Origin of the sequence: Shewanella sp. GXUN23E (genome assembly GCF_050865035.1) — a bacterium.
GTDB lineage: Bacteria > Pseudomonadota > Gammaproteobacteria > Enterobacterales > Shewanellaceae > Shewanella.
On record NZ_JBOZWP010000007.1, the window covers coordinates 115,344 to 173,014 of the forward strand.

48 protein-coding genes and 1 other RNA gene (1 of these 49 only partly in view) are annotated in these 57,671 nt (G+C 50.5%); 38 read left to right on the forward strand and 11 right to left on the reverse strand.

The annotated features are described in order from the left end of the window. The 10 genes from ACRRUX_RS08795 to ACRRUX_RS08840 all read left to right on the forward strand — a co-directional run. Positions 1–1,007: the 3' portion of a VWA domain-containing protein gene (locus tag ACRRUX_RS08795; RefSeq protein WP_432529287.1), read on the forward strand. Its footprint begins 607 nt before the window's first position; the window shows 1,007 of its 1,614 coding nt (coding positions 608–1,614); its start codon lies off the left edge, out of view; it ends in the stop codon at positions 1,005–1,007. Between the two features lie 10 nt (positions 1,008–1,017). Continuing rightward, positions 1,018–1,551, forward strand: a complete 534-nt coding sequence (locus ACRRUX_RS08800; protein WP_432529289.1) for a HEPN domain-containing protein — start codon at positions 1,018–1,020, stop codon at positions 1,549–1,551. A gap of 283 nt (positions 1,552–1,834) precedes the next feature. Next, positions 1,835–4,015 (forward strand): Z1 domain-containing protein, encoded by a 2,181-nt coding sequence (locus ACRRUX_RS08805; protein WP_432529291.1) that lies wholly within the window; start codon positions 1,835–1,837, stop codon positions 4,013–4,015. Between the two features lie 8 nt (positions 4,016–4,023). Further along, a complete protein-coding gene (brxF, locus tag ACRRUX_RS08810) occupies positions 4,024–4,515 on the forward strand; it encodes a BREX-3 system P-loop-containing protein BrxF (protein ID WP_432529293.1) in 492 nt (163 codons plus the stop codon). After that, complete coding sequence (locus ACRRUX_RS08815; RefSeq protein ID WP_432529295.1) at positions 4,515–8,237, forward strand: DUF6079 family protein; 3,723 nt, start codon at positions 4,515–4,517, stop codon at positions 8,235–8,237. The genes brxF and ACRRUX_RS08815 overlap by 1 nt, the downstream gene beginning before the upstream one ends. A 49-nt stretch (positions 8,238–8,286) precedes the next feature. Then, positions 8,287–11,115, forward strand: a complete 2,829-nt coding sequence (locus ACRRUX_RS08820) for a DNA methyltransferase (protein ID WP_432529297.1) — start codon at positions 8,287–8,289, stop codon at positions 11,113–11,115. A 3-nt stretch (positions 11,116–11,118) separates the two neighbouring features. Then, positions 11,119–13,902: a DEAD/DEAH box helicase gene (locus ACRRUX_RS08825; protein WP_432529299.1), complete on the forward strand. Its 2,784-nt coding sequence runs from the start codon at positions 11,119–11,121 to the stop codon at positions 13,900–13,902. After that, positions 13,899–15,911 (forward strand): BREX-3 system phosphatase PglZ, encoded by a 2,013-nt coding sequence (gene pglZ, locus ACRRUX_RS08830; protein WP_432529301.1) that lies wholly within the window; start codon positions 13,899–13,901, stop codon positions 15,909–15,911. The genes ACRRUX_RS08825 and pglZ overlap by 4 nt, the downstream gene beginning before the upstream one ends. Then, entirely contained in the window at positions 15,895–16,614 is a 720-nt protein-coding gene (locus tag ACRRUX_RS08835) for a hypothetical protein (RefSeq protein WP_432529303.1), read from the forward strand. Before pglZ ends, ACRRUX_RS08835 begins: the two co-directional genes overlap by 17 nt. Further along, a complete protein-coding gene (locus ACRRUX_RS08840) occupies positions 16,611–17,321 on the forward strand; it encodes a hypothetical protein (protein ID WP_432529305.1) in 711 nt (236 codons plus the stop codon). The genes ACRRUX_RS08835 and ACRRUX_RS08840 overlap by 4 nt, the downstream gene beginning before the upstream one ends. An 8-nt stretch (positions 17,322–17,329) precedes the next feature. Here ACRRUX_RS08840 and ACRRUX_RS08845 read toward each other — a convergent pair whose 3' ends face one another. The 4 genes from ACRRUX_RS08845 to smpB form a co-directional block, all read right to left on the reverse strand. Beyond that, on the reverse strand, positions 17,330–17,632 hold the full coding sequence (locus ACRRUX_RS08845; RefSeq protein ID WP_432529307.1) for a hypothetical protein: 303 nt from the start codon (positions 17,630–17,632) through the stop codon (positions 17,330–17,332). 469 nt (positions 17,633–18,101) lie between these two features. Continuing rightward, the gene (locus ACRRUX_RS08850; protein ID WP_432529309.1) at positions 18,102–19,319 is read right to left on the reverse strand and encodes an integrase domain-containing protein; all 1,218 of its coding nucleotides are present in this window, start codon (positions 19,317–19,319) and stop codon (positions 18,102–18,104) included. A gap of 184 nt (positions 19,320–19,503) precedes the next feature. Further along, positions 19,504–19,858, reverse strand: a transfer-messenger RNA (tmRNA) gene (gene ssrA / locus ACRRUX_RS08855). A gap of 88 nt (positions 19,859–19,946) precedes the next feature. Continuing rightward, positions 19,947–20,432 (reverse strand): SsrA-binding protein SmpB, encoded by a 486-nt coding sequence (gene smpB / locus ACRRUX_RS08860; protein WP_432529311.1) that lies wholly within the window; start codon positions 20,430–20,432, stop codon positions 19,947–19,949. Positions 20,433–20,703: 271 nt separating this feature from the next. On the opposite strand from smpB, the gene ACRRUX_RS08865 reads away from it, so the two are divergent. Together ACRRUX_RS08865 and ACRRUX_RS08870 are read left to right on the forward strand one after the other, a co-directional pair. Next, positions 20,704–21,138 (forward strand): SRPBCC family protein, encoded by a 435-nt coding sequence (locus tag ACRRUX_RS08865; RefSeq protein WP_432529314.1) that lies wholly within the window; start codon positions 20,704–20,706, stop codon positions 21,136–21,138. Further along, complete coding sequence (locus tag ACRRUX_RS08870; RefSeq protein WP_432529316.1) at positions 21,128–21,460, forward strand: RnfH family protein; 333 nt, start codon at positions 21,128–21,130, stop codon at positions 21,458–21,460. The genes ACRRUX_RS08865 and ACRRUX_RS08870 overlap by 11 nt, the downstream gene beginning before the upstream one ends. 50 nt (positions 21,461–21,510) lie before the next feature. On the opposite strand, the gene ACRRUX_RS08875 is transcribed toward ACRRUX_RS08870, so the two are convergent. Continuing rightward, positions 21,511–22,005 (reverse strand): outer membrane protein assembly factor BamE, encoded by a 495-nt coding sequence (locus ACRRUX_RS08875; protein ID WP_432529318.1) that lies wholly within the window; start codon positions 22,003–22,005, stop codon positions 21,511–21,513. A gap of 256 nt (positions 22,006–22,261) precedes the next feature. Between ACRRUX_RS08875 and ACRRUX_RS08880 the strand changes: the two genes are divergently transcribed. The 7 genes from ACRRUX_RS08880 to ACRRUX_RS08910 all read left to right on the forward strand — a co-directional run bounded on the left by ACRRUX_RS08880 (position 22,262) and on the right by ACRRUX_RS08910 (position 32,090). After that, positions 22,262–22,495 carry a hypothetical protein gene (locus ACRRUX_RS08880; RefSeq protein ID WP_432529320.1) on the forward strand — a complete coding sequence of 78 codons (234 nt, stop codon included), beginning with the start codon at positions 22,262–22,264 and terminating at the stop codon, positions 22,493–22,495. Between the two features lie 293 nt (positions 22,496–22,788). After that, positions 22,789–23,586: an SAM-dependent methyltransferase gene (locus ACRRUX_RS08885; RefSeq protein WP_432529322.1), complete on the forward strand. Its 798-nt coding sequence runs from the start codon at positions 22,789–22,791 to the stop codon at positions 23,584–23,586. A 131-nt stretch (positions 23,587–23,717) separates the two neighbouring features. Continuing rightward, positions 23,718–23,933 carry a hypothetical protein gene (locus ACRRUX_RS08890; protein WP_432529324.1) on the forward strand — a complete coding sequence of 72 codons (216 nt, stop codon included), beginning with the start codon at positions 23,718–23,720 and terminating at the stop codon, positions 23,931–23,933. A gap of 10 nt (positions 23,934–23,943) precedes the next feature. Further along, positions 23,944–25,701 (forward strand): tetratricopeptide repeat-containing diguanylate cyclase, encoded by a 1,758-nt coding sequence (locus ACRRUX_RS08895; RefSeq protein WP_432529326.1) that lies wholly within the window; start codon positions 23,944–23,946, stop codon positions 25,699–25,701. A gap of 1,567 nt (positions 25,702–27,268) precedes the next feature. Continuing rightward, on the forward strand, positions 27,269–28,900 hold the full coding sequence (aceB, locus tag ACRRUX_RS08900; RefSeq protein WP_432529328.1) for a malate synthase A: 1,632 nt from the start codon (positions 27,269–27,271) through the stop codon (positions 28,898–28,900). Positions 28,901–29,005: 105 nt separating this feature from the next. Then, positions 29,006–30,331, forward strand: a complete 1,326-nt coding sequence (aceA, locus tag ACRRUX_RS08905) for an isocitrate lyase (protein ID WP_432529330.1) — start codon at positions 29,006–29,008, stop codon at positions 30,329–30,331. Positions 30,332–30,644: 313 nt separating this feature from the next. Further along, positions 30,645–32,090 (forward strand): HDOD domain-containing protein, encoded by a 1,446-nt coding sequence (locus ACRRUX_RS08910; RefSeq protein WP_432529332.1) that lies wholly within the window; start codon positions 30,645–30,647, stop codon positions 32,088–32,090. Here ACRRUX_RS08910 and ACRRUX_RS08915 read toward each other — a convergent pair. From ACRRUX_RS08915 to ACRRUX_RS08925, 3 genes are all read right to left on the reverse strand, one after another. After that, on the reverse strand, positions 32,080–32,901 hold the full coding sequence (locus tag ACRRUX_RS08915; RefSeq protein WP_432529334.1) for a M90 family metallopeptidase: 822 nt from the start codon (positions 32,899–32,901) through the stop codon (positions 32,080–32,082). The two genes, ACRRUX_RS08910 and ACRRUX_RS08915, sit on opposite strands and share 11 nt — an antisense overlap. Positions 32,902–33,075: 174 nt before the next feature. Next, a complete protein-coding gene (locus ACRRUX_RS08920; protein WP_432529336.1) occupies positions 33,076–33,411 on the reverse strand; it encodes a hypothetical protein in 336 nt (111 codons plus the stop codon). Then, on the reverse strand, positions 33,371–34,111 hold the full coding sequence (locus ACRRUX_RS08925) for an AAA family ATPase (RefSeq protein WP_432529338.1): 741 nt from the start codon (positions 34,109–34,111) through the stop codon (positions 33,371–33,373). Before ACRRUX_RS08925 ends, ACRRUX_RS08920 begins: the two co-directional genes overlap by 41 nt. 471 nt (positions 34,112–34,582) lie before the next feature. On the opposite strand from ACRRUX_RS08925, the gene ACRRUX_RS08930 reads away from it, so the two are divergent. From ACRRUX_RS08930 to ACRRUX_RS08945, 4 genes are all read left to right on the forward strand, one after another. Next, positions 34,583–34,813 (forward strand): DUF3820 family protein, encoded by a 231-nt coding sequence (locus ACRRUX_RS08930; RefSeq protein WP_432529340.1) that lies wholly within the window; start codon positions 34,583–34,585, stop codon positions 34,811–34,813. Positions 34,814–34,874: 61 nt separating this feature from the next. After that, positions 34,875–35,177: an NrfJ gene (locus ACRRUX_RS08935; protein WP_432529343.1), complete on the forward strand. Its 303-nt coding sequence runs from the start codon at positions 34,875–34,877 to the stop codon at positions 35,175–35,177. A 73-nt stretch (positions 35,178–35,250) separates the two neighbouring features. Continuing rightward, a complete protein-coding gene (locus tag ACRRUX_RS08940) occupies positions 35,251–35,793 on the forward strand; it encodes a GNAT family N-acetyltransferase (RefSeq protein WP_432529345.1) in 543 nt (180 codons plus the stop codon). A gap of 118 nt (positions 35,794–35,911) precedes the next feature. Next, positions 35,912–36,388, forward strand: a complete 477-nt coding sequence (locus tag ACRRUX_RS08945) for a DoxX family protein (RefSeq protein WP_432529347.1) — start codon at positions 35,912–35,914, stop codon at positions 36,386–36,388. 43 nt (positions 36,389–36,431) lie between these two features. Here ACRRUX_RS08945 and ACRRUX_RS08950 read toward each other — a convergent pair whose 3' ends face one another. After that, on the reverse strand, positions 36,432–38,162 hold the full coding sequence (locus ACRRUX_RS08950; RefSeq protein ID WP_432529349.1) for a bifunctional metallophosphatase/5'-nucleotidase: 1,731 nt from the start codon (positions 38,160–38,162) through the stop codon (positions 36,432–36,434). Positions 38,163–38,328: 166 nt separating this feature from the next. Beyond that, positions 38,329–39,399, reverse strand: a complete 1,071-nt coding sequence (locus ACRRUX_RS08955) for a CNNM domain-containing protein (RefSeq protein WP_432529351.1) — start codon at positions 39,397–39,399, stop codon at positions 38,329–38,331. 264 nt (positions 39,400–39,663) lie between these two features. Between ACRRUX_RS08955 and ACRRUX_RS08960 the strand changes: the two genes are divergently transcribed. From ACRRUX_RS08960 to ACRRUX_RS09025, 14 genes are all read left to right on the forward strand, one after another. Then, complete coding sequence (locus tag ACRRUX_RS08960) at positions 39,664–40,785, forward strand: bifunctional tRNA (adenosine(37)-C2)-methyltransferase TrmG/ribosomal RNA large subunit methyltransferase RlmN (protein ID WP_432529353.1); 1,122 nt, start codon at positions 39,664–39,666, stop codon at positions 40,783–40,785. Positions 40,786–40,888: 103 nt separating this feature from the next. Continuing rightward, positions 40,889–41,677, forward strand: a complete 789-nt coding sequence (gene pilW / locus ACRRUX_RS08965) for a type IV pilus biogenesis/stability protein PilW (protein WP_432529355.1) — start codon at positions 40,889–40,891, stop codon at positions 41,675–41,677. After that, positions 41,674–42,627 (forward strand): RodZ domain-containing protein, encoded by a 954-nt coding sequence (locus ACRRUX_RS08970; protein ID WP_432529357.1) that lies wholly within the window; start codon positions 41,674–41,676, stop codon positions 42,625–42,627. Before pilW ends, ACRRUX_RS08970 begins: the two co-directional genes overlap by 4 nt. Before the next feature lie 64 nt (positions 42,628–42,691). Beyond that, positions 42,692–43,804 carry a flavodoxin-dependent (E)-4-hydroxy-3-methylbut-2-enyl-diphosphate synthase gene (gene ispG / locus ACRRUX_RS08975; protein WP_432529359.1) on the forward strand — a complete coding sequence of 371 codons (1,113 nt, stop codon included), beginning with the start codon at positions 42,692–42,694 and terminating at the stop codon, positions 43,802–43,804. Positions 43,805–43,941: 137 nt separating this feature from the next. Further along, entirely contained in the window at positions 43,942–45,216 is a 1,275-nt protein-coding gene (gene hisS, locus ACRRUX_RS08980; protein WP_432529361.1) for a histidine--tRNA ligase, read from the forward strand. Positions 45,217–45,244: 28 nt separating this feature from the next. Next, positions 45,245–45,874 carry a YfgM family protein gene (locus ACRRUX_RS08985; RefSeq protein ID WP_432529363.1) on the forward strand — a complete coding sequence of 210 codons (630 nt, stop codon included), beginning with the start codon at positions 45,245–45,247 and terminating at the stop codon, positions 45,872–45,874. A 10-nt stretch (positions 45,875–45,884) separates the two neighbouring features. Continuing rightward, entirely contained in the window at positions 45,885–47,072 is a 1,188-nt protein-coding gene (gene bamB / locus ACRRUX_RS08990) for an outer membrane protein assembly factor BamB (protein ID WP_432529365.1), read from the forward strand. 68 nt (positions 47,073–47,140) lie between these two features. Next, positions 47,141–48,607, forward strand: coding sequence for a ribosome biogenesis GTPase Der (der, locus tag ACRRUX_RS08995; RefSeq protein WP_432529367.1), 1,467 nt, complete (start codon positions 47,141–47,143; stop codon positions 48,605–48,607). Positions 48,608–49,134: 527 nt separating this feature from the next. Further along, complete coding sequence (locus tag ACRRUX_RS09000; RefSeq protein ID WP_432529369.1) at positions 49,135–50,463, forward strand: DUF2252 family protein; 1,329 nt, start codon at positions 49,135–49,137, stop codon at positions 50,461–50,463. Continuing rightward, entirely contained in the window at positions 50,456–51,217 is a 762-nt protein-coding gene (locus tag ACRRUX_RS09005; protein ID WP_432529371.1) for a DUF2927 domain-containing protein, read from the forward strand. The genes ACRRUX_RS09000 and ACRRUX_RS09005 overlap by 8 nt, the downstream gene beginning before the upstream one ends. A gap of 218 nt (positions 51,218–51,435) precedes the next feature. Beyond that, the gene (gene nrfA, locus ACRRUX_RS09010; protein WP_432529400.1) at positions 51,436–52,818 is read left to right on the forward strand and encodes an ammonia-forming cytochrome c nitrite reductase; all 1,383 of its coding nucleotides are present in this window, start codon (positions 51,436–51,438) and stop codon (positions 52,816–52,818) included. A 199-nt stretch (positions 52,819–53,017) separates the two neighbouring features. Further along, a complete protein-coding gene (locus ACRRUX_RS09015) occupies positions 53,018–53,632 on the forward strand; it encodes an NAD(P)H-dependent oxidoreductase (protein ID WP_432529373.1) in 615 nt (204 codons plus the stop codon). Next, a complete protein-coding gene (locus ACRRUX_RS09020; RefSeq protein WP_432529375.1) occupies positions 53,629–55,557 on the forward strand; it encodes a monovalent cation:proton antiporter-2 (CPA2) family protein in 1,929 nt (642 codons plus the stop codon). The genes ACRRUX_RS09015 and ACRRUX_RS09020 overlap by 4 nt, the downstream gene beginning before the upstream one ends. 107 nt (positions 55,558–55,664) lie before the next feature. After that, entirely contained in the window at positions 55,665–56,603 is a 939-nt protein-coding gene (locus ACRRUX_RS09025) for an MBL fold metallo-hydrolase (protein ID WP_432529377.1), read from the forward strand. Positions 56,604–56,695: 92 nt separating this feature from the next. Here ACRRUX_RS09025 and ACRRUX_RS09030 read toward each other — a convergent pair whose 3' ends face one another. Beyond that, a complete protein-coding gene (locus tag ACRRUX_RS09030; RefSeq protein WP_432529379.1) occupies positions 56,696–57,187 on the reverse strand; it encodes a peptidylprolyl isomerase in 492 nt (163 codons plus the stop codon). Positions 57,188–57,260: 73 nt separating this feature from the next. On the opposite strand from ACRRUX_RS09030, the gene ACRRUX_RS09035 reads away from it, so the two are divergent. Continuing rightward, positions 57,261–57,656, forward strand: a complete 396-nt coding sequence (locus ACRRUX_RS09035) for a DUF4260 domain-containing protein (protein ID WP_432529381.1) — start codon at positions 57,261–57,263, stop codon at positions 57,654–57,656. Positions 57,657–57,671: the final 15 nt, after the last annotated feature.

A 57,671-nucleotide genomic window follows, 5' to 3' on the forward strand; every position in this document is an offset into this window, starting at 1 on the left:
GGCAGGAGCGAATCGCAGTATGGCAAAGTCTGCAAGAGGTGTTTACGGACTTGGGTTTGATAACTGGGCTTGGCTGGGATTTGTCTAAAGGCGTGCTTCAAAGCCATGGTTGGATAAACATGGTGCGCCTGCAAAAACTGCTGGAGCACATTCCTAAGCTAAAAGAAGTGATTGAAACCTTAGGGCGTATGAAGGATTGCGACGGCGAGCCCATCATTGAAGAAATAGTCTCAAAAATGAGTGTCAGCCACAGGCGCAATAAAGAAATTGCGACTCCCCTGGTCCCTATGGAAACCAAAGGCATTACCCGCTCTGACTCCATCAGCAGAATGTTGCCCCAAGAAGCCGCGTTTCTTGGGCATCCCGTCCTTAAAAAACTCTGGCATGCCAGGCGGGCAGAGCATGCTCTGCTCTGTTATGCCTTCGAGGGAACGGAGGTCATCACTGAGCAGTTTGAAATTGAGCAAGAGATTAAAGAGCAAAAGGCCGGGGCGAGTAAGAATCAGAACCGTGGTCCCATGATTGTCTGCCTTGATACGTCAGGCTCCATGAGTGGCACGCCAGAAAACGTCGCCAAAGCTTTGGTGCTGCAATGTATCGGCACCGCTAAAGCTGAGCAAAGGGCTTGTTATGTCTATCTATTCGGTAGCCGGGGTGAAGTGGAGGAGCTGGAGTTAACGCCTGATGCCGAGGGCTTGGAGCGGATGATACTGTTTTTATCCATGTCTTTTGGTGGCGGTACCGACGCCGAAGGCCCGCTTAACCTTGCACTTAAAAGAAGTGATGAGCAACAGTGGCAGCAAGCCGATATCCTCTTGGTCAGTGATGGGGAGTTTTCACTGTCAAGTGGCTTGTCGCGCAAAATCAACAAGCGCAAAGCAGAGCGCGCATTGTCGGTACATGGGGTCATTATCGGTGGACATGTATCGCCAATGGACAAAATCTGTGATCCCCTGCATCAGTTCTTCAGCTGGATAGACTTTCAACAAAATAAGAAACAGAGATAAGGATGTACTCGTGACCAAGGCAAAGGACAATTTTGACAATGCGATACTGGATGCCGAGCGGATCTTGGAGGTGTACGACAAGCTCAATAAAGCCGAAGACAAGAACCGAGAGCCTGAAGAGCTAAAACGTGCAGCTTTGATAATGACCCTGACCGCATGGGAAACCTATGTAGAAGATGTGATTTCAGAGCGGTTGGAGGCTGACTTGCGGGTACTCAAGGGCTCAAAAGCGGGCAACTTTATTGAGGCCACGTTGGAGCGTGAACTTAGGTACTTTCACACCCCGAACAGCCAAAAGACTAAAGGGATGTTTCAACGCTTCTTAGATTTGGATGTGACTGAAAGTTGGACTTGGATTGATGGTGAGCCTGAACAAGTTCAACGTAAGCTCAATGAATGGATAGTGAAGCGGGGAGAAGCCGTGCATCGCTCGGTCAGCGACCAGCAGGCTGCACACATTGTCAGTCGAAAGGATTTAGGCAAGTGCGTGACATTTTTTAAGACGTTGGTGGGAAAAACGGACCAGGAAGTCATTGGTCAATGACGGTCGTGATGTGAGATAGAGCTATTGGTGTAAGAAGTCGTATATGACCGGAGAGACTGTAATCGCTGAGCCTTTAACCCTGTCTATCAGCCGTCCAATGCCATCGCATATTCAGCGGTAGCGAAAGGCAGAATCTGTGCACCGAATCTCTGGATACACCTCTTGTATTCTGGCACACTCAGCGGCTGACTTAAGAGATATTTTTATTGACTAAATAGATGTTAGACGTCGGTAGTAGGTTGTATTTTGCTGGTTGCAGACTCGCTAGGGAAGAGAGATTTCAATGGATGATTTAATACTCAATGGTGCGTATTACACACACTTTCTTAACTCGGCTCAATTTCCATACACTGATGATGAACGTAGGTGTATTGAGTCGACAGTCCTGAACTTGGAAAAGTTCAAAACCCAAGGTGACCATCCAGGGATGTTACTGGGTAAAATTCAGTCCGGTAAGACGAAAACCTTTATGGCGATCATGGGGCTTGCGTTTGATAACGGATATGACGTCTCAGTCATCTTGACTAAGGGAACTAAGGCATTATCCAAGCAAACTCAAGAGCGCGTCAGAAGTGAGTTTAAGCCTTTTTGTAATCAAGATGATGTGTTGGTATTCGACATCATGCACATGCCGACTGAGCTGGTTGGCTATGAGCTAAAGAAAAAAATTATCCTGGTGGTTAAAAAACAAAAAGACAACCTAGACCGTTTGGTACAGCTTTTCTCGACGAAGTATCCTGAACTAGCGCAAAAAAAGGTACTGCTGATTGACGATGAAGCTGATTATGCAAGTGTCGGTTTTAAAAGGCAAAAAGGTGAGGTTGACGCGAATTTAACTGCGGTTAAGCTGGAAGAACTCCGTGGCTATGTTGGATTGGCTGCGTTTTTGCAGGTTACTGCCACTCCATATGCGCTTTACTTGCAACCAGAAAATACCGAGATACGGGGTGAGACGTTTAAGCCGGTAAAACCAGCATTTACCGAGCTTGTGCCTGTAAACAAAGCATACATTGGCAGTGACTATTACTTTGCAGATGTAGAAGAGGAAAATACGGTCGTTAGCCATCTTTATCACCCTCTTTCATTGTCTGAGTTGGTTGCACTTAAAAAGCCTGATGGTCGACGCTTTAAGTTAGAGGACGTGCTCAGCTCTAACGCCATCAAAGGGCTTCGAAAGGCTTTTCTGAATTTTTTGGTTGGCGGCGCGATTCGCCAGTTGCAGGCCAAGCACGCAAACGAAGGTAATCAAAAATTCAGCTTTCTGATACACACGGATGTTTCAAAGGCTACCCACCAGTGGCAAGAGCAAGTGGTCCAAGAGCTCAGTGTTCAGCTGAAAGATGCCGCAAATGACTCTTCTAAGCTGTTTACTGCTTTGGTGAAAGAGGCCTACGACGAGTTGGCACACTCAGTCATTTTAGCGGGCTACTTTATGCCACCTTTTTCGAGTGTGCTTGAAAGGTCTCGACAAGCTTTAGTGGATGGTGAACTCCTCATCACCACAGTTAATTCTGAAAAGGAAATTGAATCTTTACTGGATGAAACCGGCCAATTAAAGCTTCGCACGCCGCTGAACATCTTCATTGGTGGGCAAATATTGGACAGAGGGATCACGATTGGTCGATTGATCGGCTTTTACTATGGACGTCGACCGGCAAGATACCAGCAAGACACAGTGCTACAGCACTCGAGGATGTATGGTTATCGTTCAAAAGAAGACCTATCGGTAACACGCTTTTACACTGAGCCTGCTATCTACAATGCAATGCGAAGTATGCATGAAAGTGACGTAGCCTTGCGCGAAGCCATTGAGAAAAATCCTGAGCAAGGGGTGGTTTTTATACAGAAGGCCAAGGATGGGTCAGTTATTCCGTGTAGCCCAAACAAAATCCTTTTGACTGAGACTACTACGCTGAAGCCTCACAAACGTCTACTTCCTGTAGGGTTTCAAACTACGACTAAAGGTAAAACTAGGGCGATTACTGATAAAATCGATACCCTGTTGGCCTTATTGCATCCTACAGGGGCAGGGAAAGAACCTTTTAAGATCCCGACATCAAAAGCGCACGAGCTGCTCTCATTGATAGAAGAAGTTCTCTTGATGGAAGAGGAGGACGGGTACAGTTTTGACTGGCAGAGCCTACATTCGGCCATTGATTATTTAGACAAAAGGTCACCAGACCCAGGCCAAATTTGGTGCTTGTGGCTTACCGATCGTAATAATAGCCGCCTTGCCAGTAAAGGCAGTCACACCAAGTATGTTGCAACGCCTGATACAGCGACAACTGAGGGTAGGATCGCGCGGGATACTGCTAAGGATTCACCGATGTTAATGTTGTTTAGACAAAATGGTGAAGAAGAACGAGGCTGGAAGGGGGCACCTTTCTATTGGCCGTTAATATGGGCACCCGCAAATACACCTGTGGCTATATACGCACACCTGACCAATGATCAGCAAGAGTAATTAATCTCATGGCTTGTTTTGAGGTCGGGCAAGACGTTGACTTAGGGCAATTGCTTGAAGAGCAAGCAAAACAGCTAGCTCTTCAAAGTCAACAACTACTGATTTTAGTAGGGATATGTGAACACGAACTTAAGTTGCTGGACAAGATCCAGCAACTGTCGGTGTCGTCGCTTTTGTGTGAGAAGCTTCTCCCACTCTCAAATGCTGGCCGAGTAGAGGATATTGAGTGTGTGTTAGAGCAGACCATAACCTGTCATACAGACAGCCTGTTATTACTTGACCGAATTCATGTTTTGTTTGAACCCTCATTAGAGTTGGATGTACTTAGGTGCCTGAAAGCCCTGTCAAGACAGAGGCTGTTAATCGTAAATTGGCCTGGTGAATACGATGGAAAAGTGTTGAGCTTTTCACGCCATGGCAAGCCTGATCATTTTGATTGTTTGGAAGCAGATCTAAACAGTGTGCCTGTTCTCTGGAGAACGGGGCATGGAGAGAGTTGATGAAAAAGTATCAAGAGCTCATTCAGTTTGAGCCGGTAACAACCATTATCAAATTACATGACGCCGCTGAAGAGACACGCGCGCAGCAGTTGGTGTCGTCTTACGTCATATCCGATAAGATGGCTGTGAAAATGGCCGATGTAATTATCCCGCAGTTGCAATTTGCTGAGTCCGTCGATAATAAATCGCTGTGGATTGTGGGTAACTATGGCTCGGGTAAGTCACACTTGATGTCTGTACTCTCTGCCGTTGCCGAGTTCCCGCATTTGGCACAATTTATCACCAATGAAAAAGTACGTGCTGCCGCCGATAAAATTTCGGGCAAGTTTAAAGTTATTCGCTTTGAAATTGGGGCGTCTAAGAAGCCTTTTGCAGACATCATCACTGATAACTTAACCAAAGGTTTGGCAAACTTCGGTATCGATTTCCAATTCCCGGCGATGGACCAAATTTCGTCAAACCACAAACCTTATCTTGAAGAAATGATGGGCGCATTCCATCAAAAGTATCCTGATCAGGGGTTGTTGCTGATTTGCGATGAGATGCTGGATTACCTGCGAGCTCGTAAATCCCAAGATTTATCACTCGACATTGCCATGATGCGCGTACTAGGCGAAGTCACTGACGGAACGCGTTTCCGGTTTGTTTGCGGTGTTCAAGAAGCGATCTTCGATAGTACACAGCTTGCTTTTGCCTCTCAGGAGGTCAAGCGCATTCGAGACCGTGCTGAGCAAGTGCTTATCACCCGCGATGACATCAAATATGTGGTAGCAGAGCGTCTGTTAAAAAAAGATGCTCAGCAAATGGCGTGGATCCGCGATTACCTGCAGAAATTCACCCATTGCTTTGAGCGGATGAATGAGCGTCTCGACGAATTCGTGCGCATGTTCCCTGTGCACCCTGATTACATCACTACCTTTGAAAGGGTGCGTGGCGCCGGTATTGAGCAGCGTCAGGTACTACGAAGCTTGTCGCGTCAAATGCAGGCTTTGATGGAGCAAGAGGTACCAGAGACTGAACCGGGAATTTTTTCTTACGATACTTATTGGGAAGAGCTCCGAAACGACCCCAGTGCCAAAACTAACCCAGAAATTGGCCAAGTCATTGACGTGGGTGAAACCTTATTTACTCGTATAGACCAAGCTTATCCTGCAGCCCATGAGGTGAACTTTGCTAAACGTCTGGTAGCGGCTTTGGCAATCCATCGCATGTCGGTGGGTGACATCTACAATGAAATGGGCGCGACAGCCGCAGAGCTTCGCGACACTCTGTGCCTGTACCTACCATTAATTGAACAACTACCAGGTGAGAAAAGTAAACACCTCGAGAACCAGATTGTGGCGGTGCTGACCAAGATTCGGCAAACCGTAAATGGCCAGTTTTTCTCCAAGAATAAAACCAATGATCAGTTCTATTTGGATCTGAAAAAAACCGAAGATTTCGACGCTTACATTGAAAACAAAGTTCCATTGCTGGCGGACGATCAGCTAAACAATGCTTATCGCACGGCCATGTTGGAAATACTTGAGGAGACAGATGTCACTCGTCCCAACATCGAGATGTGGCAGCATGAACTTAAGTGGTTGAACCGTAACGTAAATCGCCCTGGATGGCTGTTTTTGGGATCCCCCAATGAACGCGAAAGCGCTAAACCACCGCTGGATTACTACATGTACTTTGTTCAGCCAATAAATCCCCCTAAAATCAAAAAGGAATTTATTCGCTCGGACGAAGTCCAGTTTGTGCTGGAAAACCCATCAAGTGATTTTGACCGTAGCCTGCGATTCTATACCGCTGCTATTGAGCTGCAAGCCACGGCCACGGGTAATGCTAAAAATGTCTATCAGCTTAAAGCCAAGGCTTACCTGCAAGAAATGCAAAGCTGGCTAAAAGCCAACTACAAAGACGCCTATGTCGCCATCTACAATGGCCAATCTAAGCCGATGATGGATTGGCTCAAAGGCGCAACAGTGCGTGGTATCACTGGCATGTCTAACGCTCAGGTTGGCAGTTTAAAAGATATTTTTGAATCTGTTGCCAGCGTCATTTTGAGTGATCATTTCGAGTCCTTGGCGCCCGAGTATCCCACATTCAGCCAGTACATCACCTACAGCAATATTCAAAGTGCTGCCATGGATGCTTTAGGCTTCATTGCGGGGGGCGCAGCGACAAAGCGGGCTAATGCGGTGCTCGATGCGCTCGAGCTGTTAGAAGGTGACAAGCTTAAACCGGTTAAATCGCGTTATGCCCAGGCAGTATTGGCAGTGCTAGCAAGTAAAGATGCTGGTCAAGTGGTGAATCAAGCGGAATTGCTACAGCAAATCCATTCACATCTGTACTTTATGCCAGAAAGCTTCCGGCTTGAGCCCGAATGGCTCCTGGTTATCTTGGCAAGTCTAGTGCATAGCGGTGAACTTGAGCTTTCAGTGGTTGGGCATCAGATCACAGCTAGCGATATTGTGAAATTTAAAGCCGTACCTTTTGATGTGCTAAAGGACTTCAAGCACATTCAAGCACCACGTGACTTCAACATAGCGACTATCAAGGCAATGCTTGGCCTGCTGGATATGAATGAAGGTTTGGCGACGTCTATTCAGCAAGGGGATGAAAGTGTTGTGCGCGACATGATAGTCCGCTGCGAAAAGCTTGTGCAGGAGTTAGTCCTTGGTCAGCAAAGTATAAAGTCTAGGCTGCCGCTGTGGGGCAACTATGTGCTTGAAGAAGCTGAGGCCAACACACTCAGCCAACAGGTGAGTACTCTCAAAGACTTTTTAGAAACCGCAGCGCGCTTTAATACGCCTGGTAAGCTGAAAAACTATAAGGCCACAGCGACAGAGGTGAGCGAGCAAAGCGCCCATCTATCTTCTTGGCAGGGATTTGTGGCGCTTAGAGGGTTGGTCGATGACTTTAAAGGCTATGCCGAGTACCTCACTCAAGCAGAGGCGATTTTGACGGTCGAAGACCCTTGGCAAACTGCGCTTACAACTGCGAGAACAGCGTTAAGAAGCGGCTTGGCTGATGTCACATTGCGCCGAGCACCCGCCTTTAAATCTGATCAGATAGGTGTTTTGACAAAGCTGAAATCCGCCTACCAGCAACGTTTTATTAGCTTGTACACCAAGGCTCGTCTTACTAAAGCGGAAGAAAAACAAAAGCAGGCACTTTTATGTGACACGCGTCTGCAACAATTGGAAATGCTTTCGGGCATTAAGTTGCTGCCCTCTGTGCAGTTGCAAGATTGGCGCAAGCAATTTGCCAAGCTCAAAGTCGCAGAAGCCATTGATGTTAAGTTATTTGAACTTAACGCGAGTCCAGTGGATTTTGCACCGCGTACAGAATCTTTGCTCCAGGCAAGCCAGTTGCTGACACAGCTTGATGACAAGCTTGATAATCTGCTCACCGATTGGCAAGCCAACCTTAAAGGATTGCTCGATGATCCGTTTATCAAGTTGGACTTGTTGAAAGATGAAGATGCCCGTGAACTGGAGGCCTTTATCACCAGTGGCACTGTGCCAGAACCACTGGAGGCAAGCTTTATCGAGGCGGTAAACCAGGTGCTTGATGGCCTGGAAGAAGTGCGGATTGATGAAGCTAAGCTACTTGCGGAGATTGGTCAGGGACTACCGCAAACCATCGAAGAAATTACTGAGCGTTTTAAAAAGCTTCTAAGTGCTCAGTGCCAGGGTAAAGAGCACGATAAAGTGCGTATTATCATAGGTTAATTGTTTTATTGGGCAGCGTCTGCTGCCCATCACGTTTTAGAGAATCACCATGCAGCAAGATGCACTTTTTACTGAATCGCAAATACCCCAGAAGTCCGATGGTCCGGTAACCTGCCTAGGGAAAATTTTTGCCAATGACACCGAGCGCCGAGCCTATTTTACCCAGCTGTTGGCCGAAAAATTAAAAGACCCCGAGTTTCGAAAAATCGAAGGCTTCCCTATTGGCACCGACGAGGCCATTCTAAACCTCAGTGATCCGCCGTATTACACCGCGTGCCCAAATCCCTGGATTGCTGACTTTATTGCCCAGTGGGAGGCTGAGAAGCCAGCTCAAGCGGAGGGTGAACAATATCATCGCGAACCTTTTGCTGCCGATGTGAGTGAAGGCAAAAACGACCCTATTTATAACGCTCACTCCTATCATACGAAGGTACCCCATAAGGCGATTATGCGGTACATCCTGCATTACACTAACCCTGGCGATATTGTCTTTGATGGTTTCTGCGGGACTGGTATGACGGGTGTGGCTGCACAGATGTGTGGTGATCGCGATGCTGTATTATCCTTGGGATATCAGGTTAAAGCTGATGGTTCAATATTACGTGAAAGTACAGATGAGAACGGAAGTATTTTTTGGTCCGATTTTTCGGTTCTTGGGGCACGGAAAGTACTTTTAAATGACTTATCTCCAGCCGCAACCTTTATTGCCCAAAACTACACGGCAGGAATTAATGTTAGTGAGTTTAAAAGAGAAGCTTTCACTTTGCTGCAAGAAGTAGAAAGCGAGCTAGGTTGGATGTATGAAACGAAAGACGTTGAACAAGGTATCATTGGACGAATAAATTATGTTGTATGGAGCGATGTTTTTTCATGTAGTAATTGCCAGAATGAAGTTGTTTTCCATGATGCTGCTCTAGATGAAAAAGGAATATTAAGTTCAAACTCATTCCATTGCCCTAAGTGTAATACTCAGCTGAGCAAAAGTGGTGCTGAGAAGGTTTTTGAACAATCTATGTCAGTAGATGGTAAATACTTACGGCGAATAAAAAAAGTCCCTGTGAAAATTAACTTTGGAACGGGGAAAATGCGTGGAGAGAAGACATTTTCTGAGGATGATAGGTTGCTTCATTTGAGAATAGAGCAACAAGTACTTCCAAATGGTGTGCCACTCAGAGAAATGGGAAAGTTTAAAGAGCAGTATAAAAGAGATGCCTTACATTTAAGAGGTATTGAAACAGCATCAGATTTCTATACCCGTAGGAACTTAATTGCACTAGGAGCATTGTGGGAACGAGCATCACTATCTAGTAAATACTCATCCCCCCTTAAGTATTGGTTGACTTCTATTCAGTGGCTTTCGTCGAATATGTATCGACATAGAACCGGTGGTGGTGGTGGACAACAAGGAAAGTTGACGATACCGAGCTTAGTTAGAGAGCAGAATGTATTCCGTTTAGCCGCCGATAAATTGGTGGATATAGTTAATTTGTTTGATAGTAAAGGGTTGCATAGTGGTGGCTCTTTAATATCTACATCTGATGCCGCTATAAGTTTAAGCAGTTGTGAGAATGCAATCGACTATATTTTTATAGATCCACCTTTTGGTGGTAATATTTTTTATTCTGATCTTAACTCTATTTGGGAGGGGTGGCATTCGGTAATAACCAATGACTCTACTGAGGCAGTCGTACATAGAGTGCAGACTCAGGAATCCAAAGGCCTCACGAGTTATGGTGGGTTTATGCGGCAGGCGCTCATTAGTGCGTATAGAGCTTTAAAGCCTGGTCGATGGGTCACGATAGAGTTTTCAAATTCGCAAGCATCTGTTTGGAATGTAATACAAACAAGTCTTCAAGATGCTGGTTTTGTTGTTGCAAATGTTGCGGCTTTGGATAAAAAACAACGTAGTTTTCGTTCTGTAACTAGTCCAACAGCAGTTAAACAGGACCTAGTTATTTCAGCCTATAAGCCGAATGGCGGTTTTGAACAAAGATTTGAAACAGAAGCCGGTAATGAAAATGGAGTATGGGACTTTATTCGAACCCATTTGCAGTATTTGCCGGTAGTTAAGCTGCAAGGCAATTCTTTGCTACAGATTCCAGAACGTGATTCTCGTATTTTGTTCGACCAATTAGTCGCCTATTACGTACGTAAAGGCTATCAATTGCCTGTGTCTAGCCAAGAGTTTCAGTTAGGGCTAGCACAGCGCTTTATCGAACGTGATGGCATGTTCTTTTTGGATGAGCAAGCCGCTGAGTATGACAAAAAGAAGGCTGTTGTCGGCGAGCTTGTGCAAGCATCACTGTTCGTGAAAGATGAAGCTAGTGCAATTCAATGGTTGCGTCAGTTACTGAAGCAGAAACCTCAGGTATTCTCTGACATTAATCCGCTGTTTATGCAGCAGTTGAGTGGCTGGAGTAAAAAAGAGGTGCAGCTGGATCTGCGTGAGCTCTTGAATCAAAACTTCCTCTGCTTTGATGGCCTGGATGACGTGCCTGTGCAAATCCACAGTTACCTTTCGACCAACTGGAAGGAGCTGCGCAATTTGCCTAAAACTGCGCCCGAGCTAAAAGCCAAGGCCAAAGACCGCTGGTATGTGCCAGACCCCAATAGTGCTGGAGACTTAGAAAAACTGCGTGAGCGTTCTCTGCTTAAAGAGTTTGAAGAATATAAAACCGCCAAGAAAAAACTGAAAGTGCTTCGAATCGAAGCGGCGCGCGTCGGCTTTAAAAAATTGTTTGAGGCTCAAGAATTTGCCAGCATCTTGGATGTAGCGGCCAAACTGCCAGCCGATGTGATTGCTGAAGACCCTGTGCTCTTGATGTACTACGACCAGGCGATGATGCTGACCCAAACTGATAGTAGTGAGGATTGGTAAATAATGACGTTGCAAACGGGCAGCTGGCGCTGGAGTAAGAGCCTTGATGCATATGTGCAGCTGCTATCTGAGCAAGAACTTTGGCAAAGGCCTTACTGTAGAGTGTTAAGCACTGATAGTCAGTCAGTGCTGTGCTTACCACAAGATGATCTTTTACCCCTGGGGCCGGATTGGCACCAGGGGCAATTTGGACTTGGCTATATTGCCAGTGCTGCCCGTATTGCAAATGCGCAGGCCGAGGGGGAGCTACTTTCCCCCTTAGAAGCCAATGTGATTCCGTTGCCTCACCAGTTAAAGGCGTTACGAAAAGCTTTTAGTCAACCGCAGCTACGTTACCTATTTGCCGATGAAGTTGGGTTGGGTAAGACCATAGAGGCGGGCTTGGTTATCCGCGAACTGAAGTTACGTGGCATGGCTAAGCGCATCTTAGTGTGCGCCCCTAAAGGCTTGGTTAGTCAGTGGCTCAGTGAAATGCAGCAACATTTCAATGAAACCTTTCATTTATTGCAGCCTGGCGACTATAAAAACCTGGATGCTAAAGACAATCTCTGGTGTCGTTACGATCAGGTAGTGTGTTCGCTTGATAGTATTAAGCCTATTGAATATCGCAAAGGTTGGTCTGCCAAACAGTTACACGCCTACAACAAAACGCGCTTTGACGATGTACTTGCAGCCGGTTGGGATCTGATTGTGATTGATGAGGCGCACAGGTTGGGTGGCAGTACTGACCAAGTGGCCCGCTTTAAATTAGGCCAGGGTTTAGCGGAGGCGGCTCCTTATCTTCTATTGTTATCGGCGACGCCACATCAAGGTAAAACCGATGCTTTCCACCGTTTGCTGTCGTTATTGGATGCCAAGGCATTTCCGGACCTCGACAGCGTCACTAAAGAGCGGGTACAGCCCTTTGTCGTCCGCACTGAAAAGACTAAGGCTATTGATGCTGATGGTAAACGTCTGTTTAACAAACGTCACACCGAGTTGGTGCCTGTGGCTTGGGGTGGGCAGCATATTCTGCAAAAGCAGCTCTATGAGGCGGTGACCGACTATATTCGAGATGGTTACAACCAAGCTAAAGCCAAACGGCAAAATGCCATCGGCTTTTTGATGATCTTGATGCAGCGCTTAGTGAGTTCCAGCAGCCGGGCAATCGCCAAAACCTTGTCTAAACGTATAGAGGCTCTTCAAACTGCAAGCTTCCAATCTGAGATTGATTTTTCAGACGACTGGCAAGATTTAGATAGCCAAAGTCAGTTGGACGATGTGGTGCAAGCAGGTAAGCGTTCTGCCGACGAAAGGGCCGAAGTGGCCTTTTTATTGGAATTAGCTGAGCGCTGTATTGAGACAGAGACTGACGCTAAAGCGGAGGCCTTGCTGGATTGGATATATAAGCTGCAACAACAAGAACAGGACCCAAAACTTAAACTGTTGGTCTTTACTGAATTTGTACCCACCCAGCAGATGTTGGCGCAGTTTTTAACACAGCATGGCATAAGCGTAGTGTGCTTGAATGGCTCGATGGATTTAGATGAGCGAAAACAAGTGCAACAGGCCTTTGCCAAGGATACTCGGGTATTAATCTCTACCGATGCTGGAGGCGAAGGTCTCAATCTTCAGTTTTGCCACGTTATCGTGAACTATGACATGCCTTGGAACCCCATGCGGGTAGAGCAGCGCATTGGTCGGGTCGACCGTATCGGCCAACCATATGTGGTTCGTGCACTGAATTTTGTGCTGGAAAATACCGCTGAGCATCGGGTGCGTGAAGTATTGGAAGATAAACTGCAGGTCATCCTTGATGAGTTTGGTGTGGATAAAACCAGTGATGTATTGGATTCTTCTGCCAGTAACCATCTGTTTGATGAACTCTTTATGACCAATGTTGTTGAGCCTGAGCAGTTGGACCATGAGCTTGCAAAAGCATTGGAAATACTTAGAGACAACGCCCAGGAAAAGCGTCAGCAAGATGGCTTGTTTGGTGGTGATATTCCATTAGCGTTGGATGAATACCAAAAGACACTAAATCACCCTATGCCTTATTGGATAGAGCAGATGGTCGCTTATTACCTTAAGTGGCAACAATCTTTGGGTAAATCAGCTAGTTTTATCCCAGATAATGCCCTTGGAATAGAGATAACTTGGCCTGATGGTGAAAAGCTATCACGTATTACCTTTAATGGCGCGCTTGCGCAGCAACAACAGTTATCTTTGTTGACACTGGAGGATGCAAAAGTAGCAAAGCTATATCAGCAGCTTCCTCAGTGGGTACCTAGTATGCCAATTCCCAAAGTCGTTTTTACCCAGTTGCCCTCTGGCGTAGCGGGGGTATGGGCGCTTTGGCGGATAGAGTTACAAACTGTGGATGGCACGAGCCAGCGCTATTTGCCCATTTTCGTTAATACAGAAGGCCGATATTTCGCCGCTGCTTCTGCTCGGATCTGGGAGGCAATATGCCAAACTGAATTTGAGGTTATCGGCTCGGCGCCAAGTATGGAGCTAAGGCCGGATATTTTTGCGCAGTTAACAGAGGTCGCCGAGCATGATGGGGAGGCCATCTTTAATGGCTTGCATCAAGCATATTTACGTCAGCTTGAGCAAGACATCGAAAAGACTGAGTTTTCCTTCAGGGCACGGCGCCGGGCAATAGATAGGATTGGTTTGCCAGAGGTAAGGCAGTACCGAACCAGGCAGTTAGAGTTAGAGCAGCAAGAGTGGGAAAGGCTCGCAGCTTTGAAGCAGCAAGTATTTCCCCAGTTAAGTTTAATGTTGGTAGTAGAGATCCAAGGATGAGTAACTGGGTAAAGGAACTGATTTCAACCCTGAATCTTGATGGGGCTTTTATCTATCTGTTAGATGACCCGGATGGGTTGTGCTTCGAACCCCAAATTGCCTCGTTTTTTCGAGAAAAGCAGGCAATGCTGATCGATGAGAATGATCCCTTAGCGTTAAGGTTGACTTATGAGAAATGGCTTCAGGATAGCAGTCAGATTTCGTTATTAATTCGGATTGCTGACTGTAGTGAGCTATTTATACCGTTTGATATTGCTGCTCATGCCAAGCGGCGAAGTTTCAACCTGACTGAAATATGTCCTGAAATTGATGCCACTGTTTTGCGTCAGATACCTGCATCTTCATTTCAATCTGTGGTCGATGCTATTGCCTTATATCGGCCCGGAAAGCTAACACCGCTTGCGAGTACCGACTTTATCCTTCGTCATGTGTATAAAATCGCTCCTGAGATTATCCAATCGGCAGCGGATGTAGTAAGGCTGCTGATTAGAAAGCACTACGTAGGCATTGAAATGCCTGGGTATTTCGAGGAGCGATTGGTGGCGCTATTGGCGCTTAATCGAGCGTTGACACAATGGGACTTTACAGCCCTCGTGCCGAATAGGGCTAATTTTTATAATTTTCTCCAAACGCAGTGGGAGCGATACATTGCGTCAATACGACCTGTCGCTCAGGTAAACAATGAACTATTTGATAGTGATGAGCTGGTAGTACCGTTTGATGATGCAGATATTCGGGTATTGATTGATAACCTGTTTGCTGATGGCGTGCTTAAGCCAATAGCATTGGAGCAAAACGATTTACCTGAAGGGCATTGGAGTGCGATAGGCATCCAAACACCAGAAGTGAACATTAGATATGAGCGCTGTAACCGGTTATTGGCGCAGGTGAAGGGTACATTTAGCGATGTAGATACGGGCTCGATTAACGCTGAGTTTTGGTTAGAGCAGTCTCATCAATTGGGCGTGTTAAATGCAATCTCATATCAATTGAATAATGAGGATGTTGAACTGACTCAAAGGCAACGGCTCAATAAAGATATATCGACAATTAATGCTGTTGCTGACAAGCTATTTGAACCTTGGTTGACGGAGAATTTCTGCGCATTACAATCGCTTCCCACAGTAAAAGTGCCTTTGATGCTGCATAAAATACCAAACTGGATAGCTGGAAAAGTCTCAAAAAATAAGAAAGTATGCCTCTTGGTATTGGATGGTCTTGGAGCCAGACAATGGCCTTTGCTTCGTTCGAGCCTACAGGCTAATCAATCAATCCTTGTTGAAGAGCATAGCTGTTTTGCATGGGTGCCAACAATCACCTCTATCTCTCGTCAAGCACTGTTCTCTGGTAAACGCCCCTTTGCCTTTTCAGAATCACTTCTTACGACGGGCAAAGAGAAGGCGCTATGGCTCGACTTTTGGGCAAATGAAGGACTGAATGATAAGCAGGCGATCTATGCCAAGAACGCAGAAATGCTTAGCCCAGAAGAGTGGGAAAACCTGATTTTTCCATCGGCAATTCAGGTAGCAGGTATCGTGATTAATTTTGTTGATGATCAGATGCACGGTATGAAAGCAGGTATGGCTGGGTTGAACAAGATAGTTGATGTGTGGCTAGAGCAGTGGGATTTTGTTGGCAAGATTAATGCTCTGTTGTCGCAAGGGTTTGAAGTGGTCTTAACAGCCGACCATGGGAGCCAGGAAGCTATTGGTATAGGTCGGATTAATGATGGGGTTACTGCCGAGAGTAGGGGTGAAAGAGTTCGTCTGTATAACACTGCAGTAACTCAAAGCAGTGCTGCAACAAACGTGGACCAAAACGTGATAGTATGGCCTGGCCCTAGTTCGGGGCTGCCACAGAACTGTTATCCAATCCTCGCCAAAGCGACAGATGCTTTTAAGACCAAGGGTGAGAAGATTGTTGGTCATGGTGGTATTAGCTTACATGAAGTAGTTGTTCCATTAGCTGTTATTACCTCAAAGCCCATTCAGTATGAAAAAACTCATTAGCTTTAGCCGTCATGTAGATCGTGTTTGGTTGGAGTTTACTTTGTCTTCAGTGGCTCATGGCGCCAGCAAAACCATATTAAATCAAAAGCTTGAGCATCTTCTGGAGTCATTTATTGCGACAGTTGAAAACCGTCGAAAAGCGCGAAACCTGCTGGTCTCTATCTGGGCGATTAGAGAAAATACTAAATATCAGAAATTTGATTGTGATGCTTTGGATCTCTATTTGAGAGACGAGCAGTCAACCATGAGTTTACAGTGGGGGATGCTGGTAGCTCGCAAGCCTTTTTTTGCCGCTGTAGCACGCTATATCGGCCGCTACAGTAAGTTGAACGATTGCTTCAAATATGCTCAGGTAAACAAGCGCATGTGTGAGTTATTTGGAGAGACTGAGTCTACTTCCCGTGCAACAAGAGCCGTACTAAAGACAATGCAGGAGTTAGGTGCATTGGTGAAGAATGACGACGGTTCTATGAGTATTGCCGCAAAAGTCAGCGAGCAAGATAAGTGGCGTGTCAATTGGATGTTGAAAGCTCTTCTCCTTTCCGATAACCAGGAAAGTCGTGAGTTCCATGAGGTGCAACAGGATCCAGTATGGTTTCCATTTCAACTATCAATAAATGAGAGTGAGATTGATACTCATTTATTTGAGGTTCACCAACAGGGCAATAGTTTGTATTTATTTTTGAAACAGGATGTTGAATGAAACCATCGATCGGATTTAACCGTCATCTTGAATTGAGTTGGTTGACTCAAACAGCGATTTGGGCCGCTGGGGGATTAGAAGGTGCTGAACTCAAAAAGCACATTGACAGTTTACTTGCGCCTTCTTTTACGAGCCAAGTCGCAATGGATAAGACCCGGAATTTACTATTCGGTATTTGGAACGGGCAATCAAAGGCTTCTCCTAAGGAGTTTCATGCACAAGCTTGTAATCTGCTTTTGCGCCACAGTGAGCATAGCCTTGTGATCCACTGGGGGCTCTTGATTGCTAGGTATCCATTTTTCTATTTTGTTGTGTCTCAATTGGGAAGAATTGCACGGCACGACCGCTTATTTGTTTACTCGCAATTGGAGCTGCGGGTCACTGAAGAGTATGGTGATACCTCTACGATCAAGCGTTCGATGCAATTTGTCATTAGGACTTTGACCAATCTTGGTTTGATTTCTAGTGCTAAAACCGGAGTGTATCAGCTAGCTAGACCAGTATCATTGGGCTCCGCTGAGCTGATAGCTTGGTTGGCTCAGGCTATTATCCTGGCTAATGATGATAGAAGTAGAAGTCTTGATCGATTGAACTCAGATCCCGCATATTTCCCGTTTGATATCATCTTTAGTGAAAGTTGCTTGGCGTCTTCGCCGTCGATTGAACTACTTCACCAAGCATCAGATACTATTGTATTTCTTAACTAGTGGCGGTTTCAGAGCCAATGACCTGGAATGTCTAGTTCAAAATTCTTAGCAATATACTGAAGCATCGTGATGATCTCACGGTGCTTTTTTTCATCATATGCCTGGCCATTCTGCCTTTGTGCCACCAGCCCTTGCAGCTCTGGCAGTTGAAACATTCCCAGACGATAGAAATTTCCCCAGGTTGGCTCGCCAAAGAGGTTATAGATGACTTCGGTATCATCTCTCTCACTGGCTAATCTTTTTGGTCCCTGCACCTTGGTTAACGCAATTTCAGCTTCGTCTTTGTCTTCGTAGGTGTTTAGGAGTTTCATGGTAAATCCGAATTATGGTGCATGAGAGGGGACATTGAACTGGATGCTGCTCACGATTGCAATTGCCATTCTCAGAACTTAAAGCTAGACGGTTAAATTTTGGCTGGCTGAGTTGTTGCCGTTCAAGCAACATGGTTTGAAGGTTGCTCTAGTCCGGCTCCTTGAAAGCCGGACTTACTTTGGCGACAACGATAGAGAGCGTCAGTCGTCGTTGGTGTCGCCTTCACATTCATAACAAAATCCGTGGAGGCCTGCAGGTCGTTCGCCGCATTCAACACATAGAGGTGGCAAGTCATCGTCACAGTCGACATTTTTAGTATCAACTACATTTTGAGTCATCCTAAGTTCCTTTTAGTAAACGATATTAACCGAATTGTAATGATATTGGGCTTGGTGAACTAAAGCAATCAATACCGCATATTAGCGCTGGCCATTTAAGGCCAGCGCTAATATGTCATGGCGTTCTCGTCTATCCTGATCTTAGAAAGGCTACAGATAAATTGCCCCTGGAGGCGTCTTCAATGTGCTGGCTCCACCATTCCATCATAGGGCGTCGTCGTTCCAAGTAGTTGGTGCGGTTGTAAGCCGCTCGAACTTGATTTGAATCGACATGGGCCAATGCTGCCTCGATTAAGTCTGGCTCGAATCCTTTGGCGTTAAGAGTTGTACTTGCCAGTGATCTTAGGCCGTGACTGACGAGCTTGCCTTCGAATCCCATGCGCTTGATAGCCATATTTGCCGTTTGTGGATTGCAATGGGACTTAGGATCTTTATCAGAAGGGAAGATATATTCCCTATGACCGCTAACAGGCTTCATTGCTTCTAATATGCCTAGCATTTGAGGCGTGAGCGGAATGATGTGTTCTTTTCGTCGCTTCATTTTTTCTGCGGGAATAGTCCAGGTTTGATTTTCCAGATCCAATTCTTCCCACCTGGCGGTGGACGCCTCAGAAGGGCGGGTCATGGTATGAAGTTGCCATTCAATTAAACAGCGAGTGGTGTATTTCACTGAGGCGCGAGCGACGGCTCTGAGAAAGATTGGCAATTCTTCAGGGTCGATACTGGCCATGTTTTGCTTTTTAGGCTTTTTAAAGGCCGCACGTATGCCCGATAACGGATTAGCGTGGACATAGCCACAGTTGACGGCATATGTCATTACTTCATTGAGACGCTGGGAGAGGCGCTTGACGGTCTCTAAGGTACCCGCTGCTTCTAGTGGCCTGAAAAGCGCAATGACTTTGGGGGCGGTGATCTCGGCTAATGGTGTTTGCCCCAGTGAGGGAAAGACATGCCGCTCAAGGGAGCGCCATATGTCCGTGGCGTAATCAGCAGTGACTTCATGTCTCTTCACTTCGAGCCATTCTGAGGCGATCTTCTCGAGAATGTATTCTGACTTTTGTTGTCTGGCTTCTAACTCGGCTTGTCTATGCTCTTTGGGGTCTATACCTTGTGCGAGTAGCTCACGATGCTCCATGGCTTGCTTTCGAGCCTTGGCCAGCGAAACTGCCGGATATTTGCCTAAGCCTATGTTGACGCGTTTTTTAGTCACAGGGTGGTAATAGTTGAAATTCCACTGCTTTGTGCCATTGACTCTGAGCCTTAGCTGTAGTCCATCGCCATCGGTAATGACTTTGTCCTTGTCGCCAGGCTTTAACGATTTGACCTTGGTGTCGTTTAGCGTGCCCATACTAACCTCACTCCGAGTTTGGTATTCCAAGAGGTTACGACACTTTGTGTAGGAATACCAAATGGTATGCCAGAGGCCTAAGATGTGGTGAGATGTTGTGAGATTTCTTGAGATTGTAACTTGTTGAATTTAGTAAATTTTAGGCAATAAAAAAGACGTCCTGGGACGTCTCTTTTACTGGTGTTGGTGGAGGCGGCGGGATTTGAACCCGCGTCCGAAAAACCTACGCTCAAGGCGCTACATGCTTAGTCTCTCTTTTGTTTAACCGACTCAACTCCGAAAGACAGGATTTAAGCCGGTGAGTCCGGTACTGTTTCGCGGTTCACCCCCGAACAAGGTTCCCTCGCTAGCACTATGTAGGGTGACCATCAAATCCACTGCCCATGTGCTAAACATGTGGGTGATGGCTAGCGGCATTAAGCGGCTAGAGCGTAGTTATCGTCGTTTGCAACTATAACTGTGCGGCTTTTTACGAGGCCAACCGCCCCTCGGCATGCTCCCGGAGTTTCGCGAATCCCGTCGAATCCTGAATCGCCCCCGAAAAGTGTCGTCATTGTAATACGTTGTTTTCGTATTACTCAAGCAGGTTTTTCACTTGCTATGACTGACTGCCCGATATTCGTGCAGTTATTTGTTTTTCATCACCCGGGCTTTTTCAATGGCCCACTCACGTTGCTTGGTATCTTCGCGCTTATCGTGATCTTTCTTACCTTTACCCAGACCCACTTCCAGCTTGACCCAGGAACCTTTGCCCCAGTACATGGAAATGGCCACCAGTGCATAGCCCTGACGTTCCACCAAGCCTGCCAGTCTATCGAGCTCGCGACGGTTGAGCAGCAACTTGCGCGGACGGGTAGGGTCTGCCACCACATGGGTAGAGGCGGCGCTTAACGGCACAATATTGCAGTTGTACATGTGCGCTTCGCCATTTTTAATCATGACAAAGCTCTCAGACAGGTTCACTTTACCTGCCCGAATGGATTTTACTTCCCATCCCATCAGGGACAGGCCCGCTTCGACTTTCTCTTCGAATCGATATTCGAAGGTCGCCCGTTTGTTGCGGGCAATGGTAGCCGAGGAATTTGCGGATTTTTTGGGATTTTTCTTAGCCATAGGCGGGCTATTATACGCAGGCAAGGGGAATTTGGAATTGCCTGGCGAGCACTTTTTGCGACTGGGTTGCATCGGTGCCGTTTTTTTCGACACACTGTCAATTCCGCCGACCGGTGCGGGTGCGTTTTACTGCTCAGATGGTAGAATGCCTCTTTTATCCGGCAGTTATGCTCTGTAACAGAAGGTAACGCCTGATCTATTAAATCAAGCTGGGTGAATTTCAAACTCAGTCAAGTAAGCCCAGTTAACTCAGGCTTTCCACGGTGAACAGATGCCGAAAATCAGTCGAAGTGTTTTGGTGCGTTTCAGCGCCCGCCAGATGTATGATCTGGTCAATGATGTCGAATCCTACAAGGAATTTTTACCTGGCTGTGTGGGCGGTAAAGTTCTGGAGTTTGATGGCAGTACTATGCTGGCTTCTGTGGATGTCAGCAAGGCCGGTATCGCCAAGACATTCACAACTCGCAACCAATTGATCCCGGGTAAACGCATTGAACTGAATTTGGAGAATGGTCCATTCAAATACCTTCGCGGACAGTGGCTGTTTACCGAGCTGACAGAGGATGCCTGCAAAGTTGAGTTTGAATTGGACTTTGAGTTTTCCAGTACCTTGGTTGCCATGGCATTTGGTAAGGTATTTCAGGAGTTGGTTGGCTCTATGGTCAGCGCATTTACAGACAGGGCTAAGGTGATTTATGTCAAATGAAGCTGATAAGTTTGCGGTGGATGTTATTTATGCCACGGCGCAAAAACAAAAGGTCATTTCGGTTAATGTGGCGCCGGGGACCACGTTTATTGATGCTGTCTGTCTCAGTCGTATGGCAGAGTTCTATCCTGAGATCGATCTGGATAAAGTGAAGTTGGGTACTTTCAGTCGGGCGGTCAAACATGACGAAGTGTTGGTGCCCGGCATGCGGGTGGAAATATACCGGTCGTTGATTGCTGATCCCAAAGATGTGCGGCGTAAACGTGCGGAAAAAGCCAAGGATGAGGGGCGGGCCAACAAGATTACCGGTGGTCGTGCCTGAGCCCGGATAAGTATTAAAAAGCCCGCGAAATCGCGGGCTTTTTAATGACATTATTTTTCGTCCTGCAACTGTTGTTGGGACAGCGGCTTTTTCTCTTCGACCAGAGGTTTGGTATCACCGCGTTCCGCTGGCAACAATGGTTCACTGTTAACGGCAGCGCCGCCAGGCAAACTGCTTTGCTCCAGTGGCGTGGTAAACTCAGGACTCAAGTCATAGTCACCATCGACCTTGACCAGTTTGTCATTGTCAAAATGCAGTACCAGTTCTTTGTGAGTGATACTGGCATCCCGGCCACTTTTGAAGTGGTAAACATAATACCAGGTGTTGTCGGCAAAGCTATCGCGCAGCACAGGACGTCCCAGAATGTACTCTGCCTGGGCTTTGGTCATGTTAATACGCAATTTCTCAACCTGCTGAGGTTCCATGTAGTTGCCCTGAGGCACATCCGGCTTATAAACCAGCCAGTCAAATACGCTGCAGGCACTGAGAGACACTGACAACAGGGCAGCGCCGAGCAGGGTGACACTTTGCTTCTTATTAATCATTGTTTTTACTGTTCGATTGAAAATCTGGCCACATCATACCCAAGGGCTGCGCCCAGTGACAAGGTTACTTGGTGACTGCCGATGGAAGCCTGGTTACAGGAAGGTTGATTTTTCCCCAAACCACGGGGATATTGACCGGTGCAATACCAGATAGTTCCACTGGCAAAGTCATTGGCTGAGTATCAGTCAAATCGTGAGTCAGTGGGATTCAGCCGGGAAGCTGTATTACCAACAGGGAGTGAGACGGGAGAATGATATGAATAAATTGAACGAGTTTCTTGAAATACTGGCGATGGACGCGCGATTACTCCGCCGCTTTGAGCATGCGCCATTGGCGACGGTTGAAGACTTTGGGTTAAGTGAATTGGAACAGCAGGCAGTGCTGAGTGCCGATCGCACTGTGCTGAATCAACTGGCCGATGATGAATCGATTTTCAGACATTTCATTCACATCCAGTGGTTTGGCAAGACTCTTGACTTAGAGGCCTGAGCAGGCCTGCACATTGTAATCTCCAGATTATCGACCAGGCGGGGCATTTGCTCCGCTTTTTTGTACCTGCATACTTTGTGTGGGCTCATTTTGCAATCAGTGAAAGCTGCAGTTGTAACCTGTAACCGTGCCCTGCCGGGGCTAATTCAGCGCTGACTGATAAATCATTTTCGCTACTCTCGGGTCAGTGATTAGTATTAAAAATGGTTGAAATGATTGTAAATTGTAAACAAAATGATGCCTTGTAGGTAGTCTGGCAGCAACCTGATGGATGGCTGTCTGAGAGAGGGATTGTGGCTAGAGGTTCATTGGTTTGTGTGGGCACCGGGCTCAAAATGGCGGGCCATATCAGCGTGTTGAGTCGCAGTTATATTGAACACGCAGATCTGGTGTTTACCCTGATGCCGGATGTGCATACTCAGGCCTGGATTGAGCGCGTCAATTCCAGCGTGGTGAATTTGCAGCAGTTTTATGCCCAGGGTGGCGAGATAAAAAGTCGCCGTCAGACCTACCGACAAATGGTTGATGCGATATTGCAGTCAGTCAGAGCCGGAAAGCAGGTTGTTGGTGCTTTCTATGGTCATCCCGGAGTGTTTGCCTGTGTCCCCCACATGGCCATTGCCCAGGCAAAATCCGAGGGGTTTGCGGCTCATATGGAGCCGGGGATCTCTGCTGAGGCCTGTCTCTGGGCGGATTTGGGGATAGATCCCGGAGACTATGGGCATCAGAGTGTTGAGGCCAGTCAATTTATGTTTTTCAACTATCAGCCGGATGTCACTGCATACTTGTTGTTGTGGCAGATAGCGCTGGCCGGGGAGCATACTCTGACCAAATTCAATACGACAGAGGCCAGGCTGCAGATATTGGTTGAGCATATGTTGCAATGGTATCCCGCTGATCACCGTGTGGCGATTTATGAAGCGTCCAACCTGCCAGTGCTGCCCCCGAGAATCGATTGGCTGAAGCTGGAGCAATTGCCCTTCGCAAGATTGACTGCCGCCAGTACATTGCTGGTGCCGCCGTCGAAAACCAAGGAATATAACCTGACATTGCTGCAGAAACTGGGCATTACCCCTGCAGATATGGGATAGGCACATCGATTATAAGCCGGTTAACCATTGAGCCCTGGATACGTGACTGTCAACGTCGCGAGTTCGCCGGCCAGCGTTGCTCGAATGGTCATGGAATAATCTAAGTCTGGAAGAACAATGGAGAGTGAAATATGAGTAAGTTCAATGAGTTTTTCGAAAAGCTGGCCAGTGACGCCGCGTTGATGGAAGCCTATAAACTTGATCCTCAGGGGGTCATGGCGGCTGAAGGTCTGAGTGAGGATGAAATTGCCGCAGTAATGTCCGGGGATGAAGCTAAAATCAAAGAACTGAGTGGCTCAACCGATACCTATGCGGTGTTTATTCATATTCAGTCTCCTTCCAAATAAGAGATAGCTTATGCGCTTGTTGCTGGCGGTGATTTTATTGTCTGTAAGTGTCTGGTCTTTGCCTGTAAGGTCGGCGGACGCGAACTTCCAGCAACAGCTCAATGAGTTACAACAGCTGCTATCAACAGAGCCGCTGAAGGCTAAAGCCATCATCGATGCACTGAATCCAAGTCTCAACGCTTTTACCAGAAATGAACTTACCCGATTTTACACCCTGTCGAGCGTTTTCCTCATTATTTCCGGAGATTACGATAACGCCTATTCGCAGTTGATGAATGCCAAACATTACGCCAGAGACAACGAAGAATACGTAGATATTTACCATTATTTGGCGACGGTAGAAGTATCGAGAAAACACTATGCTGAAAGTCTTCAGTATGCGGGTAAGGTGTTGAGTCTTATCAAAGATATTGGCGACTCCGCGCTGCAGGTTAAAAGTTACAACCGGATTTTCAGTATTTTCTTTCAGCTGGAGGCATATACCGAGGCCCGCGAATATGCGCAGCTTGCCTATAACTTAAATACTGAAAGGGAGCCGGTAAGCCTCTGTACCTCAATGCTTTATATCGGTCTGAGTTACCAGTCACTGAATGACTATGACAACGCCCATCAGTGGTTTGATGAGAGTCTGAGTTTCTGTAAGCAACACAATATTCCTGTCATGGTCGCCATGTCGCAGAAGGCCAAGGCGCTGGCCTATTACCAAACCGGCGATTATCAGGCGTCCCTTAAGTTATTTGAGGCCTCTTCTGCTGGCTACATGGCTTTTTCCTATCAGCTGGAGATCACCCATGTCGACTCCTGGCTGGCGGAGAATTATTTTCAGTTGGGGCAGTTGGACCAAGCACAGCAATATGCCCTCAAGGTCCTGAGTGGTCAGGACTTGCCTGAGTATCTGGATGCCAGAAAACGGGCTGTCAGGGTGATGGCCGATATTTACTACGGCCAGGGGCAATATCAGCAGGCTTACGACTATCAGAAGGATTATCTGGCCTACACCGAAAAGCAGCTGAGCGATACCTTTGCCAAATCCCTTTCTCATCAGATGGCTAAATTTGACAGTGATGAAAAAGAACGTCAGATCAACTTGCTGGAGCAGGAGCGGGGCATCTATGTGGAGCAGCGTCAGGTTGAACATCAGCAACAGGCCAACATTACTCTGATGCTGCTGCTGACCGCAGGCGGGCTGGTGATCAGTGCCCTGGTTATTTTAATTGGATTAAGCCAGCGCAGTCGCTATAAGCGTATGGCACAGCTCGACAGTTTGACCGGCGTAATGAACCGGGGGACCGGACTGACCAAGGCTGAAAATGCCTATATTGCCGTGATGACCCGTAAATCCACTATGGCCCTGATTCTGCTGGACTTGGATAATTTCAAAGAGATTAATGATAAACATGGTCACAGCACAGGTGATTGGGCACTTAAGCGTATGGTGGATGTGGTCAAGTCCAATGTCAGGCGGACGGATATCCTTGTGCGGCTGGGCGGAGAGGAATTCGCAATATTCCTGCCGGACATGTGCATCTCAGATGCCGAAGTCGTAGCAGAGTCTATTCGGATGGCTATCCAGCATATTCAGCCCCAGTATGCTGAGCAACCTTTTGAATTAACAGCAAGCTTTGGGGTTACAGTCTCTGACGAAACAGATCTGAGTCTTGACCCGATCCTCAGCCGCGCTGACATTGCGCTGCTTCAGGCCAAAAACTCAGGGCAAAACCGTGTGGTTGTCTATGGTCAATCCACACTGAAAGAGCAGATTGCCTGAATTTGCCGCATGCCTCTGAGGTCGATACCAAAATCCTGATGCTGAACACATCCAAAAATTGCAGCAGTCCTTTGGGGGAGGGGGCGATTTTTCAGCTGTGATTTACGTTGTTTTTTGCACTTCTGCTTTTCTGTTTTGGTCTTGTACTGATCAGTGGTTATTTATCCCCATTCGGCTGCTTGCTATCCCACATGTCGTATTTATACCAACTTCATTAATAGTTTGATCAATTCAAAGCGTGTCAGGGATGCTGTTCCAAGGCGCATTGAACTCCCACTGAAACAGATCAACTATTAAATGAAATTGGTATTACCTGACATACAGTCAAGGCCGTATGCGGATGGCGGAATAGACTGGCAGGTATTTCAATCACAACGTTCATTCCTCTGACAAGCACAAGCACAAGTACAAAGCCGAGTCTACATTGCATGAGCAGGTTGCTTTGACCTGTTGGACTGAAACAAGGCTGTCGGTGTTGGGTGTCGATATTTGGTTGAACCGGCACTTGGATGGGATGTTATTGCTTGCTGTTACAGTCGCTCCCTGCTGCATGAATTTCCCCGGCGTTAACATGGTGCAGCGTTGCACATTAACGACACGGACGTTGCAAAGGCGCGGTGTAGCTCCGGTTATACAAAAGATTGCGGGCTGACTGCCCCTTTTCGGATACTTCTCCCGCCGATCCAGCTTGTTCAGCTCAAACCTGGATATGGGCGCTGGCTTACCCGAGCAAGGCATCCCATTGCTGCGCAGCATACAACAAGGACGTCAGCCCAATTTCAGCAGGCCCGATACCAGCGCCTGCTTTCAATCCCTGATGTGCACTGGCGAAACACATCCCCGATGAAAGCTTCTGAGCTGAGTTTTGGCAAGAATCCGTTAAGGCTGGAAAGTCTGTCTTGAATCAACGGATATTGAATGCACACATTCAGTGCAATCCCTACCAAGAAATTTGACATTTTTTTGAAAATTTTTGCGTTAAACCAAAAAAAATTCTGCAGGTAGTCGCCTGACAAACTTTTTATGACTCAATCCGTCGCGAGGTTATTGTTTTTCGTTTACGTCAACGTCAAAGTTAAACGAGTGTTTTATTTTCTTTGGTGTTTGATTGACTTTAACTAGCTGTAAATATGTCAGTTTTTTATTTTTCAAATAATCCTGAACTAAACAGTCCATCTAAAGGTGTACAAACTTTAGACGGATATTTAGTGTAAACCTAAGTGTTGGTGATGGTTTTTTATTACGTAATTAAATTACCTTGTAAGTCAGTGGTAAAGTTGTAAGACAAGTTTCTTAAATGATTTTTTTATCAGCGACACTTTGATTTAAAAATTTTGAAAAACAATTGGTTGCAACGGTTTTCTGATCTTGGTATTACCAATTTTTATTCACGAAAAGTTAATACTTATATGCTGTTGGTCAATGTGAGAACTGTTGCCAATACATTCATTTCTGATTAGTTTCTGTGGAAAACAAACAAATGGCAGCTTTTCCCGGAACACCTGTAAACGCGGGAACAGGAAACGGTCAGCAAAGGTGATCTGCTTAAGAGGCATCGGGGGTACATATGACACAGGCAAATATCGCAACTGAACATCAGACCCAGCTCAGCAGTCCGCTGAAGATAGTGGGTCGCCATGTTGAGGGGCAAGAACAGATCTTTACAGAAGGTGCACTGAATCTGCTGCAAAGTTTGTGCGCCACCTTCATGGACGAACTGGATGATTTGTTGCTGCAGCGCAAATCCCGTCAGCAGCAGTTTGACAAGGGCGCGCTGCCAGACTTTTTGTCGGAAACCAAATCAGTGCGTGACGGTGACTGGCAGATCCGTGGTATACCTGCGGATTTGCAGGACCGCAGAGTCGAAATCACAGGGCCTGTCGATCGCAAAATGATTATCAACGCCCTCAACGCCAACGTGAAAGTGTTTATGGCGGACTTTGAAGACTCATTGTCTCCGACCTGGGAGAAAGTCGTTCAGGGCCAACTTAATCTGCGGGACGCCGTACGCGGCGACATCTCTTATACCAATGAGCAAACCGGCAAGCATTATCAGCTGAAGGACAATCCGGCCGTGCTGGTTGCCCGGGTACGTGGCCTGCATTTGAAAGAAAAACACATTGAATTCAATGGCAAACCTATCCCAGGTGGGCTGTGTGACTTCGCTCTCTATTTCTACCACAACTATCACCAGCTGTTGGCAAAAGGCAGTGGTCCCTACTTTTACATTCCCAAACTGGAAAGCCATCTTGAAGCGCGTTGGTGGGCCAGAGTGTTTCGGATGGTCGAAGAGCGATTCTGTCTGGCTCCCGGAACGATCAAATGTACCTGCTTGATCGAGACGCTGCCGGCTGTATTTGAAATGGAAGAGATCCTGTATGAGCTGCGCTCCAACATTGTGGCACTCAACTGTGGCCGCTGGGATTACATCTTCAGCTATATCAAGACACTCAAGCGCCACAAAGATCGCATCCTGCCGGACCGTCAACAGGTCACCATGGACAAGCCATTTCTCAGCGCCTATTCACGCCTGCTGGTGAAAACCTGTCACAAGCGCGGTGCGCTGGCGATGGGGGGAATGGCGGCCTTTATCCCCGCCAAAGACGAGGAAACCAACGCCAGAGTGCTGACCAAGGTGCGCGGTGATAAAGAGCTGGAGGCCCGCAACGGCCATGATGGCACCTGGGTGGCGCACCCTGGGCTGGCTGACACCGCCATGGCGATTTTCAATGAATACATAGGTGAAGGGCATTGTAATCAACTGCACATTACCCGAGATGTCGATGCCCCCATTCTGGCGCAGGAGCTGCTGGCTCCCTGTGACGGCGAGCGCACCGAAGAAGGGATGCGCCTGAATATCCGGATTGCGCTGCAATATATCGAAGCATGGATAAGCGGCAATGGTTGTGTGCCTATCTATGGCCTGATGGAGGATGCGGCAACTGCTGAAATTTCAAGGGCTTCAATCTGGCAATGGATCCAGCACGAGCAGAGTCTGTCCAACGGCAAACTGGTGACTAAGAAGCTGTTCAAAGACATGCTGGTGCAGGAGCTGGCCAATGTCAAAGAAGAGGTAGGTGCGGAAGTCTTCACTCACGGGAAATACACTCAGGCGGCAGTGCTGCTGGAGCAGATTACCACAGCCGATGAGCTGGTGGATTTTCTGACTCTGCCAGGCTACCGGATGTTAACGGAATAACTCACGAATTGGTGCCAGCCTGCAGGGCAACGTCCCCTGGCTGGTGCAGCAGACATAAATGAGCTGCCTGGGCAGCGCAAAAAATTTAAAGGAAGGAGTAACACCATGAGCAAGGCGACCGAAATGATGACCAGACAACAACAAATCGATGCACTGAAAAAGGATTGGGCCGAGAATCCGCGTTGGAACGGCGTGCGCCGTCCATACACGGCGGAAGAAGTGGTGCAGCTCAGAGGTTCTTTTGTACCGGATAATACTATTGCCAAACGTGGTGCGGCTAAGTTGTGGGAACTGGTGAATGGCGGTGCCAAGAAGGGCTATGTCAACTCACTGGGCGCGCTGACCGGTGGTCAGGCGGTGCAGCAGGCCAAAGCCGGTATTGAGGCTATCTATCTGTCCGGTTGGCAGGTCGCTGCCGATGCCAACCTGGCTGGCACCATGTATCCGGATCAGTCGCTGTATCCGGCAAACTCCGTGCCTGCGGTGGTATCCCGAATCAACAATTCATTCCGCCGCGCCGACCAGATCCAGTGGGGCAACGGCGTCAATACTGACGATGAGCAGTTCATTGACTACTTCCTGCCGATTGTTGCTGATGCTGAAGCCGGGTTTGGCGGGGTACTTAATGCCTATGAGCTGATGAAGGCCATGATTGATGCCGGCGCTGCGGGGGTTCACTTTGAAGACCAATTGGCCTCAGTGAAGAAGTGTGGTCATATGGGCGGCAAGGTACTTGTGCCCACTCAGGAAGCGGTACAGAAACTGGTTGCTGCACGTCTGGCCGCCGATGTGAGTGGCGTCGAGACGCTGGTGATCGCCCGAACCGATGCCAATGCGGCAGATTTGCTGACGTCAGACTGTGACCCATACGACCGTGACTTCCTGACCGGAGAGCGCACCAGCGAAGGTTTTTACCGGGTGAATGCCGGGTTGGATCAAGCCATTGCCCGTGGTCTGGCTTATGCGCCTTATGCGGATCTTATCTGGTGTGAAACGGCCAAGCCGGATCTGGAAGAAGCCCGTCGCTTTGCCGAAGCCATTCATGCTCAGTATCCGGATCAGTTGCTGGCATACAACTGCTCACCGTCGTTCAACTGGAAGAAGAATCTGGATGACGCCACCATCGCCAGATTCCAGCAAGAACTGTCAGACATGGGCTACAAGTACCAGTTCATTACTCTGGCCGGTATCCACAATATGTGGTTCAACATGTTTGACCTGGCATACGACTATGCCCGTGGTGAAGGCATGAAGCATTATGTTGAGAAGGTTCAGGAAGCTGAATTTGCTGCGGCCAACAAGGGTTACACCTTCGTTGCGCACCAGCAGGAAGTGGGTACCGGTTACTTTGATAAGGTGACCAATGTAATTCAGGGGGGGCAGTCTTCAGTGACCGCGCTGACTGGCTCCACTGAAGAGGAACAGTTCTAAATCAACAGGATATTCCCGGGTCAGTGTTATCGCCCGGGAGAGCTCCCAGGCGGAGTTCAATCAGAATTTGTGTTCCCAGGGCGAAAGCCGTGGTCGGGATACAAATGTCAGGCACGCCCCTACTCGTGCCTGACGTGTCAAAGGTTCGCCTTTGATATCGCTGCGGTCTCGTTTGACGGCAGCACAGGACAGCCGGACAACTCCCCGTCCGGTTTCCCTTCCAGTGATTGTATTGCTTGTGTTTTTGGCGGCCTGATGGCCGCCTTTTTTTACCTATACTTAGGATATCTGCCACAGCAACATGGGGTGATGCTTGTCATTGGTCAAGTCCGAAAATAAAGGGTTGGGATATTGGGTTCACAGGATCAGTGATGAGGAGATGCCGGCGCTCAGTTCCATGGTCAAGAGTCTGGAATCACTCAGCGAAGATGATGTATCGTCGTTGTCCAAGCTCGGTCGCAGTATCATGCACGACAACGCGCTGACCAGTCGCATTTTGCGGGTGGCCAACAGCGTTATCTACAACAAGGGACGTCATCCTATCACTACCGTCAGTCGGGCTGCCGTGGTTCTGGGATTCGATGCGTTGCGCAATATCTGTCTGACAGCACGTCTTATCGGCAGTTTACTGGAATCCAGAGAGCTTTCCCCGCTGGTTCACGCCCGGCTCATCGCCAGGATGTCCGGCTCATTCCGCGCGGCAATGCTGGCGAGAATGATGCAACCTTACAGAGACGAACAGAGTCAGGAAGAGGTCTTTATCGCCGCTTTACTGTATCACCTTGGTGAGTGCGCATTTTTAAGCGCCGGTGCCGGTGAGGCAGACATTCTGGTGCAGCTACTGGCGCCTTTGGATGATGACGAATCCCAAAGCGTGATTAAACGTCGTCTGGGGATCAGTTTCAGCCAACTGACTCAGGGACTGGCCGGTCATTGGGGATTGGGGGAGCTGTTGACCAAATCACTGGATCATCCAGAGCAACGAACCGGTGAAGTGCGCTGTGTCTATCTTGCCAATCAGATAAGTGATGCTATGTCGCAGGATGATGCTGTCAGGCTGGAAGAACTGATGACCAAAGCCGCTCAAATGCTGGATATGCCAGAGCGGGAGTTTCGCGCCAAAGTGCAGCGTTGTACTCACGCCACGATGAAACTGGCAGAGGCATATGGTGCTGCTGGTATGGCTGAGTATCTGCGCGTTGATGCGCAAAAGTCTGTGGGTGTAACCTCCGAATCTCAGACTCAGGCGGCGTCATCCGGTGATGATGCCACACAGTTAATGCAATTGCGCAAATTGAGTATGCTGGCTGAAACCGGTGGTGACTTCAATGAGGTGATAATGACTACGCTGACCGGGTTGAAAGATGGTGTTGGCCTGGACCATTGTGGCGTTTTTCTGCTCAGTCGGGACCGCACCCAACTGCTGGCGAGGATAATGCTGGGATTGACGCCGGGGCAGCAGCAAAGTCTGGCGCAGTTACCTCTGAATGAAGATGCTGCGATGGTGTCGCTGATACGTGAGCAGCAACCACTGAAATGGACCGGCATCATCCCCGAACCTTTTGCGCCACTGGCCGTCGGTGGACTGCTGGTTTCGCCTTTGGTCGTCGAGGGTAAAGTCATCGGGATGTTTTATGGCGCAGCATCAGGCCTGCGCCCGGGGATCTGTGATGAACAATATGCTGCATTTTTGCACTTTACCCGCCAGGCCAATATCTGTTTCTCCTTGCCGCGTCGGCGTCAGTCCATCACCAGGTAAGGGGATCGAGCCGGTAAAAATGGCTCAGCTCGCGGTACAAGAGTGGGTGCTGTTCGTTGAAGGCCTGAGGTTGCTCAAAAAACACTTCGGTGATCACCGCAAAAAACTCCGCCGGGTTGGTAGCCCCATAGTAGCTGAATAATGAGGGCAACTCCTGCTGGGCACAGTATTGCAGTTGTGCAAACTCCCGGTTCATGATTTCTGACCAACTGGCATAATCGGCCTGAGTTGCCAGCGGTGGTGCCCCATTGGCGCGTCCGTCCTCCTGATCCAGCTGATGGGCAAACTCATGCATAACCACATTGGATCCATCATGGGGATCCGCGGCACCGGCCAGGGCATCGTGCCAGCTGAGAATGACCTGCCCCTCATCCCAGGATTCACCCAGCAACACCGCACGATGCTGAAAACTCAGACCAATTTCGTTCCGCTGTTCCTTGTCGACGATAAATGCCGCCGGATAGACCAGTATTTGTCTGAGTTTGGGAAAGTAGTCTGTGTCCCGGTTGAGCAGCAACACACACGCCTGCGCTGCAATAGTGACTCGGATGTCATCATTAATTTCCAAACCATCACAGCCGACAAACTGCTTTTCAGCGAGGAAGATTTTGATGTGGTCTTTCAGCTGTAACTGCAGATCTGCCGGCAAGCTCCTGAACATCGGCAGACGTTGCCTGATGATGTCACGCCAGGATTTGGGAAAGGGCATGCGGCGAACTTTTTCACGTTTTTTACGAATGCGCAGTGGCGCCGATGCCAACCACAGAATTGCGGTCAGGCCAATGAGAGACACCAGCAGAATGGCCAGCATAACAGTACCGGTTAGTGAGTGATGTTAAAGAGATGGGGGCAAATGCGATGAAAATCAAGAAAAGGGGCCGGCAAGACCCCGGGGAAAACAGAATCACTTAATTCAGAAGTCTGTTTAGCCCCTTGCGGGAGAGGGCGGATCTGCCGGCATAATTCGGAATGACAGTTATTGTAGTTATTCAGTCAGGCTTGCGGCCTCTATCTGTTCGCGCAGCTCCCGCGTCTGCAGATAGTGTTCATGGATCAAGATTCTCACCAATCTTGATTTGGCAATATGGCCATCCCCAGTCATCTCTGCCAATTGCTCGATGCAGGTTTCACTGAGAGTGAACGTGGCATTGCGAAATTTTCGGCTCCTGTGTTTACCGTTGTCATTGGCGGCCGGTTTGCCGGCGTGGCGTTGCAAACCCATGGCATAGAGGGTCGCGCCATCGATAAACTCTTCCAGACTCAGTCGCGCTTGTGACGACTTAGCTGGCAAAGCGTTTTTCTTGAGATCTGCCAACCCCATGTTGACCTCCTGCTGCCAGTTTATCCCGGGACAGTTGTTGCTTCATTTCGGCGGCGCTGCTCACCTCAAAGGCTTCACAGGCGATGGCGCGAATTTCCGCGGCGGCCTTGCCTTGCGGTTCTATCTCCATTACTGACATGCCGGATTCTTCACTGTCGTCGTAGACATTTCTGGCGTAGGTGATGGCATCCAGTACATTGATGTCATAGGTGCGGCAGACGTCCTTGGCTTCAAGAATTCGATTTGCCTGATTGGGCAGGTTAGGGCACTGCGTGATAATGAACGACGCCTTCATTTTGGGGTTGATCATCATGCAGGTCGCGATGACATCATCCATGTGGCTGACGGTTTTCAAATCTCTGCGCTTGGGACGAAGAGGCATCAGTACATGGGAGGCCACTGACATGGTGGCTCTGAGCGCCAGGTTGTCCTGGCCACCGCAGTCCACGATCACACAGTCATAATGTTGCTCAAGACTGAGCAGATCATTACGGATCTTGCCATACAGCTGTACGCAGTTGATCCCCGGCAATGCCTCATTGTTATTACGGGCCTGGATCCAGTCTGAGGTGGTGCGCTGTGGATCACAGTCAACCATAATCACTGATGCGCCGACCTCTTTGACCATGAATACCGCGATGTTTTGTGCCAGGCAGCTTTTGCCGCTGCCACCTTTTTCACCGCCAACCAAGATAATCATAATTAGTGTCCTCTCCCAACACTGCCGGCCTGGCGGAATACCTGGCCGAACTCAATCCTTGCATTGACTCTAGATGGCCTTTATTGAGCATTCAACTGTCTGATTTATGGCGTTTTCAATACTTTGACAACGCGGCAGATTATTGGCGATATAGTGTCACCGCCAGCACTTTGACAAATTGTTTACATGTCGAGGTGGGGGCTATTTTGTGGCTTAAAAACAGCAGGATAGTGTGCGATTGAAAATTGACATATGGTTGTTGTCAGTGCAGAACGCACAAAGTCAGACCGGCGGAGTAACGGTTTTAATGTGTTTTTGTGGGTAAATATCCACCATCTTATTTCATTTTATTCTAATTGATTTGGGAACGTCGTCGTCGGCACATTCGCGCCGGCAGGATGGACTTGTGTTCCCGGCGATCGGCGGTCACAATGCCGACCATTAGCGGTTGGCGACAAAAAGAGAACCCCCTTGGAGCAGATAAAAGCGGCAATAAATCAAACCATGCCTTTTGGCAAGTATCGGGGGCGTAAGCTGCTGATGTTGCCTGAGCCTTATCTGGTGTGGTTTCACGGCCAGGGTTTTCCTGAGGGAAAGTTGGGACAGCAATTGGCGCTGGTGTATGAAATCAAGCTCAATGGGTTGGAGAGCACTTTTATGCCGTTGCTGGACGACGGATTGACAAAATTGCAATCCAGGTAGCGGAATTGTGGGTGGTGACATGGTTAAATGCTGCTAAATTAGCAACTTCACAGGAATATCAATGAAAAAGTTCGGATTGAAATTGGTGGCTTCTGCGGCCCTGGCATTGTCGGCATCTCTGGCATGGGCTCAGGGTGGCATTCATCAGGGGACTGTGCTGGATACCATGAACAGTGGCGGCTATACCTATGTTCAAATCCAGGAAGGTGATAAGCAACTGTGGGCCGCCGGTCCTCAGGTTGAGTTGCAAAAGGGTGATAAGGTCAGCGTTATCAGTGCCGGTTGGATGAAAGATTTCCACAGCAAAACACTGAATCGAACCTTTGCCGACCTGCTGTTCGTCAGCAAGATCACCAAAGACTAAGATCCAACCCAGGATCCCATGCCCCGGCATCGCCGGGGTTTACCTTTTATCTACTTGTCGCCACAGTATCGATATGCATAACCAACTCAATATCGCGCCTGTGCTGCACAGGTTTCAAATCCAACCCTTTGACAGGGCTTATGCCGGTCAGATCAGTACGCTGTTTCATCGCGCGGTTCATGCTATCGACGGCCGACACTATTCTGCGGCGCAGTTGAATGCCTGGTCCAGTCAGCCCAGATCGGCCAAGTACTGGGAATTGCGCCTGACCCGCACCCAGGCCTGGATGATGCTGGATTTTAATCCGCCAAAGCCTCTGGCCACTCCCTTCTGCTGTGGTTTTATCAACCTCGAAACGGAATATTTTCAGCGCGGCTATATCGACAGTCTGTATGTTCATCCGGAATATCAGGGGCGGGGAGTTGCCCGGCAATTGTTCCATCAGGTAAAGCTATGGGCACAATCCCGGGAGTATCCAGAGCTGTTGGTTGATGCCTCCTATTATTCCCGGCCGTTGTTTGAGCAGGAAGGGTTTGAGTTGCTGTTTAAGTCCTATCAACCCAAGTCAGGACAGATGCTGCCGGGCTTTCATATGCGCTTACCTTTATCCCGCTGATGTTCCTTTCTTTAGAATAATTCATCCTTAATTCAATAATTTTATTCTCAATCTGTGAAAGTAGACTGGTTGTATTCATCAGCGCCGGAGCACCGGCAGTCTATTCTCAGAGGAATAAATGAAACGACCATTACTCAATACTCTCCTGCAAGCCGACAGCTCGCTGGCACCTCTGGCATTACGCATTCCGGCTGGCGTTATCTTTACCGCTCACGGGGCGCAGAAACTGTTTGGTATGTTTGGCGGATATGGACTCAGCGCAACAGGGCAGTGGATGGAGTCCATTGGTTTGGCGCCGGGCTTATTGATGGCATTGCTGGCGGGGGGCGCAGAATTTTTGGGTGGTCTGTTGATTTTGATGGGGTTGCTGACCCGTCCTGCAGCGCTGGTGCTGGCTTTTACCATGCTGGTGGCCATAGTGTCAGTGCATCTGGGGAATGGCTTGTTTATGAGCAACAACGGTTATGAGTTTGGTCTGGTATTGCTGGCTGTGTCCTTATCGTTGCTGCTTTCCGGCTGCGGACGTTTTGGTCTGGACAGATACTGGCTGACCAGATTATCCGGCGACTCAGGCCTGCCGGCATTGAAAGCCTAGGAGCGGCACACCGATAAAAAAGCCGGCACTATGCCGGCTTTGGTTATTCCAGCGTCAAATGGCTGGTGTAATGCACATTGGGACCCACAGGATCGGCCCACACATCGCCGGAGCTGATATACTCCATAAATGCACCGGGAAGTGTCAGTGAGCCCATTATCTGCCGCCATTCGCTGTTCAGCAGAGGACCATATCCCTCTTTGCCTGAGGTGGTGTATTGACTCGAAACTCCGGTATAAAGCTGGCCGGGCTCGAGAATGCGCCAGGCTTTTTGCTGCATCACCTCCAGTGACACAATACGTTGCCCGGCCGGGCGTCGCCCGTCGTATTCATATCTCAGACCATAGGTATAGGGGAAACTGCCGGTGCCTGTGCCCTGTATGCCGTTGTTGGTGGCCGCATTGATGGCGGATTCAATTGCTTCATAGAGGAACCTGCCACGGATTTGATAAGCGACCAGCGGGATTTCGAAGGGCAGGACTTTGCCAAGCACATCGGCAACAGTCAACTGCCCGTGAGCAAGCGAGTCCCTGACGCCGCCGGCATTGTGCAGGGCAAAGTCAATGCGCTTATCCTGCAGTTTGGCCCGGCTGTACATGGCTCGGCTGACCCAGGGGGCCAGCTCACTGCCATGGGGCAGGCGTTTGCTTGGCAGACGGGTGTGCTGCATATCTCTTGGAACCAGTGCCACAATTTGCCGCTCGAGTTCATCGATCCTCGGGCGATAGCGGTCAGCCAGCAACTTCGCGACTTCATCATCGTCCGACACATATCTGATCGCTTCATTGGCGGCCAGTTGTGCAGCGACGGCCCCATATTGTTTGGCGGCAAGAGGGCGGCCCTCGCTGTCCTGCAGGCGGTCATCCAGCATAAACAGATTCTCGCCATTCAGAGTGATAACTTCTCCTGACGGCGCAAATTCGATATCCGCCAGACCAAGGGTCTCAGCGTATTTTCCGGCATGAACAATTGGAGTGTTGTTGACCCGCTCGCCATAGGACAGGGCGGGTTGTCCCAGTGCCTGGCTGCTGCCCTGCAGCGTATGACTGTGGCCACCTACGATAAGACTGATGCCATCAACCGCTTCAGCCAGTTTGCGATCGCCATCCAGCCCCAGGTGGCTCAATACCAGAATATGTCTGATCCCCTGATCGTGCAGCCAGGCGATGGTGCGGCGTGTGACCGCTATGGCGCTGTGAAACTCTGTGCCGGGATCCGGGTGCGCGATGTCGCGCATCTGATCCAGCGTAATGCCAAAGATGGCCAGTTGCCGATCAGCCAAAGGTTTAAGCAGCACTCGGGCGGTTTGGTTTTGCCGATCATAATCCAGCAAACCAGGATGGTCTTTAAGCGCAAAAGTGGACTCAGCTTCACTGGCTAAATCCATATTGCCGGCCATCAGCGGGAAGGTGATGGCATCGAGAAAGCGTCTGACCGGCGCATTGCCGCCATCGATCTCATGGTTGCCCAGCACCATGGCATCCGGCTTAAGCCGGTTGAGCATATCGGCATTGGCGGCGCCCTGGAATTCGCGGAAGTACAGCGTTCCCTGAAAGCTGTCGCCGCCATGCAGGAATAAAAAGTCCCGGTTAGACTGTCTGGCCTGTTGCCGGGCCTGCAACAGCAGGGTTTGAATGCGCGCATAGCCGCCGCTGAAAGCATGTATAGCAAGCAGCTCCTGCTCTATTGGCAGGGTAAAGCGGACCCGACTTGGCTCGAAGTGGGAATGGGTGTCGTTGATGTGAGCCAGTTTCAGTAACAATCTTGGGGTCATCTTGGGGTAACAGGTCTTTTCTCTCAGGCCGCAAATTGTAACACTGCAGCCGCGATAGGAAAGGAGCACAGTCGCATTAACCAGGCTCAATACCCCACGTACAACAAAAAAGGAGCCGAAGCTCCTTTTAAAAATGATTATCTCAATACGAAGGTATTTATGTGGATCAGTCACTGACTGGTTCGAAATCGCCATCGTCAGACAGGCGGATACCTTTGTGTTTCATGCGACGCTTCCACAGTTTGCGGGCAAGCTGCTGCATATCTGTGGCGGGGTCATTGAGATCCACAATCTCCAGGCCCAGCATCGACTCGATAATATCTTCCTGAGTCACAATACCCTGGCTGGAGCCATACTCATCAACCACCATGGCGATTTGCGTGTTGCGCTTAATCATCAGCTCAAACAGTGGCAGGATCTTGGCCGTTTCGGGGACCGCCAGCAGGCTTTTCTTCAGCGGATTCAATGTGGCATCCGGTGTATCCCGTTCGGCCAGCAGAATGTCGGTACGGTTTACATAACCGATAATGTCATCATGATCTTTGGCGTATACCGGAATACGGGTAAACGGTTTGTTCATGTGCTTTTCAACGAACTCATGCTGCGTCAGTGACACAGGCAGGGAGAACATGACGGTACGGGGAGTCATAATGGCAGTTACCGGCATGTCCCGCACGGTCAGCATTTGGGTCAGGATTTTGGACTCCTGGGCATCCAGTTCTCCGGATTCATGGCCAATACGGGCCATGGCACTCATTTCCTGACGGATATACTGGCCTTCATCGCCTTTACCCATCAATTTAGTGACCTGTTGTGACATCCAGATCAGCGGCAGCGTAATTCGTTCCATCCAGTACAGTGCATGGGTAACCATGGGCGCCAGCGCGCGCCAGTAGTTGGCTCCTATGGTTTTCGGAATAATTTCCGAAAAGAACAGGATGATAAAGGTCAATACCCCTGAGAATACACCCAGCATGTCGTCGCCGAATACCTTGGCGGCCTGGGCTCCTGCTACCGCTGCACCGACTGTGTGGGCAATGGTGTTCAGGGTCAGAATTGACACCAGTGGCGATTCAACATTTTCTTTTTGTTTGGCCAGGCGGGCTGCTGCCCCCGGATTGGATTGCTCAAGGTTGGCAATATAACTGGGTGTGACTGACAGCAACACGGCTTCAAACACACTGCACAGAAAGGAAACACTGACAGCGACAAGGATAATAAGAATGAGGGTTAACATAGGGGGTGGAATTACAACTCCGAGGTAAAGGCCAACATTGACCCGGGCGCGATTTTAACACACTCTTTGCCCATAACAGACATTTATCTGTGCGGCGAATCACATTTGACTCACGTTCCTATGCTGCCATCGCAGCATTTTCGCCGATGAAACACCGGATAAAGACACCGGTCGTGCGTGTTTGCGTGCTGGCTAATTTTCATGTGTCTCTGTATAATTCGGCGCCCTGTTTGCGGGTTTTCGGTTTTTTTGAGGTTAGCCAAAATGAGTGAAAAGAAGATCAATTTATTGGATCTGGATCGTGAGGCGATGCGCCAGATGCTGGTGGATATCGGTGAGAAGCCGTTTCGTGCCGATCAGCTGATGAAATGGATCTATCATTTTGGTGTCAGCAATTTTGACGAAATGACCAACATCAACAAGGCGATGCGCGCCAAGTTGAGCGCCCGTTGTGAAATTGTCGCACCGGAAATCTCCACTTTCCAGAAGTCCAGTGATGGCACCATCAAGTTTGCCATCAACGTGGGTAATGGTCAGGAAGTGGAAACTGTTTATATTCCTGAAGACGATCGTGCCACTTTGTGCGTGTCCTCTCAGGTCGGCTGCGCGCTGGAATGTTCATTCTGCTCCACTGCGCAGCAGGGCTTTAACCGCAACCTCACTGTTTCAGAAATCGTTGGTCAGATTTGGCGTGTTTCTCAATTCCTCGGCTTTGCCAAGGATACCGGCGAGCGGCCTGTGACCAATGTGGTGATGATGGGGATGGGTGAACCATTGCTGAACCTGTCCAATGTTATTCCGGCTATCCGCATCATGCTCGATGACTTTGGCTTCGGTCTGTCCAAGCGCCGGGTCACAGTGTCAACTTCCGGTGTGGTACCGGCACTGCCGAAACTGGCCGATGAGCTGGACGTGGCACTGGCTGTCAGCATTCACGCCCCCAATGATGAGTTGCGTGATGAACTGGTGCCTATCAACAAGAAATATCCACTCAAGGAGTTTCTGGCTGCCATTCGTGACTACATTGGCCGCAGTAACGCCAACCGCGGTCGGGTCACGCTGGAGTATGTGATGCTGGATCACATCAATGACTCCACCGATCAGGCCCATGAACTGGCCAAGTTGATGAAAGACACGCCCTGTAAGGTGAACCTGATCCCGTTTAATCCTTACCCGGGCTCACCCTATGGCCGTTCGTCCAACTCACGTATTGACCGTTTCTCTAAAGTGCTGATGGAATACGGTCTGACTGTGATTGTTCGCAAGACCCGTGGCGATGATATTGATGCCGCCTGTGGTCAGTTGGCGGGCGATGTGCGTGATCGCACCAAGCGGGTAGCAAAAAAACGTATGCAAGATCAACAAATTTCAGTCAAAATGGCTTGATAATTAGCAGCATAGATTTACTCTGGTCAAGCGGGTGCTATCACGGTCAAATCGGTTGCCAAGGCAACCGAATAAAGGCACAAACCAATAACAGGTAAATACCATGAAGCAGGGATTGCCCGGTATGCTGTGTGTGGCCTTGCTGTCAGGTCTGACAGTCGGCTGCGTCACCGAGCGTACTTACAGTGGGACCGATATTCCGGTTCAGGAACGCAAATTTGATAAAGTCGCTGCTGCCCGCGAACGTGTTCAGTTGGGGTTGACCTACCTGCGCCGGGGGGACAGTGAGCAGGCCAAGTATAATCTCGACAAAGCGCTTTCCCATGCTCCTGAGCTGGAAGATGCTCATGTAGCGATGGCGTATTACTATCAGACGGTCGGTGATGTGCGCCGGGCTGAAGAGGCATACCGGGGGGCGACCAGAGTGCGCAACCCGTCGGGCGATGCACTGAATAACTTCGGGGTGTTTCTGTGTCAGCAGGAAGAATATGCTGAATCAGAAAAAATGTTTCTGAAGGCGATCGACACCCCGGAATATACCCGTACCGGCTCCAGTTATGAGAATCTGGGAATTTGTAGCCGTAAAGCGGGTCAAATCGAAAAGGCAAGACAGTATTTCGAGGCGGCGCTGAAATATGAGCCCCGGCGAGCCACTACCATGCTGGAGTTGGCCATGTTGGCGATTGAGCAGCAGGACTTTGCCGATGCGCGTCAACAATTGGCGCGTTATCACAGAGTGGTTCCCGAAACGGCCGAGAGTTTGGCGCTGGGAATAAAAATTGAGCAGGGTCTGAATGATCCGGATGCAGTGAAACAGTATGGCATTAATCTGCTGGCCAAGTTTCCTGCCTCGGAGCAGGCCAGGCAATATCGGGCAAGTTTGAATAGATGACAGACAAGCAACAAGACTTAATTACGGAAGATACAGTCGAGCAAGAATCCAGGGACATTACTGCCACAGTGGGTGGCATACTCCAGGCTGCCCGTGAAGCGAAAGGGCTGACCATAGACGACATTGCCGGACGGTTGCATTTACGTCCCTCTTTGGTCCGGGATATCGAGGCCGATAAGTTTGATGGCATTTCATCTGCCACCTATGCCCGTGGATATGTACGCAACTATGCCCGTATCGTGGGGGCGGATGTATCGGAAGTGATGGCTTGTCTGGCACAGCAGGTCCCGAGCGAAGCGGAACCTGCCATGCAAAGTTTTTCCCGCAAAACCACCCATCAGGCCCGTGATAGTCGTCTGATGATGGTGACCTGGCTTATCGCCATTGTACTGGCGGCATTGTTGGTGCTTTGGTGGGTACAGAAATCCACTATGAGTACCGGTATCGACCTGTCCCGGCCCAGTGCCGAGGAAGTGGCTGCGGCTGTTGAATTGGGAGCGACTGCGGCCGGTGAACCCGTGGTGGATACGGCTGCTTTGGCTGACGCGCCGGCCGACATGCCCGCTGACGTGATGGTAGAAGAAACTGCCGTCCCTGCTGCTATTGAGCCCACGACTGACGCATCAAGCTCCAATCCCCCTTTATCTGCTGACAAACAACCTGCTGAACCCTCTGAGACTGCCACTGCTTCAACTGCCGATGCCGCAGACGCCAGCCTCAAGTTGTCCCTGAGCGGCGACTGCTGGATGAAGGTGACTGACGCGACCGGTAAAGTGCTTATCAACGGTGTGAAAGAAGCCGGCCGCAGCATCACTGTCAACGGCACTGCGCCATTCAATCTGGTTGTTGGTGCGCCGCAGGTTGTCACGCTGCAATATAATGGTGAAAATGTCAGTCTGGCGGATTATCCTGCCGGTAAAGTCGCGCGCTTCAGCTTGCCGCTGGAGTAATGCGCCGCGACAATGACTGTCCTTAGCAGAGCCCGTTTCAAGCCTTAATCAGAGCTGAGCCAAGATGTACAACGAATCTCCTATCAAACGCCGTCCTTCTTCCCGCATTTATGTGGGCAATGTGCCTATTGGTGATGGTGCGCCCATTGCTGTGCAATCCATGACTAATACCCGCACCACCGACGTGGATGCCACGGTGGCACAAATTCGCGCGCTGGAAAATGTGGGCGCGGATATTGTGCGGGTGTCAGTACCCACCATGGAAGCGGCAGAAGCCTTTAAGCTCATCAAACAACAGGCCAAAGTGCCTTTGGTCGCCGATATCCATTTCGATTACCGGATCGCGCTGAAAGTCGCCGAATACGGTGCTGATTGTCTGCGCATCAATCCAGGTAATATCGGTAATGAAGAGCGCATCCGCAGCGTGGTGGAATGTGCCCGTGACCGCAACATCCCCATCCGTATCGGGGTCAATGGCGGCTCGCTGGAAAAAGATTTGATGGATAAGTACAAGGAGCCGACACCACAGGCGCTGCTGGAATCTGCCATGCGTCACGTGGATATTCTGGATCGGCTCAACTTTGATCAGTTCAAGGTGAGTGTGAAGGCCTCCGATGTGTTTCTGGCGGTGGAATCTTACCGACTGCTCGCCAAACAGATTATTCAGCCGCTGCACCTGGGCATTACTGAAGCTGGTGGTGCACGCTCCGGCGCGGTTAAATCCGCTGTCGGCCTGGGTATGTTGCTGGCCGAAGGCATTGGCGACACCCTGCGGATTTCGCTGGCGGCCGATCCGGTGGAAGAGATTAAAGTGGGCTTCGATATCCTCAAGTCTCTGCGTATCCGCTCCCGTGGTATCAATTTCATTGCCTGTCCATCCTGCTCCCGTCAGGAGTTCGACGTGATTGGCACGGTCAATGAGCTGGAGCGCCGTCTGGAAGACATCGTCACCCCTATGGATGTGTCTATTATCGGCTGTGTGGTCAATGGCCCAGGCGAGGCACTGGTGTCAGATCTGGGGCTCACCGGCGGCAACCGCAAGAGTGGCTTCTATATTGATGGCGAGCGTCAGAAAGAGCGTATGGATAACGACAATCTGGTCGAGCTGCTGGAAGCCAAGATCCGGGCTCAGGCGGCGATCGTTGCCGGTCGCATTCCGGTGGAAGTGAAGTCTTAATTGCGTGTTTTGAGCCGGGGTGATTCTCCGGCTTTTTATCCCCGCTGCACAAGGATTGCACGGGTTTTACGTTTAGTATGGAAACGCCTATAATACCGGGCGTTTTTTCTTATTTACCGAACAATCGAGTCGATACAGTGGCAAAACAGATCCAAGCGATTCGCGGAATGAATGACATTCTGCCAACCCAAAGTCCCGTCTGGCAAAAAGTGGAAGCGGTCATCCGCAGCGCCGTAAGTTCTTATGGCTACAGTGAAATCCGCACGCCTATCGTGGAAAGTACTGATCTTTTCAAACGTTCCATTGGCGATGTGACTGATATTGTTGAAAAAGAAATGTACACCTTTGAGGATCGCAATGGCGACAGTCTGAGCCTGCGGCCGGAAGGCACCGCGTCTACTGTACGTGCCGGTAACGAGCACGGCTTGCTGTATAACCAGGAGCAACGTTTGTGGTACATAGGTCCTATGTTCCGCCACGAGCGCCCACAGAAAGGCCGTTATCGCCAGTTCCACCAGTTCGGTGTGGAAGTTTATGGTATCGGCAGTGCCGATGCGGATGCCGAAGTGCTGATGCTGTCCAACCGTCTGTGGCATGCACTGGGACTGACTGAGCACGTCACCCTGGAGCTTAACACTCTGGGCGACAACCATGAGCGTGCAGAATATCGTGATGCGCTGGTGGCTTTCCTTGAGCAGCACAAAGACAAGCTGGATGAAGATTCACAGCGTCGCATGTACACCAACCCATTGCGGGTACTGGACAGCAAAGATCCGCAGGTGCAGGCGATTCTGACTGATGCGCCTGAGCTGATGAGCTTCCTGGGCGAAGAGTCAAAAAATCATTTTAATCAAGTATGTGAACTATTGGCGGCGGCTGGTATCCAATACCGTATCAACCCGCGTTTGGTTCGCGGTCTGGACTATTACAACCGCACCGTATTCGAGTGGGTGACCAACAGTTTGGGCGCCCAGGGTACGGTACTGGCCGGTGGTCGTTACGATGGTCTGGTCGGCCAGCTGGGTGGTAAAGACACCCCGGCAGTCGGCTTTGCCATGGGCATTGAGCGCATTGTATTGCTGCTGGAAACGCTGGAGCTGACCGCTGATGTGGCCGGTGCCGTGGATGTGTATGTCACTGCCATGGGTGATGATTGCCGCATTGAAGCCATTAAAATCGCGGAGGAGTTGCGCAACGCAGTGCCAGGCCTTAAGGTGATGAGCCACTGTGGTGGCGGTAACTTCAAGAAGCAGATGAAGCGCGCCGACAAGAGCGGTGCAACCGTGGCGCTGATTATTGGTGAAAACGAGCTGGCAACCAATCAGATTGCCGTGAAGCCGCTGCGCAACAATGACGAACAACAACTGGTTAGCCGGGAAGCGCTGGCAACCGTATTGGCTGAATTGATCTAAGAACTGATCGTAAAAAGGGGACGTGCGAGTGGAAATCTATAGCACAGAAGAACAACAAGTTGATGCTATCAAACAGTTCTGGAAGGATTACGGCTTATCCATTGGGATAGGTGCGCTGGTAGGTTTGGGCGGCCTGTATGGCTGGAATACTTACTCAGCGAAAAAAGTAGAAGGTGCCGAGTCTGCGTCGGTGGCATTTCAGCAGATCCGCACTGAAAATGCCGATGCCGCCACACTGGCCGGGCAGATTGCCAATTTTGATAAAACTCACGATCAGAAAGGCTATCAGGCGCTGCTGGACTTGATGCTGGCCAAGCAATCAGTGGAAGCCGGTGAGCTGGATAAAGCTGCCGATGCCCTCAAGCAGGTGATTGCCGCCAAGCCGGGCAGTGGCCTGGGTGAAATCGCCACCTTGCGTCTGGCGCGTATTCAGGCTCAGCAAGGCCAGGTGGGCACTGCACTGGCGACCCTGGATAGCGTGACTGATGCGGCGTTTGCAGCACAGCGCGATGAACTTAAAGGGGATTTCCTGGTGCGTCAGGGCGATGCCGATAAGGCGCGCAGCGCCTATCTGGCGGCCAAAGATGCATTGCTGGCAGAAGGTCAGATGGAAAGTCCTGCACTGCAGATGAAGATAGACAATCTGAACAAGGCATAAGGAACAGCCAATGAAGTCCTGGTGTAAATCCCTGCTGGCGGCGAGCCTGAGCATGGCGCTGCTGTCAGCCTGTTCTTCGTCTGACAGCATCGAAGAACCCATCGCTGAGTTGCAAGAGTTCAACGCGACTGTATTCCCACAGATCAGCTGGCAGGCTCAGGTTGGGGATGGTGTGGGTCAATATTACTCACAACTGCAACCGGCTGTGCGCTATGGCAAAATTTTTGCTGCTGACCGTGATGGTGTGATTGAAGCGTTTGACGAAAAAACCGGTGACAAGGTGTGGGAGAAGGACTTCAGCGAAGCCTTCCGTGACGGCGCGCTGGCTAAAAACAAGGGGGCCCGACTGTCGGGCGGTCTGGTTGCGGCCCGTGACAAACTGTTTGTGGGCAGTGAAAGCGGCGTGCTGGCAGCCCTGAATGCCGAAACCGGTGAGCTGGAATGGCATGCCAGAACCCAGGGCGAACTGCTGTCGCTGCCTACAGTGGCAGAAGACCTGGTGGTGGTTAACACAGGTTCCGGCTTGCTGGAAGCCTTCAATGTGGATACCGGTGAGTCCAAATGGCGTTACGAAGCCCTGATGCCCAGTCTGACACTGCGCGGCACCGGCGGTACCGCGTATGAGGCCGGTGGTTTCTTCGTGGGTACGCCCGATGGCAAAGTGGCTGTGGTGATCAAAGATAATGGTCAGCCCGCCTGGGAGCAGGCGATATACACCCCCAAAGGCGGCAACGAGTTTGCCCGCATGGCGGATGTGGATATGACCCCTTTGATCATCGGTGATAACCTGTACGCGGTCAGCTTCAACGGTAATCTGGTGGCGATGGAAGTGCGCACCGGACGGATCCTGTGGTCGCGCAAGTACTCCAGTTTCCACGATCTGGCGGTTTCAGGTTACAGCCTGTTTCTGGTGGATGACCACAGCCGGGTGTACTCAGTAGACCGTCGCAACGGTCTGGAGCAGTGGAGCAACAGCGAGCTGGCGAACCGCAGTCTGACGGCGCCCGTGCTGTTTAACGATTATATCGTGGTAGGTGACTATGAAGGTTACCTGCACTTCCTGGATCGCAACAATGGCAACATTGTTGGCCGCATCCGGATTGACAGTGATGGTTTGTACAGTACGCCTGTGGTGGCCGATGGCAAACTCTATGTGCAAGGTCGCAGCGGTGAGCTGGCGGCAGTGACACTTCCATAAGTAAAGCGAACGCTTTATAGAGCCCCTGGAAGTGCTTCCGGGGGCTTTTTATTGAAAAGAGGCAAAACATGATCCCAGTAGTGGCCCTGGTGGGTCGCCCCAACGTGGGGAAATCGACCCTGTTCAACCGACTCACCCGCACCCGTGATGCGCTGGTGGCTGACTACCCGGGCCTGACCCGGGACCGTAAGTATGGCCGGGCATTTTTGTCAGGCTACGAATTTATCGTAGTCGACACCGGGGGTATCGACGGTACCGAGGAAGGCATTGAAACCAAAATGGCGGAGCAGTCGCTGGCAGCGATTGAAGAAGCCGATGTAGTGCTGTTCCTGTGTGACGCCCGTGCCGGTCTGACCGCTGCCGATATGGCGATTGCCCAGCATCTGCGCAGCCGCGAAAAAACCACCTTTGTGGTGGCCAACAAGGTTGATGGTATCGATGCTGACTCCGCCTGCGCCGAATTCTGGTCGCTGGGTCTGGGTGAGGTCTACCAGATGGCGGCGGCTCAGGGACGCGGCGTGACCAACATGATTGAATACGCGCTGGCACCTTACGCGGAAGCACTGGGTGTGACCCGTGATGGCGACGAAGAAGACGCTGTTGACGAGCGCGAGTACACCGAAGAAGAAGCCGAAGCCGAGCAGGCCCGTTTGCAGGCACAGCCTATCAAACTGGCCATTATCGGTAAGCCGAACGTCGGTAAATCCACACTGACCAACCGTATTCTGGGTGAAGAGCGGGTGGTGGTCTACGATGCACCGGGCACCACCCGTGACTCCATCTACATTCCGATGGAACGCGACGGTCGTGACTATGTGATTATTGATACCGCCGGTGTGCGTCGTCGCTCCAAGGTGTATGAAGCGGTTGAAAAGTTCTCGGTGATTAAGACCCTTAAAGCGGTGGAAGATGCCAACGTGGTGCTGCTGGTAATTGATGCCCGAGAAGGCATCGCAGAGCAGGATCTGGGATTGCTCGGCTTCGTGCTGAACGCCGGTCGTGCGCTGGTGATTGCAGTAAACAAGTGGGATGGTATCGATCAGGGCGTGAAAGATCGCGTCAAGAACGAGCTGGACCGCCGTCTGGGCTTTATCGACTTTGCCCGCATTCACTTTATTTCTGCGCTGCATGGAACAGGTGTCGGTCACCTGTTCGAGTCCATTGAAGAAGCTTATGAGAGTGCGACCCGTCGTGTGGGCACCTCCATGCTGACCCGCATCATGCAGATGGCGCAGGATGATCACCAGCCGCCGCTGATCAACGGTCGCCGGGTGAAGCTCAAGTACGCCCACGCCGGTGGTTACAATCCGCCGATTGTGGTGGTGCACGGTAACCAGGTCACCAAGCTGCCGGATTCTTACAAGCGCTACATGATGAACTACTTCCGCAAGTCGCTCAAAGTGGTGGGTACGCCTATCCAGCTGCGCTTCCAGGAAGGGGATAACCCGTTCGAGGGTAAAGGCGAGAAGCTGACCCTGAGTCAGGAGCGCCGCCGCAAGCGCATGATGGCCCACATCAAAAACAAAAAAAGCTAATGGCTTATCACAAAAGGAACCCCAGGGTTCCTTTTGTTTTTTTACATTGCCCCTCTCCGGGCGGTGGTCAATAATGCCCTGGCGCATGCCGGTGCAGAATCTGCCGGCTGACTGCAGGATTGCTTCTAAGTGGCGGGCGGTAGTAATAGCAATTTCATCTAATCGTTGAGCTGTTTTGGCGGGAGTTCAATGCGTTTGAGACAAGGTCATTAACCGCTCCTTGGCATCGGCACCTGCGTGGCTCTACCTGCTGCATCCATGCCGTCGTGCGTTAAAGACATTCACCACATTCTTGTGGCCTGCGAGCTGGCGAAGTCATAGTGGTGCTATGTCAGGGCGGCTCTGCACAGTATCAAGCGCATTGAAACCGGCTCTGAATTGATCAAACTATTACTGAAGTTGGTGGAAGGCAGTTGATCACCCGATCGTTCATTGCCCGGCGTTTGAGAGACAACCAAATAGTCGATAGTCCGTTATTGGATAGCAGGGCCGGATGCCCAGAGCCAGTGTGAATACAGGAGAGCAACATGGGACAGGACGATACCCGACTTCGCGCAATTATCGAAAGCCTCAGGCAGAATGATGGCTGGCGAGCTGACAGGTCACAAACAGTGTTGCCCAAACACCGCAAGATGGCAGGCGGTGCGTTTTTGTTCCTGCGTGGCGCGGCGCCTCTGATGTATGCCGACATCGCCGCCGGGCGTTTTAATCTGCCGCCTGATCTAGAGCGGGTGCCGCTGACCATGATTATGGGCGATTGTCACCCGGCCAATTTCGGTTTTTTTACTGAAGAAGGGTCCCATGGCGATCGGGTTGTATTTTCTGCCAACGATTTCGATGATGCCTGCGTCGGCTTTGCCCACTGGGATTTGGCCCGTTTTCTCGTGGGACTGCTGATGTGTCAGCAGCAGGCACAAGTCGGTGATATGGCCGCGGGCTGTTCGGATGATGCTCCCGCTAACTTGTCCCCTGAATCGCTGACCGACAGCATGGATGCGTTTCTCGATGCGTATCTGCTTACCTGTGCTCAGTGCCGTGACGACAGGCGCGCGGTATATCGGGCATCCCATGATTTTGCTGACAGCCATATTCTTGCCCGTGCAGAGAAAAAAGCGATAAAGCGGGCGGCCGGCGGGCACCGTTTCCTGACCAAAAGCACGCTGGCAAAAGAGGTGGATGTCAGTTGTTTACCGCTCAGGTTCAAAGATAATCCGGCGCGTGTTGTGAGGCTGGCTCCCGAACTATATGAACAGCTGGAGCAGGCGCTGGCACCCTATGTTGACGACTGCATTCTGGATATGGTGCAGCGCCTCAATGCCGGCACCGGCTCAGTCAATATGGCCCGCTATTATCTGCTGGTTGGCCCGCGCCGGCAGAGTCTGGCGTCCCTGAACCTCTGTCATATTGTGGAAGTTAAGCAGCAACGTCAGGCCGCTCCTCTTGGCTGTTTTGCCGGGCTCTCTGCCATCAACCGTTTAACTCCGGCTCATCTTACTGCCCGATGCCAGCGGCAGATGCAGCGCAGTGCGGACCTGGTGTTGGATGATCTCATCTGGCGGGGGCAACACTATCTGGTGCGCTCGCGACATCACGCCAGAGTGAGTGTCGACCCGCTGGCGTTGTGTTCTTTGGATAATCAGGCACTCAACCAATATGCTTCGGCCTGTGGCGAGGCGCTGGCCAGGATCCATTGTCGCGGTGATCGGCGGTCAAACGAGTTTGAGTGGCAGATGACGCAGCAATTGCCCGCGCAACGTCAGGCGCTGGTGCAGGCATGTCTTGACTATGCGCAGCTGATCCGGGACGACTATCGACGGTTGGCCGACCTGCTGGAGCCGGAGTCTGAACATGGCTAAATGGTTACTGGTGCTCAGCAGCTTGCTGTCTTTGCCGGCTTTAGCGGACTGGCGGGATGCCGACTATGTGCTCAGGGCCTTTGAACTTATCGCCCTGAATAACGAATATGAGGCGCAGTCATTTCCGGTGCGCAAGTGGCGTCAGCCGCTGAAGGTGTGGCTGGATCACCGGGTGGGTGATAAAGCGCTGCATACGCAGCTGGTGCAGCTGCATCTGGCGCATCTGGCTGAGGTGACCGGACATCCTGTTGAGCTGGTATCGCAAAAAGAGCAGGCGAATGTCCGGGTACTGTTTACCAAACAGGCCAGCTGGCAGGCAGAAACCCGTGCGCTGGCAGGCGCAGGCAGTGAAAATTTGCCGTTTCATGGTGCTGTGTGCCTGGGGCATCTGTGGATGACACCGGGCTATGAGATCCGCCGGGCATTGGTGGTTATCCCGGTGGATCAGGCAAGAATGCACGGTAAGCTGGTGTCCTGTGTGGTGGAGGAGTTGGCTCAGGTGATGGGGCTGCCCAATGACTCCACTGAGGTGTTTCCCTCAGTATTCAACGACGCCTCCAAAGATCAGATGTTGTCACCGCTGGATGTCACATTGCTGCGATTGCTGTACTTGCCTCAGTTGACGCCGGGCATGCAGGCGCCTGCGGTCAGGCGCGCCCTGAGTGATTGGTTAACGGCCAATCCCGACTGGGCAGCGCAATCTTTGTCATTAACGCTGGAGGCGGGATTGCGCAAACAATTGGGACTCAGGTAATGCAGAGAACAAATTACAGGCGCAATGTCATCCGTTTTACTGCATTTACAGCTGAAGCTGATAATCCCTATCTAAATTGCGTGTTTTGCACTTGGCTTGTCCGGTATCTTCCGTTAGGGTTTTGAGTTGGGATTGCACCGACCCGATTGGACACATCAGTCTGTCGATCGCGTCAGGTTGTGGTGCAGACAATGATGACTGCCACTGAGGAAAATCCTATGCTAACCACCCGGCGATGGCTGCTGCCGCTGCTGTTTACCTCTGTCGTCAGTACGCCACTGATGGCTAAAAATAATCCGGCAGACAATGCCCAGTACGAGAAGAAATTCCCCAATCAATACGGCACCTGGTTGCAAACCGGAGAAAGCAAAGCGCTGGATGACGCGCTGGGTAATGACCCCAATCTGGTCATTCTCTGGGCAGGTTACGGTTTTGCCAAGGATTACAACGCACCACGCGGACACTTATATGCGGTGACCGATGTGCAGACCACTCTGAGAACCGGCGCGCCGATGAAAGCGGATGAAGGCCCTATGCCGATGGCCTGCTGGAGCTGCAAAAGCCCGGATGTCCCCAGACTGATTGAAGGCGAAGGGGAAGCGGAATATTTCAAAGGCAAGTGGGCCAAAGGTGGTCCTGAGATCACCAACAGCATTGGCTGCGCTGACTGCCATGAACCCGGCACGCCCAAACTCAGGGTCAGCCGTCCCTTTGCCGAGCGCGCCTTTGAAACTCTGGGAACACCTTTTGCCAAGGCTGACCGTACCCAGAAGCAGAATATGGTGTGTGGTCAGTGTCACGTTGAATATTACTTCGAGAAAACCGCCGAGCGTCCGAACTGGGTTAAATTCCCCTGGGATTTGGGCACCACGGTGGATCAAATCGAAGTGTATTTTGATGGTATAGGGTTCAGCGACTGGACCCACCAACTGTCCAAAGCCCCCATGCTTAAAGCCCAGCATCCCGGCTATGAAACCACTATGCTCGGTGCCCATGGCCGTAATGGCGTGTCCTGTACCGATTGCCACATGCCCAGAGTGCAGAATGAAAAAGGCAAGTGGTTTACCAGTCACAAAGTCGGTAATCCGTTGGATCAGTTCTCTGATACCTGTGAAAAATGTCATACCCAGGACAAGGAGTACTTTGTTGAGCAACTGAAATCCCAGAAAGCCAGAGTTGCACAGCTGAAAAAAGAAGCGGAAGCACAACTGGTGCAGGCGCACTTTGAAGCGGCCGCCGCTTGGGAAGCCGGTGCCACCGAAGAGCAGATGGCGCCAGCGCTGATGGATATCCGTCATGCTCAGTGGCGCTGGGACTTTGCGATTGCTTCTCATGGGGTATTTGCCCATGCACCGCAGGAAGCGTTGCGGATCCTGGGAACGTCCATCAACAAGGCTGCCGATGCCCGGGTGAAGCTGGTGCGGATCCTGGCACAAAATGGTGTCACTGCAGCCGTGACTATCCCGGATATTTCCAGTGAAGCCAAAGCACAGGCCGTGCTGGGCATGGATATGGATAAGATGAATGCCGACAAGGCGATCTTCCTCAAGGAAGTGGTGCCTGTGTGGGAGGCCGAGTACAAGGCCAGGAATGGCGGCTGATGAGCCTGAATTGGTAAACGAAAAAGCTGAGGTTCGCCTCAGCTTTTTGTTTTGTGCGTTGGGATTTCCTGTCGCAAATTAAGGCAAAGCCTCAAGCCCGCCCAGGGCATCCATCGCCATGAACAGTGGCGGTTGCAGAATTGTGCGCTGCACATTAGCTTAAAGGGAAATACTAATAATAAGTTAAGGGTTTGCGCTTATGGCTTCCAGCCGCGTTCTGCTGCTTTATGCTCATCCTTCTCCCCACCGCAGTGAAATCAATCAGCCGCTGTTTCAGGATGCCGCCGCAGTGATTGATGTCAGCCGGGTGGATCTGTACCGCGAATATCCCAGATTCAACATAGATATCGATGTCGAGCAGCAAAGATTGCTGGAACATGATGTGGTGATATTTCAGTTTCCCCTGTATTGGTATTCCACGCCTGCTCTGCTCAAAGAGTGGCAGGATCTGGTGCTGGAATACAATTTTGCCTATGGCGTTCAGGGCACGGCGCTCAAAGACAAGCGCTTTTTGTGTGCTCTCACTGCCGGAGCCCCTGAGCATGCCTACCAAAGCGGCGGCATCAATCACTATGATTTGAACGAGCTGCTCAGGCCCTTGCAACAGATGGCCAATCTCACCGGCATGCACTGGCTGCCACCGTTTGTGCTGTATGGCGCGCGCACGGCGGCCCAAAGCGCCAGATTGAGTGAGCACAGGCATCAGTGGCGAATACTGCTTGAAGGCCTGGTGGCCAATCGCTGGTCGCTGGCGCAACTGACACAGCCTCCGACAATCAATGAGTTGCTGGCTGAGCGGGGAGCCTTGGCATGACCGAATATTTTTTGCAGGGATTTATCTATCTGGTCGCGGCGGTGATCATGGTGCCTGTGGCCAAACGACTGGGGCTGGGTTCGGTACTGGGGTATCTGATTGCCGGCGTGGTGATAGGCCCGATCACCGGGCTGGTGGGCAGTGAAACCACCACGATTCAGCATTTTGCCGAATTTGGTGTGGTGATGATGCTGTTTCTGGTGGGGCTGGAGCTGGAGCCGCGCAATCTGTGGGAAATGCGTAACCGCCTTGTTGGACTGGGCGGTTTGCAGGTCGGGGGGACTGCGCTGCTGCTGGGCGGCATTGCGCTACTGCTCGGGCAAGTCTGGACTGTGGGACTGGTGATCGGCCTGATTTTTTCACTGTCGTCCACCGCCATCGTGCTGCAAACCTTCAGTGAGAAGGGGGTGTCCAAAACCGAAGGGGCGCAGAATGCTTTTTCAGTACTGCTGTTTCAGGACATTGCCGTCATCCCCATGCTGGCATTTATCCCTTTGCTGGCGCTGCCTGAGCTGACTCAATCTGCGCAGCAGCTGGCCGCCGGTGCCGAGGCACACGACAGCCTGAGTCTGGTGGCAGGGCTGCCGGGCTGGGCTTATGGCCTGGTGATTATTGCTGCGATTATGGCGCTGGTGGTGGGGGGGCACTTCCTCAGTAGGCCACTGTTTCGGTTTGTGGCCTCATCCGGCCTCAGAGAGATCTTCACTGCCACGGCGCTGATGTTGGTGGTGGGTATTGCGGCGCTGATGAGCCTGGTGGGGCTGTCACCGGCGCTGGGAACCTTCCTTGCCGGAGTAGTGCTGGCCAACAGTGAATTCCGACATGAACTTGAGTCCAATATCGAGCCGTTCAAAGGGCTGTTGCTTGGGCTGTTTTTTATCACAGTGGGCGCTGGCATCCAGTTTTCTTTGTTGTTTGAACAGCTGTGGCTGGTGCTTGGATTGACCCTGGCTGTGATGCTGCTTAAGGGGCTGGCGCTGTATCTGCTGGCATTGCTGTTTCACATCCGCGGCAGCGATCGCTGGCTGTTTGCCCTGAGTCTGGCGCAGGCGGGTGAGTTCGGCTTTGTGCTGCTGGGATTCTCGGTCCAGAACCATGTATTGCCCTCCGGGTTGGCGCAGACCCTGTCCATGGTGGTGGCACTGTCGATGTTGCTCACTCCGGCGCTGTTTATCCTGTATGACAAGGTGATCATGCCGCGTTTTGAGGAGCAGGTTAATCAGAGCCAGCCGGATGATATTGACGAGATGGGCACAGTGATTATTGCCGGTGTCGGCCGTTTCGGGCAGATAGTCAATCGCCTGCTGGTGAGCAACGGCGTGAATACCGTGGTGCTGGACTATCAGGCCGGACAGGTAGACAACCTGCGTAAAATCAATGTGCGTGCGTATTACGGCGACGCTACTCAGCCGGATCTGCTGCACACTGCCGGGATTGCCGAGTGTGAGTTGCTGGTGGTGGCCATCGATAACCCGGAGGCCAGCGTCGAGCTGGTGCGTTATGTCAAACACAGCTATCCCCAAGTGCAGATCCTCGCCCGGGCGTTTGACCGTGGTCATGGCTATCAACTCAGGCAGGCCGGGGCGGATGTGATTGAGTCAGAAACCTATTACAGCGCGCTGGAAATCGGTGCTTCCGCCCTCAGAAAGCTGGGCTGTCATCCGTTTTTGGTGGAGCAGCAAAAAGAAGTGTTCAAGCGGATTGAGGACCGGCAGTCCGATGAGCTGTATCAGGCCTGGCTGGCGGCCACTGAATCCGGTGAAAAATTCAGCCCTTATTACCGCGACCTGTTTATGCAGCTGGAAGAACATATGAAAGCGGCCATGGAGGCTGACCGCAGTGACCGTCACTCTCTGGGGGAGCGGGGCTGGACGCCGCCGCCCAAAGGTTATGCTGAAGCATTGACTCAGGAAAACACTCCATAGCGACATGCAGTTAGCTTTGTGATTGGGCAAATCCGCCCGGTTGGTGAACGTTTTGGTGCGGATTGGCAAAGTTGTCTACTGGCTTGTTTTGAATTGGACCTCAAATAATGAAAACACTGTCTGCATTTTTTCTATTACTGCCGCTACTGATGGGCGCGGCCACAGGCGCGAAGCCGGAGCGCAGCGCCGGGGTGGAACTGGTGATCCTCGGTATCGCACAGGATGCAGGTTATCCCCAGGCCCTTTGTTATCGGCCGCACTGCATTGCCGCATGGGAGGACAAACAACGTCGGAAAATGGCGACCTCTCTGGGGGTGGTTGATCATCTTAATCAATCACAGTATCTGTTTGAGGCAACGCCCGATTTGCCTGAGCAGCTGTATTTATTGCAGCAGCGCTGGTCGGCCCCTGAGTATCAGCTTGGCGGGGTCTTTTTGACTCACGCGCATATGGGCCACTATACGGGATTGATGTATTTTGGCCGGGAGGTGGCATCCACCAAGGCGTTACCTGTGTACGCCATGCCCGTCATGAGCCGATTTTTAACGCAGAATGGTCCCTGGTCCCAGCTGGTTACGTTAAAAAATATCAGTCTGCAGCCGCTGGCGGACGGCAAGGCTGTGACTGTGGGGAACATCAGGGTGACTCCGCTGCGGGTTCCCCATCGGGATGAATTCAGCGAGACGGTTGGTTATTTCATTCAGGGGCCAGACAAAACGGCGTTGTTTATTCCGGATATCGATAAGTGGGACAAGTGGGGAACGGATATCGCCGCCTTGATCCCAGAGGTTGACTATGCCCTGCTGGATGCCACTTTTTACAGTGCAGACGAGTTGCCCGGCCGGGCGATGGCGGAAGTGCCTCATCCTCTGGTGCTGGAGTCCATGGCCAAATTTGAACATTTGCCGGCATCGCAGCGGGATAAAATCATCTTTATCCACTTTAACCACACCAATCCGTTGCTGAATGGCGCAAGTGAGGAGTATCGCCGGGTCACCGGCGCGGGTTTCCATGTAGCCCAGGAGGGGCAGAGATTGAGCCTGTGAGCGACTGGCTTGCCTGAGCGTTTGGCTGGCTAAGCAGGTAACGTGTTGGCTATCGTCAGACAAGGCGGCAATGCCGCCTTCCCCGAACCCCTTTAAGCGATTGTGACTTTTTCCACAATCACCGGCTCTTTGGGCACATCGTCATGGCCGAATTTGGAGCCTGTTTTCACCCTGGCGATGGCATTGACCACATCCATACCTGCGGTCACTTTACCGAATACACAATAGCCCCAACCACGATTGGTGGTGGCAAAGTGATCCAGAAAATCATTATCTTCCAGATTGATAAAGAACTGAGCCGTGGCCGAGTGAGGCGCATCGGTGCGGGCCATGGCGATAGAGCCGGTGACATTTTTCAGGCCACGGTTGGCTTCGTTGACAATCGGCTCATGGGTCTCTTTTTCGCGCATTTCCGGGGTGAAACCGCCGCCCTGGATCATGAAACCGTCGATCACCCGATGGAAGAGGGTGTTGTCGTAGAAACCTTCTTCACAGTATTTGAGGAAGTTTTTGGCGGTCACCGGGGTGGTGTCCATATCCAGCTCTATTTCAATGTCGCCGAAGTTGGTGTGAAAGGTAATCATGGTCTGACTCTGTCTGTAAAAGTAGGCATTATATCCTTCACAGGCTGTTCCATTACAACAAATGCGAGGCAATATGCCGTTTCTCCCAAAACCCATAGGAATACTGTTGCGGCTGGAAGCGCTGGCTGTGATGCTGGTGGCGTTAATCCTTTACGCCCACTTTCAATTTGGCTGGACAGATTTCGCGCTGTGGTTTTTGCTGCCGGATGTCGCCTTGCTGGGATATTTGGCTGGCAGCAAACTGGGGGCGGCGTGTTACAACACCAGCCACAGCTATCTGGGCCCTTTGCTGTTGCTGGGAATATGGCAACTGGCTGACTCACCATTGGTATTACAGCTTTGCCTAATCTGGTTTGCCCATATTGGGTTTGACCGGGCATTGGGCTATGGATTGAAATTTAACAGCGGCTTTCATGACACCCATTTAGGCAGGATAGGTCGGGCTCGCACTGAAAAGGGGCGAAGTTGACCAATCAGTGAACCA

Excerpts from the sequence above, each read along its gene's own strand:
- ACRRUX_RS08805 (WP_432529291.1), top strand. The coding sequence starts at position 1,835 with ATGGATGATTTAATACTCAATGGTGCGTATTACACACACTTTCTTAAC.
- ACRRUX_RS08895 (WP_432529326.1), top strand. The coding sequence starts at position 23,944 with ATGCGCTTGTTGCTGGCGGTGATTTTATTGTCTGTAAGTGTCTGGTCT.
- ACRRUX_RS09035 (WP_432529381.1), top strand. The coding sequence starts at position 57,261 with ATGCCGTTTCTCCCAAAACCCATAGGAATACTGTTGCGGCTGGAAGCG.
- ACRRUX_RS09030 (WP_432529379.1), bottom strand. The coding sequence starts at position 57,187 with ATGATTACCTTTCACACCAACTTCGGCGACATTGAAATAGAGCTGGAT.
- ACRRUX_RS08870 (WP_432529316.1), top strand. The coding sequence starts at position 21,128 with ATGTCAAATGAAGCTGATAAGTTTGCGGTGGATGTTATTTATGCCACG.
- aceA (WP_432529330.1), top strand. The coding sequence starts at position 29,006 with ATGAGCAAGGCGACCGAAATGATGACCAGACAACAACAAATCGATGCA.
- ACRRUX_RS09025 (WP_432529377.1), top strand. The coding sequence starts at position 55,665 with ATGAAAACACTGTCTGCATTTTTTCTATTACTGCCGCTACTGATGGGC.
- ACRRUX_RS08945 (WP_432529347.1), top strand. The coding sequence starts at position 35,912 with ATGAAACGACCATTACTCAATACTCTCCTGCAAGCCGACAGCTCGCTG.
- ACRRUX_RS08835 (WP_432529303.1), top strand. The coding sequence starts at position 15,895 with ATGAAAAAACTCATTAGCTTTAGCCGTCATGTAGATCGTGTTTGGTTG.
- ACRRUX_RS09000 (WP_432529369.1), top strand. The coding sequence starts at position 49,135 with ATGGGACAGGACGATACCCGACTTCGCGCAATTATCGAAAGCCTCAGG.
- ACRRUX_RS08940 (WP_432529345.1), top strand. The coding sequence starts at position 35,251 with ATGCATAACCAACTCAATATCGCGCCTGTGCTGCACAGGTTTCAAATC.
- ACRRUX_RS08890 (WP_432529324.1), top strand. The coding sequence starts at position 23,718 with ATGAGTAAGTTCAATGAGTTTTTCGAAAAGCTGGCCAGTGACGCCGCG.
- pilW (WP_432529355.1), top strand. The coding sequence starts at position 40,889 with ATGAAGCAGGGATTGCCCGGTATGCTGTGTGTGGCCTTGCTGTCAGGT.
- der (WP_432529367.1), top strand. The coding sequence starts at position 47,141 with ATGATCCCAGTAGTGGCCCTGGTGGGTCGCCCCAACGTGGGGAAATCG.
- ispG (WP_432529359.1), top strand. The coding sequence starts at position 42,692 with ATGTACAACGAATCTCCTATCAAACGCCGTCCTTCTTCCCGCATTTAT.
- nrfA (WP_432529400.1), top strand. The coding sequence starts at position 51,436 with ATGCTAACCACCCGGCGATGGCTGCTGCCGCTGCTGTTTACCTCTGTC.
- ACRRUX_RS08850 (WP_432529309.1), bottom strand. The coding sequence starts at position 19,319 with ATGGGCACGCTAAACGACACCAAGGTCAAATCGTTAAAGCCTGGCGAC.
- aceB (WP_432529328.1), top strand. The coding sequence starts at position 27,269 with ATGACACAGGCAAATATCGCAACTGAACATCAGACCCAGCTCAGCAGT.
- brxF (WP_432529293.1), top strand. The coding sequence starts at position 4,024 with ATGGCTTGTTTTGAGGTCGGGCAAGACGTTGACTTAGGGCAATTGCTT.
- bamB (WP_432529365.1), top strand. The coding sequence starts at position 45,885 with ATGAAGTCCTGGTGTAAATCCCTGCTGGCGGCGAGCCTGAGCATGGCG.
- ACRRUX_RS08925 (WP_432529338.1), bottom strand. The coding sequence starts at position 34,111 with ATGATTATCTTGGTTGGCGGTGAAAAAGGTGGCAGCGGCAAAAGCTGC.
- ACRRUX_RS09015 (WP_432529373.1), top strand. The coding sequence starts at position 53,018 with ATGGCTTCCAGCCGCGTTCTGCTGCTTTATGCTCATCCTTCTCCCCAC.
- ACRRUX_RS08880 (WP_432529320.1), top strand. The coding sequence starts at position 22,262 with ATGAATAAATTGAACGAGTTTCTTGAAATACTGGCGATGGACGCGCGA.
- ACRRUX_RS09005 (WP_432529371.1), top strand. The coding sequence starts at position 50,456 with ATGGCTAAATGGTTACTGGTGCTCAGCAGCTTGCTGTCTTTGCCGGCT.
- ACRRUX_RS08820 (WP_432529297.1), top strand. The coding sequence starts at position 8,287 with ATGCAGCAAGATGCACTTTTTACTGAATCGCAAATACCCCAGAAGTCC.
- ACRRUX_RS08950 (WP_432529349.1), bottom strand. The coding sequence starts at position 38,162 with ATGACCCCAAGATTGTTACTGAAACTGGCTCACATCAACGACACCCAT.
- ACRRUX_RS08865 (WP_432529314.1), top strand. The coding sequence starts at position 20,704 with ATGCCGAAAATCAGTCGAAGTGTTTTGGTGCGTTTCAGCGCCCGCCAG.
- ACRRUX_RS08840 (WP_432529305.1), top strand. The coding sequence starts at position 16,611 with ATGAAACCATCGATCGGATTTAACCGTCATCTTGAATTGAGTTGGTTG.
- ACRRUX_RS08955 (WP_432529351.1), bottom strand. The coding sequence starts at position 39,399 with ATGTTAACCCTCATTCTTATTATCCTTGTCGCTGTCAGTGTTTCCTTT.
- ACRRUX_RS08825 (WP_432529299.1), top strand. The coding sequence starts at position 11,119 with ATGACGTTGCAAACGGGCAGCTGGCGCTGGAGTAAGAGCCTTGATGCA.
- ACRRUX_RS08920 (WP_432529336.1), bottom strand. The coding sequence starts at position 33,411 with ATGGGGTTGGCAGATCTCAAGAAAAACGCTTTGCCAGCTAAGTCGTCA.
- ACRRUX_RS08915 (WP_432529334.1), bottom strand. The coding sequence starts at position 32,901 with ATGCTGGCCATTCTGCTGGTGTCTCTCATTGGCCTGACCGCAATTCTG.
- ACRRUX_RS08875 (WP_432529318.1), bottom strand. The coding sequence starts at position 22,005 with ATGATTAATAAGAAGCAAAGTGTCACCCTGCTCGGCGCTGCCCTGTTG.
- ACRRUX_RS08960 (WP_432529353.1), top strand. The coding sequence starts at position 39,664 with ATGAGTGAAAAGAAGATCAATTTATTGGATCTGGATCGTGAGGCGATG.
- ACRRUX_RS09020 (WP_432529375.1), top strand. The coding sequence starts at position 53,629 with ATGACCGAATATTTTTTGCAGGGATTTATCTATCTGGTCGCGGCGGTG.
- smpB (WP_432529311.1), bottom strand. The coding sequence starts at position 20,432 with ATGGCTAAGAAAAATCCCAAAAAATCCGCAAATTCCTCGGCTACCATT.
- ACRRUX_RS08970 (WP_432529357.1), top strand. The coding sequence starts at position 41,674 with ATGACAGACAAGCAACAAGACTTAATTACGGAAGATACAGTCGAGCAA.
- ACRRUX_RS08935 (WP_432529343.1), top strand. The coding sequence starts at position 34,875 with ATGAAAAAGTTCGGATTGAAATTGGTGGCTTCTGCGGCCCTGGCATTG.
- ACRRUX_RS08845 (WP_432529307.1), bottom strand. The coding sequence starts at position 17,632 with ATGAAACTCCTAAACACCTACGAAGACAAAGACGAAGCTGAAATTGCG.
- ACRRUX_RS08815 (WP_432529295.1), top strand. The coding sequence starts at position 4,515 with ATGAAAAAGTATCAAGAGCTCATTCAGTTTGAGCCGGTAACAACCATT.
- pglZ (WP_432529301.1), top strand. The coding sequence starts at position 13,899 with ATGAGTAACTGGGTAAAGGAACTGATTTCAACCCTGAATCTTGATGGG.